This window comes from Kitasatospora sp. NPDC050463, assembly GCF_040655255.1.
GTDB lineage: Bacteria > Actinomycetota > Actinomycetes > Streptomycetales > Streptomycetaceae > Kitasatospora.
The window spans coordinates 80451-138121 of record NZ_JBFAJO010000014.1 but is presented as its reverse complement, the minus strand read 5'-3'; the positions used below and the strand labels follow the sequence as shown (position 1 = coordinate 138121).

Genomic DNA, 57671 nt, shown 5'->3' with positions numbered 1-57671 from the left:
CCACTCGGCGGTGGCCTTGGTCTGTTCCTCCGTCCGGATCCCGAGGAACTGCCGGAGCAGTAAATCCTCGGCGTCCATGGTGACGTTGGTCTCCAGGTCGCCCTTCCACCAGCCCTCGGAGCTCTGCAGCGAGAGCAGGTGGGTGGTGGCGCGGGCCAGTGCCTCCTCGGCCGAGACCGGGCCGTCCTGCTCCTGGTCGGGCTGGTCGGCCCCGGGCCCCGCGGGCTGCCACCGCCCGGCGCTCAGCAGCGCCGGGGGGCGGTCGCCCACCGCGACCGGCTCGGAATCGTACTCAGGGTCGAGCCGGCCGTCCGCGGTTGCTGTCAACGTAACGTCACCTCTCTCGTACCACCACGAATTCGGCGAGTGCGACGAAGTGCTCGCGCACCACATCGGGCATGGGCACCTCGTCCAGGGCGGCGAGGGCAGTCGTGTGCTGGCGGCGGGCCTCCTCCTGGGTCCAGGCGCGGCCGCCGGCCTCCTCGATCAACGCGGCGCGGGCGGCGAGTTCGGGCTCGCTCTCCTCGCCGCGCCGCGACGGGTCGGCCAGCTGTCCGGCGAGCCGGCGCGAGGCCGGGCCGCCCTCGGCGAGCGCCGCGGCGACCGGCAGGGACTTCTTGCGCTGGCGGAGGTCCCCCCAGTGCGGCTTGCCGGTGACCTCGGTGGCCCCCCAGATGCCGAGCAGGTCGTCCACCGCCTGGAAGGCGAGGCCCAGGTGGTGGCCGTAGCGCTGGAGGGCGTCCGAGACCCGGTCGTCGGCGCCGGCCAGGACGGCGCCGATCGCGGAGGCCGCGGCGAGCAGGGCGGCGGTCTTGCCACCCTCCATCTCCAGGCACTCGGCGACGGTGACGGTGTCCCTCTGTTCGAAGGCGACGTCCATGGCCTGGCCGTCGATGAGCCGGCGGGTGGCGGTGGTAAGCAGGCGGACGGCGCGCGCGGCGTCGGTGGCGCTCGCGCCACCGACGGTGGCAGCGTCGAGCAGCACCTCCGTACCGAGCGTCGCCAGGGCGTCACCCACCAGGATCGCCTGGGCCGGTCCGAAGACCGTCCAGGCGGTGGCCCGGTGCCGTCTGGTCTCGTCACCGTCCATCAGATCATCATGGAGCAGGGAGAAGTTGTGCACCAGTTCAACGGCCACCCCACCGGGCACACCGGCCTCCGCCGGGGCGCCGACGGCCTGGGCCGAGAGCAGGGCGAGGGCCGGGCGGACGGCCTTGCCGCCGTCCCCCGCGGACGGCGTGCCGTCCCGGTCGATCCAGCCGAAGTGGTAGGCCGCGACGGTGTCCATCGGTGCGGCCAGACGGGCGACGGCGGCCTGCAGCGGCGGGGTGCAGAGCGTGCGGCTCCGGGCGAGCAGCTCCGGCACCGAGACCGGTTCGGCGTGCGCCGTGCCTCCGACGGCAGTGCCGGTGCGTGACTCCACGTGCGTTCCCTCTCCCTGGTGGTGCCGGGCCGCACGGGACGGCCGGGCGCTTGCGATGTCGATGAGACCGGTGCGGCCGGCGGTGCGGCCGCCGGATCTCGCGGGGTCGCCGGGGCCGGCGGTGGGGCCCTGCGTCACCTGGGCCACCTCCCGTCGCCCCGGTCCACCGGGAGCCGGGTGCCGGCGCCGGCGAGCGCCGCGTCGGCCGCGGCGTGGCCGCTGCGAACGGCGCCTTCCATGGTCGCGGGCCACCCGGTGGCCGTCCACGCGCCGGCCAGCAGCAGGCCCGGGACGTTCGTCCGGGCCGGCGGGCGCACCGCGGCCGTGCCCGGGGCCGGGTCGAAGGTGGCGGTGCGCTCGCGGGTGACGAAGAAGTCCAGCACCTCGGCGCCGCCGGCGGCGGGGAGCAGGCGGGCCAGCTCCGGCAGGTAGCGGCGGCGCAGTTCGGCGACCGGCAGGTCGATCTCGTCCTGGACGGCGGACTGGGAGAGCGCCAGGTACTGGGCACCGGGGTGGGCCCGGCCCAGCTCGGTGCCGGCCAGCCCGGAGTGCGCGGTGCGGTCGAAGACCCACTGCACCGGCGAACCGAGCGCGGCGAAGAACGGGCGGCGCAGCACCTTGCGGTCGTAGACCACGTGCACGTTGAGGATCGGTGCGGTGCCGAAGCCGGCCAGCCGCTGCTGGGCGTCGACGGCGTCGGGCGGCAGCAGGGCGGCCGCGGTGTCCTGGGCGCCGGCCAGCACCACCGTGTCGGCGGTCAGCAGCTCGCCGCTCTCCAGCCGGACGGCGTGCTGCGGTGCGGAGGGCTTGAGCTCGCTCGCACGGGCGCGCAGCAGTACCTTCACGCCGGCGCGCTCCAGCTCGGCGAGCGCCCGGTCGTGGTGGATCACGCCGAGCGGGACGGCGGCCATGCCGATGTCGGAGGCGCCGGGGTCGGAGAGCAGGCCGGTCTTGAAGACCATCGCGGCCAGCGCCAGCGACACCTGGTCGGCCCGGGCGTTCAGGGTGGCCACGCCGACGAGGTCCCAGAGGGCGGCGAGGGTGCGCTCGTTCTGGCCGTTGCGGCGCAGCCAGTCACCGAAGGAGAGCGCGTCCAGCGCCGGGTCGGCGAGGTCGAGGCCCTGCAGGGCGACCGCGCCGCGGACCACCCGGGCGCGGTCGGCCGGGCCCAGGTGCGGGTAGCGGGCCAGGCTGGCGGCCAGGTGCAGCGGGACGGGCAGGCCCGCCCGACGGAGCCGGCCGAGCGTGCGCACCGGCGCGTCGGCGGGCCCGGCGACGCCGAGCACCGGGACGTCCAGCCGGTCCTGGAGGTGGACCAGCCGGCTCGCGCCGAGCCGGTCGAGCAGGCCCCGGTAGGCCGTGCAGCAGCGCAGGTAGACGTGCTGGCCGTTGTCGACGGTCAGCTCGCCGCGCTGGAACGAGAAGGCCAGGCCGCCCAGCCGGGGGCGGCCCTCGACCAGGGTGACCCGGTGGTCGGCCTCGGCCAGCCGCAGTGCGGTGGTGATGCCCGCGAGGCCGCCGCCGACCACGACGGCGGCCGGGCGCGCGGCATCGGCTCGCCCGGTCATCGGCCCTCCCCCTCGCATTCGGCGCCCGACCCGGTCCTGGCCGGGGCGCTCGTGGTCAACACGGTCGTGCCCAACACGGTGGTCAACACGGCTCTACCCATAAGTGATTCCCCGCTGACACAGCGTGACAGAACTGCGGCGAGAATCAAGAACGCCCCCCGGCGAGCCCGGAAAGCGCCACGTACGCCTTCTCCCAACCCGGCAGCGAGACCCGACCGCGCAGCACCGACTCCGGATCGGCCGCGATCCGGCCGAGCAGCCGGTGGTAGATGCCGGCCATCGCCGCGGTGCAGGCCCGGCTGCGACGGTCGAGCATCGGCAGCAGCCGCAGGCCCTCCTCGAAGGCGGCCTGGGCCCGGGCCGCCTCGAAGGCCACCAGACCGGTGAAGTCCGCGCCGACCGGCGGCCTGGGCAGCGCGAAGCCCTGCTCGCAGCCGAACCGGGCGAGGTCCTCGGCGGGCAGGTAGGTGCGGCCGTTGAGGGCGTCCTCGCGCAGGTCGCGCAGGATGTTGGTGAGCTGGAGCGCCAGACCCAGGGTGTCGGCGTACTGCGCCCCGCGCTCGGGGTCGTCGCAGCCGTACACGCCGAGCGAGAGCCGGCCGATCGCGCCGGCGACGCAGCGGCAGTAGACCTGGAGCTCCTCGTACGTCTGGTACTCGGCACCCTTGAGGTCCATCTCGACGCCGTCGATCAGTTCGTCGAAGCCGCCGAGCGGAATCGGGAAGCGCCGGGAGGCGTCCGCCAGGGCGACCTTGATCGGGTCGGTGTCGTCCTCCGCGACCGCGCCGGCCCGGATCTCGTCCAGCAGCTCGCGCGTGCGCAGCAGTGCCTCGGCCTTGCGATCGGCGGGAAGCTCGCCGTCGCCGATGTCGTCGACCCGCCGCGCCAGGGCGTACAGGGCCGACATGGCCAGCCGCTTCGGCTCCGGCAGCAGGCGGATGCCGTAGCTGAAGTTGCGGGCCTGCAGTCCGGTGACTGCCTCGCAGTACCGGTACGCCGCCATGACCTGCGCCGACGCCAGTGGTGATGCCGCCACTCGGGCGTTCACCTTCCCTTCGCGAAGATGGCCGCCGCCCTCGCTGCGAGGCGGCGCTTGTCCGGCTTCGTCCGCTGGGCGAGTACGTCGTACCCGGCGTCCTCGATGGCCGCCAGGGCCGCGTACCCGCCGGCGGTGAATCCCGCCAGGAGCAGTCGAAGCCTCCCCCGAACCGTACCTACCAATGGCGCGCCGCGGTCCAGCAGGGTGCGGGCCCGTTCGACCTCGTGGGCGACCAGCTCGCGCACCGGACCGCTCGCGACCGGGGCGCCGAGCTCGGCCTCGGTGACGCCGAAGCGGGCCAGGTCCTCGGCCGGGAGGTAGATCCGGCCCCGGGCGAGGTCCTCGGCGACGTCCTGGATGTGCTCGACCACCTGGAGGCCGCTGCAGACCGCGTCGGAGAGCTCGATCCGCTCGGGGGTGGCGAAGCCCGCGATGGCCAGCACCAGGCGGCCGACCGGGTCGGCGGAGAGCGTGCAGTAGCCCATCAGGTCCTGGTAGGTGGCGTAGCGGGCGGTGGTCTGGTCCACCCGGTTGGCCTCGATCAGACGGCGGAAGGGCTCCGGGGTCAGCGCGTGCCGGTCGACCAGGGGGACGAGGCCGCGCATCAGCGGGTGGCGGGGGGCCTCGGCGGCCCCGGGGTGCAGGGCGGTCTCGAAGACGCGGTCGAGGTCCCGCTCCAGCCCGTCGAGCAGCGCGAGCCGGAAGGCGACCTCCGCCGGACCCGGCGGACCGGGCTGGGCCGAAGGAGTGACCGGCGGCGGCTCGGCCACGCCGAGCAGCCGGGCGGCGCCGGCCGGATCGGCCAGGTCGCCGTCGCCGGAGTCGTCCACCAGTCGGGCGAATCCGTAGACCGCCATCAGGTCGTCGCGCCAGGCGGCGGGCAGGAAGAACGGAGCGACCGGGAAGTTCTCCGCGCTCGCCTTGTCCAGCGTCACTCCCGCTGAACGGTCCACCGTCCCGTCACCGGGCCGGGACTCACCACTGGGCTGGGCCGAAGCCGACACTGCTGTCACTCCCCCGTTCTACACCGCTCGGTACGACCGGCCCGAGTCGGACACGCGTCCGATCCCGGGGGTCACGTCCGACACACCACCCCCGCGCCTTACAGCCTGACACCACCGGCCGCGCCGGAGAAGGGTGCCCCACCCGGCGCGCGGGGCGCTCACCCGCCCAGCGGCGGGCCACCCGGGGTACGGCGGGCCACCCGGGGTACGGCGGGGTGTCCGCGGGGCCGGACCGCGGGGTGCCTGCCGGGCCGAACGACGGAGGGCCGGTGGCCGGGCTGCCCCGGCCACCGGCCCTCCGTACGGGCCCTGCGGCGTTACGGCCGATCGCCGCGCTCGTAGCGGCTCACGACCTCCTCGGTCGGGCCGTCCATCACCAGCTCGCCGGCCTCGATCCAGATGGTCCGCTCGCAGACCTCACGGATCGAGCTGTTGTCGTGGCTGACCAGGAAGACCGTACCGGCGGAGCCGCGCAGCTCGTCGATCCGCTTCTTGCTGCGCTGCTGGAACGCCTGGTCGCCGGTGGCCAGCGCCTCGTCGATCAGCAGCACGTCGTGGGTCTTCGCCGCCGCGATGGAGAACCGCAGCCGGGCCCCCATGCCGGAGGAGTAGGTGCGCATCGGCAGCGAGATGAAGTCGCCCTTGTCGTTGATGCCCGAGAACTCGACGATGTCGTTGTAGCGCTCGCGCACCTGGGCCGGGGTCATCCCCATCGCCAGGCAGCCGAGGACGACGTTGCGCTCGCCGGTGAGCTCGTTCATCAGCGCCGCGTTGACGCCCAGCAGCGAGGGCTGGCCGTTGGTGTAGATGCCGCCCTTCTCGGTCGGCAGCAGGCCCGCGATGGCGGCCAGCATGGTCGACTTGCCGGAGCCGTTGGAGCCGATCAGACCGATCGCCTCGCCCTTGTACGCGGTGAAGCTGATCCCGCGCACCGCGTGCACCTCGCGCACGCCGGCGGAGCGCTTGCGGCTGAGGATGCGGCTGACGGCGGAGGTGGCGCTGCCCTTGCCGGAGCCGGCACCGTGCACCCGGTAGACGATGTGCACGTCGTCGACGACGACGGTGGGCTCGCGGGCGACGTCGGCGTCCCGCACGGTCAGGCCCTTTCGCAGGTCGGTGTCAGCCACGGCCGTACTCCTCCTCGGCCTTCCAGAAGAAGACGTATCCGATCACGAACATCCCGACCGCCCAGGCGATGCCGTACGTCCACTGGTGCGGCGGGAATTCCTGGTGCTGGGGGACGTGCTTGTTGTAGATCACCGGCGCGAAGGCGTGCCGGAGCAGGTCCATGTAGACCGAGGCCGGGTTGAACTGCATCACCTTCTGCCAGAACTCCGGCCAGGTGCTGATCTTGTCCTGGATGCTGAACATCACGCCGGAGAGGAACATCCAGGCGCGCATGGCGAACGGGATCAGCTGGGAGATGTCGCTGGTCTTGGCACCGATCCGGGCCATCACCAGGGCCACACCGGTGTTGAACATCGACTGCAGCAGCAGGGCCGGGACCACCGCGAGCCAGGTCCGGCCCGGCTCGATCCCGCTGGCCAGCACGACACCGACCAGCACGACCATCGAGATCAGCAGCTGCTGGAGCTGGATCACGGTGAAGGCGATCGGCAGCGAGGCCCGGGGGAAGTGCAGCGCGCGGATCAGCCCGAGGTTGTCGGAGATCGCCCGGGTGCCGGACTGCACCGCGTTCTGGGTGAACTGGAAGACGAAGACACCGATGCAGAGCCACGCGGTGTAGGTGCCGTCCGGGAAGCCGTCCTTGCTCTTCAGGATCACACCGAAGACCAGGTAGAACACCGCGCAGTTCAGCAGCGGGGTCACGACCTGCCAGAGCTGGCCGAGCTTGGCGTCGGTGTACTGGGCCACCAGGCGGGCGGTGGCGAAAGCCCAGATGAAGTGCCGCCGGGCCCACAGCTGCTTGGAGTAGGCGACCAGGCCGGGCCGTCTGCCGCTGACCGCGAGACCGTACTTGTCCGCAAGCTGCTTGGGGGTCAGGCCCGCGTCCGCCCCCCTCGGGGCCGAGAGGCTGACGGGTTCACTCACTGTCGACACATTCGTCCTTCGCGCGGGATCGGATCGGGGCGGGCCGGTCGGCGGGGGTCCGCCGGCCTTGCGCCGAGGGGGATCCACTCGGATCACGGGGGTCCGGCCGGTGCGTGGTCACCGGCCATGGCGATCGGACGACCGTACGACGTCTGAACCGCACGGTTCAAATCACCGTAGGGTCGCCCGACCATACGATCAGATGACTGGCGGTCGACCCAGCCTGGTCAGGCGCCAAACGGTACGCCATCGCATGGGCCGCCGCGCACCGCAGGGTTCGCGCCAGCCCGCCCGGAACCCGCCCCACCAGGCCTTCAGCGCCTCCGGGGAGGGGCGGCGGGCCAGGGTCAGCAGGAACCAGGTTCCCAGGTAGAGAGGCACGAACAGGGCCGGAAGGTTCCGTCGGGCGAGCCACACCCTGTTGCGGGCCACGTTGTGGAAGTACGAGGCGTGCCGGGCGGGCGAGGTGGTCGGGTGGTGCAGCACCACGTCGGCCCGGTAGTCGATGGCCCAGCCGGCGTCCAGCGCACGCCACGCGAGGTCGGTCTCCTCGTGCGCGTAGAAGAACTCGGCGGGCAGCTGGCCGGCCTGTTCGAACACCGTGCAGCGCACGGCGCTCGCGCCGCCCAGGAACGTGGTCACCCGGGAGGAGCGCAGCGGGTCGCTGGCGCGCAGCCGGGGGACGTGCCGGCGCTGGGTGACGCCGGTGTCGGGGTCGGCGATCCGGAAGCTGACGATGCCCAGCTCCGGATCGGCGGTGAAGGCCTCGCGCAGCAGCCGGGCCGAGTCGGTGCCCGGCAGCCGGCCGTCGTCGTCCAGGAAGAGGACGGCGTCGACCTCCCGACCGTCCTTGCCGAACAGCTCGATGCCGACGTTGCGGCCGCCCGGGATGCCGAGGTTCTCCGGCAGCTCGACGCTGCGCACGTCCGCCGGCAGCGGCGGCAGCGGGGCGCCGTTGGCGACCACGGCCAGCTCGACGGCCGGACCCTCCTGGGCCCGGACCGACTCGATCAGGGCGTTCAGCTCGGCCGGACGGTTGCCCATGGTGATGATGACCGCGCCGAGCCGGAAGGTGTCGGTGGTCGTGCCCACGGCGCTCACCGGAGCCTGCTGGACAGCACGATGCTCAGCAGGTGCAGCACGGTCTGCAGCATGGCGATCGCCGCCAGGACGACCACCGCGAGCCGGGTGAAGAACAGCCCCCCGTGCACGGCGTCCGCGACGCCCGCGGCGAGGATGAGCAGCGAGGCCTCGACCGCGCCCACCAGGCGGTGGAACTTGAGGAAGGAGGCCGCCCGGCGGGCCTTGGCGACGCCGGACGAGCGCGGCACCGAGGCGCTGTCCTCGACCGCCGTCAGGCCGCTGCGGGCCCGGGCCACGTCCACCAGGTCCGTCTCGGACTTGATCAGGATGGCGCCGAGCGCGGCCAGCGTGCCGAGGAAGGCCCACTCCCAGTGCGCGGTGTCGCCGGTCCGGTGGAGGAGGTCGCAGCCGCGCAGACCGAGACCGGTCAGCAGGGCCGCCTCGGACATGTAGTGGCCGACCCGGTCCAGGTAGACGCCGGTCAGCGAGGTCTGCCGGCGCCAGCGGGCCACCTCGCCGTCCACGCAGTCCAGCAGCAGGTAGACCTGGATGAGCAGGGCGCCGAGGACCGCGCCGGTGAGGCCCGGGACGATCAGCGCGGCGCCGGCCAGGATGCCGGTGACCATCATCAGATAGGTCAGGCCGTTGGGCGTGATCGCCGTCACGGTGGAGAGCACGCGGGTGATCCGCAGCGAGATCCGCCGCATGTAGAGGCGGCCGGCCCAGTGCTCCGCGCTGCGGCGCTGGAGCATGCCCTCCGGGTGGATCACCGCGCGCAGCTCCTCGACGGAGGGGCGGCGGGTCAGATCCACCGGGGCCGGGGTCGGAGCCTTCGTGGCGGGGTCAGCAGTTGACGGCTTGGACATAGTCGGCGTACGCGTCCCTGATCGCTGAGGGGGAGAGGTCGAGGTGCTCAAGAATGGTGAAGCGGCCCGGCCGGGTGTTTGGAGCGTAGTGCACCGCTTCGGTGAACTCCGCCTCGGTGAAGCCGATCTGAGCCGCGGTCACCGGCAGGCCGTGGCACGCCAGGCGCTCCACGATCAGACCGGTCAGCTCGCGCTCGCCCCGCAGGAAGCTGGCGAAGGCGGCCCCGAGGCCGACCTGTTCGCCGTGCTGGGCGGATCGCTTGGGGTACAGCACGTCCAGGGCGTGCGAGATCTCGTGGCAGGCGCCCGACGACGGCCGGGTGCTGCCAGCGATGTTCATCGCGATGCCGGACAGTACCAGGGCCTCCGCGAGCGCCGTGAGGAGGTCCTGATCCTGAAGGTTTCCTGGGTGCCGCAGCAGGTTCTCGCCGGCCGAGCGGGCCATCGCCACGGCCAGTCCGTCCACCGGCTCGCCGGTCTCGGCCTGGGAGAGCTCCCAGTCCGCGCAGGCCGAGATGTTGGAGATGACGTCGCCGATGCCCGCCGCCACGAAGCGCGGCGGGGCCTGCCGGATCACGTCGAGGTCGACCACGATGCCGATCGGACTCGGCACCCCGTAGGAGCCCCGGCCGGCGTCGTTGTCGAGGGTGGAGACGGGTGAGCAGATGCCGTCGTGGGCGAGGTTGGTGGCGACCGCGACCAGCGGCAGGCCGACCCGGGCCGCCGCGTACTTGGCGGCGTCGATGATCTTACCGCCGCCGAGGCCGACGATCGCGTCGTAGTGGCCGCCGCGCATCGCGTCCGCCAGGCGCACCGCGCTGTCGAGGCTGCCGTCGTCGACGTTGTACCAGTCGGCCCCCGGCAGGGCCGGCTCCAGCCGCTCGCGCAGCACCGCCCCCGAGCCGTTGCTGATCGCCACCGCGATCCGGCCCGAGGCGGAGAGCCGCTGGTCGGCGAGGATGCCGCCGAGCGCGTCCAGCGCCCCCGAGCGGATCTCGACGAAGACCGGCGACGGCACCAGGCGCGTCAGTACTGGCACGCGATCTCCCGGGCCTTGGCCAGGTCGTCGTGGTTGTCGACCTCTACCCAGGACACCTCGCCGATCGGCTGCACGTCGATCCGCAGGCCGCGGTCCACCATCTCCTGGTAGCCGTCCTCGTAGTACAGCTGGGGGTCGCGCTCGTAGGTGGCGCGCAGCGCGTCGGTGAGGTCGGCGGCGGCGGAGGGGTTGATCACGGTGAGGCCGATGTACTCGCCGGTCGCCTCGGCCGGCTCCATCAGCTTGGTGATGCGCCGCATGCCGGTGGCCGGGTCGACGACGACCTTCATCTCCTCGTCGGCGAGCTTCTTCACCGTGTCGAGGGCGAGCAGGATGCCGGGGGCGCGGCCCTGCTCGGTGAGGCGCAGGTTGCCCTCCAGCATGGTCCGCTGGACGGAGGCCGGGTGGACGGTGTCGCCGTTGGCCAGCAGCAGGCCCTCGCCGAACAGCTCGCGGGCGCACCAGAGCGAGTAGGCATTGTTCCACTCCTCGGCCTTGTCGTTCTCGACCAGGGTGAGCTTCACACCGTACTTCTGTTCCAAGGCCGCCTTGCGGTCCTGGACCGCCTCCTTGCGGTAGCCGACGACGATCGCCGCCTCGCGCAGGCCGACCTCGGCGAAGTTGCCGAGGGTGAGGTCCAGGACGGTCCGCTCCCCGTCGACCGGCACCAGCGCCTTCGGCAGGGTGTCGGTGTACGGGCGCAGCCGGCGGCCGGCGCCGGCTGCCAGAACGAGGCCGATCATGCGGGGTCTCCTGATCCGTCGTGCTGTGCTGGTCCGTCGGGCCGAGCGCTGCCGCCGGCCGTCGGGCGGTGCGCTGCCGCAAGCCGTCGGACCGTGCGCCGCCGCAGGCCGTCGGGGTGGCGCGCCGATGCCGGCGAGGATGCGGGCACCGCGTCGTATGTGATGGTAGGCGACCGCGGCGACCAGCCGGAACGCGGCCGGGGGGCCGGGCGGGCACCGGGCCGGGCCACCGTGAAGGAGGGGTGCCGTCGACGTGTCCGTTCGCCGTCCGCGCCCACCCGAATCGAACGCCAGCCGAACGCATCCCGAACGCCCCTGCTAATCCGGCGCCCATTCCGATGTCAGGAATGGTGCGGGAACGGTCATGATCCGCCCTGTTGTGTGTGGGACGCCTGCGGACCGCCACCCGTACGGCAGACTGGGGCACGACGCCACCGGTGCTCCCATTTGCCCCCGAAAGAGGCCTCATGCCCCAGAGTCTGCCGACCAACCCGACGCATTTCACCTCGGAGATCGACACCGGTCTCGACGTGGAGACCGACGTGACGGCCGACCCCCGAGCCGCGTCCGGGGGGCCCGCGGGCGCCGAGATCCTGCTGGAGCTCGTCGACGACGAGGGCGTCACCGTCGGCACCGCCGAGAAGCTCTGGGCCCACCAGCAGCCGGGCCGGCTGCACCGGGCGTTCTCGGTGTTCCTCTTCGACCGCCAGGGCCGGCTCCTGCTCCAGCGCCGCGCGCTGGGCAAGTACCACTCCCCCGGCGTCTGGTCGAACACCTGCTGTGGCCACCCGTACCCCGACGAGCCGCCGTTCGTCGCCGCCGCCCGGCGCACCGCCGAGGAGCTGGGCGTCGCACCGGCGCTCCTCTGCGAGGCCGGCACCGTCCGGTACGACCTGCCGGACGAGGCCTCCGGCCTGATCGAGCGGGAGTGGAACCACCTGTTCGTCGGCCTGGTCACCGCCCCGGTCGAGCCGAATCCCGACGAGGTGGACGACTTCGCCTTCGTGTCCGCGCAGGAGCTGCGCGAGCTCCAGGAGGAGCGCCCGTTCTCGGTCTGGTTCACGACCGTCTTCGAGGCCGCGCTGCCCGGCATCCGCGAGATCGCCGGCCGGGACTGGTAGGTCCGCCCGCTACCGCGCTTCCTCCCGGGGGACGGGCAGCGAGGCCCAGACCACCTTGCCGCCCTCCCCCGTCCGCTCCACGTCGCAGACACCGCCCGCCTGCAGCGTGATGCTCTTCACCAGCAGCAGCCCCCGCCCACCGGTCCGCCCCGCGTCGCTCTCCAGGGCCTTCGGCCGGTACGGGTCGCCGTCCTCGACCGACACCCGCACCCAGTCCGACCCGACCGTGAGTTCGGTGATCACCTCGGGCGACAGCTCGGCGGCGTGCGTCACGGCGTTGCCCACCAGCTCGGAGACGATCAGCAGCAGGTCGTCCACCAGCTCCTGGTAGCGCACCCCCGCCATCCCCTGCGCCAGCAGCCGGTCCCGCACCGCGTGCCTGGTCCGCGGCACCGAGGCCTCCACCGCCGGCACCGGAAACCGCCACACCCCTTCGACCGGTCCGGTCCGCACCCGTCCGGGACCGGCCGCCGATCGCGTGGCGACCACCGGCCCCGACCCCGGGCCCGCACGTCCGGGCCCGTTCTCCGCACGTCCGGACCTGTTCTCCGCACGTCTCGGCTCGGCCTCCGCCGCCCCGCTGATCTGCTCCACGTCCAGCCGCCCTTCGTCCGCGACCCCTGGAATCAGGCGTTCCGCTCATGGCGCCCTCGGTGCACAGAGGCTAGGAGAGGAGCCCCTGACGCGGCCGCACCGTCGACAACTTGCCCGTGTCGGACCACTCCCGCCCGTTCCTGACCGCACGCGACTCCCAGTCCGACCGCTTCCCGCCCCTGATCCACCGCTTCGCTCATCCCTGCGACCCGTTCCTGCCACCCCGGTGGTCCCCGCCGGGGAAACGCAGGTGAGAAGCACTCCAGAACCCTGGTAATGTTCTCTCTGTCGCCGAGGGGGCGAGCAGAAAGCCCCCGAAGCACACACCCGGTCCGGGTGGCGGAATGGCAGACGCGCTAGCTTGAGGTGCTAGTGCCCTTTATCGGGCGTGGGGGTTCAAGTCCCCCCTCGGACACAGAACAATTCCCCGTGGGAACTCGAAAGAGTTTCTGCGGGGAATTTCTTTTTGCCCGGGGTCCGCCGGGCTCTGGCGTGCCGGCCTGGTTCTGGTGGGCCGGGTTCTGGCGGCCGGGTTCTGGTGGGCCGGGGCCTCGGGTTTCGGCGCGTCGGGGGCAGGTCGGGCCTGCCGCACGGATTGCGGGCCGGGGTGGGAACGCGTGGGGCCCGGTGGTGAGTGGCACGCCCGTTCGTGTCCGATCATCGGACACGAGATGGCAACAATCGGATGATCTGAGCTTCATCTGAGGTTTTCGTCCTATTTCGCACCATAGTCTGCTGTGCGTTTGTCCGGAACCCCAGGAGACAGAGGACCGATACGTTGAGCGCGCCTGAGCCGACGACGGCTTCCCATCAGCACTACCGCCGCTCGCTCGGCACCATCAGCCTCACGGCCGTGGGGCTGGGCTCGATCATCGGATCCGGCTGGCTCTTCGGAGCCGAGCGTGCCGCACGGCTCGCCGGGCCGGCCTCGATCGTCGCCTGGGTGATCGGCGCCGCGGTCGCGCTCACCATCGCCCTGACCTACAGCGAGCTCGGGTCGATGTTCCCCAAGGCCGGCGGCATGGTGCGGTACGGGCAGTACTCCCACGGCTCGCTCGCCGGGTACCTGGCGGCCTGGGCCAACTGGATCGCCATCGTCTCGGTGATCCCGGGCGAGGCCACGGCCTCGGTGCAGTACATGAGCTCCTGGCACTTCGGCTGGGCGAAGGACCTCTTCGACGGAGAGGAACTCTCGACCAGCGGGGTCGCCGTGGCGAGCGTGCTCCTGGTCGGCTACTTCGCGCTGAACTGGTTCGCGATCACGCTGTTCGCCAAGACCAACACCGCGATCACGGTGTTCAAGGTGGTCGTCCCGACGCTGACGGCGGGCGCTCTACTGCTGGCCCACTTCGACACCGCCCACTTCACCGACCACGGCGGCTTCGCGCCGAACGGCTGGAGCGCGGTGTTCACGGCCGTCGCCGTCTCCGGCATCGTCTGGGCGTTCAACGGGTTCCAGTCCCCGCTGAACCTGGCGGGCGAGGCGCGCGACCCCGGCAAGTCGCTGCCCAAGGCGGTGATCGGCTCGATCCTGATCGCCCTGGTGATCTACGTCGCGCTGCAGGTGGCCTTCCTGGGCGCCGTCCCGACGGCGGACCTGAGCAACGGCTGGAGCGGGCTCGGCTACACCTCCCCGCTGGCCGACCTGTCGATCGCCTGGGGCCTCAACTGGCTCGCCCTGCTGCTGTACGCGGACGCCTTCGTCTCCCCCAGCGGCACCGGCATGATCTACGCCGCCACCACCTCGCGCATGATCCACGGCGTGCAGGAGAACGGCCACCTGCCCCGGATCTTCGGCCGGGTGGACCCCAGGACCGGCATTCCGCGGCCGGCCCTGCTGCTCAACCTGCTGATCGCCTTCCTGTTCCTGGCCGTCTTCCGCGGCTGGGGCTCGCTCGCCGAGATCGTCTCGGTCGCCACCGTGATCTCGTACGTCACCGGCCCGGTCGCGGTGATGGCGCTGCGCCGCCTCGCGCCCGAGCTGCCGCGGCCCGTCCGGCTGCGCGCGATGCCGGTGATCGCCCCGGTGGCGATGGTCTTCGGCTCGCTGGTGCTCTACTGGGCCCGCTGGCCGCTGACCGGCAAGGTCATCCTGCTGATGGCCGCCGGCCTGCCGATCTGGGCCTGGTACGAGCTGCGCAAGCCGTGGGCCGAGCTCAAGCCGCACCTCAAGGCCGGCGCCTGGATGATCGCCTACCTGTTCGTGATGGCCGGCGTCTCGTGGGCCGGCAGCACTGACTTCGGCGGCCAGGGCTACCTCCCCGAGGGCTGGGACCTGCTGGTCGTCGCCGCGCTCGGGCTCGCGTTCTACCGCTGGGGCGTGGCCAGCGCCTGGGCCAACCCCTCGCTGGACGCCGTCAAGCGCGAGCTGGCCGCCGAGGCTGCCGAGACCGGGACCGCGATTGGGACCGGGACCACCCTTCCCCGGCAGGGCGCGGATCCCTCGCGGGTCTGACGGATCCTGGACGCGGCCGCACCACCACGCGGCCCAGGGGCGTGCCGAGCGCGGCGTTTCCAGCGCTGGGGCACGCCCCTGCCGCTTCTCCGCCCCTGTGGGCGCGTCCGCCGCGGCGCGGTCAACCGCGGCGGGCGCGGCGGATGGCGGCGGTCACCACCGGCGGGAGGAGGTCTCCGGCGACGCGCTTGGCCACGTTGGCCGGGCGGCGGCGCTCGGCGGCCCGGATCCGGCGGACGGAGAGGTCGACCTCGGCCTCCTGCTGCGCGCGCAACGCCTCTGCCTCCGCCTGCTCGGCCTCCCGCCGGGCCGCCTCGGCGACCAGCCGGTCGCGGTGGCGCGAGGGCCGGAACGGCTCGATGCCTTCGGAGCTGCCGCCGATCCGCACCAGCCGCCGCCCGTTCAGGGTCTCGACGGCGAGCCGGCAGCCCTCGGCCAGTCCGACCCGGTCCAGCAGGTCCTGCTGGGCGGGCTCCGGATCGCCCCAGGTTCCGTAGAACTTGCTCTCGGTCAGCACGATCGGGGTGAGGCCGTGGTTGAACACCGCCTCCCAGGTGGCCGCGGCGACGCCCGGCGTGTGCGCGGAGCGGTAGTCGTCCAGGACCACCACGCCCTGCGGCTGCAGCGCCGCCCGGGCCACCCGGAGGTCGTCCACCACGTGCTCGTACAGGTGCGAGGCGTCGATGTGGATGAAGCGGAACGCACCGGCCGGGAGGCGACCGCCGGCGAGCACCGAGGTCGGCGCCTGGATGATCTCCGGCAGCGTGTCGTGGAAGGAGAGGTAGTTCGACTCGAACGCCGTCCGGGTCAGCGACTTCCGGTAGGACAGGGACATCTCGGCGGCGTTCTCGTCGTCCGGGGCGTCCAGGTCGAACAGGTCGCAGACCGTGAAAGTCTCGCCGGGTTGCCGGTGACCGCCGATCACGATCGCGCTGCGCCCCAGGTAGGCGCCCATCTCCAGGAGGTCACCGGTGACGCCGGTCCTCTCCTGGCGGCCGAGGAACCACTCGAAGAGGTGACGGTCGTGGTCCCAGAACCAGCCGGGGACGTCATCGAGCAGGGCCGGCTCGGTGGGCCGGTGCTGCTCGGCGCTCAACGCGGCGTCGGTCACGAAGTTGCTCCTTACGCGGTACGGACGACCTGTGGGAACGATCTCCGGCGCGGACACGCGCGGCACGAGGTGCACGAGCCGGCGACGGAGGTCACCGCCCGGCATTCCGGAGCAGCCTGCGGACCGGCGTGGACGGACGCCGCTCGAACCCGCTGCCCACGGTAGCCACGCGCGCCGGAGTGCGCCGCAATCTACCGTCCGCTGTCCGGAGTTGAGGGGATGTCGCGCGGGTGTTTTCGTCCGATGCGCGATTCCGAGCACTCGGGGAGACAGCGGTCCGGGGAGGGCCGGTTCGTCCATACTGCCGCCCGCACGCCCGGTTTGTCACCATCCGGCGGAACGATCTCCGTCCCGGTGGCCGCGGCGCGGGGGCGGGGGCGGCCTGCCGGAGGGGTGCGGCGGGCGGCAGGTGGCCCGGTGGGGTGCGGTGCGGGGCGCGCTTGGCGCGGGGCGCGGGGCGTGCTTGGCGCGGGGCGCGAGCCGGCGCGCGTCAGGGGCGTGGCAGTCCGGAGGGATCCGGCTCTTGCGCCGGGCTACCCGGGCGCCCTTGACTGGCCCTTTGGCTAGCGACGCTCGTTAAGCGGACGATCGGACGAGAGGACCCCCGGTGCAGCAGGACGCGGAGCACGGCACCCAGTACGGCGACCAGTACATCGACGGCGAATGGCGGCCCTCCCTGGACGCCGGGTCGATCCCGGTACTGAATCCGGCGACCGAACAGGTGCTCGCCACCGTCCCCGCCGGCGGCACGGCCGACGTGGCCGCCGCCGTGGCCGCCGCCCGCCGGGCGGCCCGGAGTTGGGCCGCCACCTCGCGCGAGGACCGGCTGGCGCTGCTCACCCGGCTGCGGGACGGCCTGGCCGGGTGCCAGGAGGAGATAGCCGCCACCGTGGTCGCCGAGTTGGGTGCGCCCATCGGCTTCGCGACCGCCGTGCACGCCGGCCTGCCGCTGGCCGTCGCCGGCTCGTACCTCTCGCTGCTCGCCGAGTATCCCTTCGAGGAGCGGATCGGCAACTCGGTGGTGCTCGCCGAGCCGGCCGGCGTGGTCGCGGCGATCACGCCGTGGAACTATCCACTGCACCAGATCGTGGCCAAGGTCGTGCCGGCCCTGGCCGCCGGCTGCCCGGTGGTGCTCAAGCCCGCCGAGGACGCCCCGCTGGTCGCCCGGCTGTTCGCCCGGCTGGTCCACGAGGCGGGCTTCCCCGCCGGGGTGTTCAACCTGGTGACCGGTACCGGTGCGGCGGCCGGTGCGGCACTGGTCGGGCACCCGGAGGTGGACGTGGTCTCGTTCACCGGCTCCACCACCGTCGGCCGGACCGTCGCCGAGACCGCCGGCCGGGGCATCAAGCGGGTGGCGCTGGAGCTGGGCGGCAAATCGGCCAACGTGGTGCTGCCCGGTGCCGACCTGGCCCGTGCGGTCAACGTCAACGTCGCCAACGTCTTCGCCAACTCCGGCCAGACGTGCAGTGCCTGGACCAGGCTGCTGGTGCACCAGGACCAGTACGAGGAGGCGGTGGCGCTCGCCGCGAAGGCCTCCGCCAAGTACCTCCCGGGCGACCCGACCGATCCGCAGACCCGGGTCGGGCCCGTGGTCAGCGCCCGGCAGCGGGAGCGGGTGCGCGGCTACATCACCGGCGCGCTCGCCGAGGGTGCCCGCCTGGTCGTCGGCGGCGCGGACGCCCCGGCGGGCCTGGACACCGGCTTCTACGTCCAGCCGACCGTACTCGCCGATGTCACCAACGACATGACGGTGGCTCAGGAGGAGGTCTTCGGACCGGTGCTGGCCGTCCTGGCCTACCGCGACGAGGAACACGCCGCCGAACTGGCCAACGGCACCGAGTACGGCCTGGCCGGCGGCGTCTGGGCGGCGGACACCGACACCGCCGCCGCCTTCGCCCGCCGTCTCGACGCCGGCCAGGTCGATCTCAACGGCGGCCGCTTCAACCCGCTGGCCCCGTTCGGCGGTTACAAGAACTCGGGCCTCGGCCGCGAACTGGGCCGGCACGGCCTGGCGGAGTTCCTGCAGCACAAGTCGCTGCAGTACTGAGGCGGCACGGGGGACGCCCGAGGGAGCCCGGCGGTGCCGGATCCCCTCGGGCGTCGGCTGCGCAGGTGCGTCAGACCAGGTCGACACCCGGGTAGAGGGGGAAGCCCGCGAGCAGGTCGGCGGCACGCTTGGCGACGCCCTCGCGCAGGGCGTCGTCCAGGAGGTACTGGGCCTTGGATGGAGCGCCGGCCGCGGTGGTGACGGGCGTGGTGCCGCGCAGGACGGTGTCGATCAGGGCCGCGATCTCGTCCATCTCGGCGACACCCAGGCCCCGGGTGGTCAGCGCGGGGGTGCCGAGCCGGACGCCGGAGGTGTACCAGGCGCCGTTCGGGTCCCGCGGGACGGCGTTGCGGTTGGTGACGATGCCGGAGTCCAGCAGCGCCGCCTCGGCCTGCCGGCCGGTGAGCCCGTGACCGGAGACGTCCGCGAGCACCAGGTGGTTGTCCGTACCGCCGGTGACCAGCGTGCCGCCACGGCGCAGCAGGCCCTCGGCGAGCGCCTGCGCGTTGTCGACCACGCTCCGGGCGTACGTCCGGAACTCGGGGCGGCGGGCCTCGGCGAAGGCGACCGCCTTGGCGGCCATCACGTGCGAGAGCGGGCCGCCGAGCACCAGCGGGCAGCCGCGGTCGACGTGTTCGGCCAGCTCGGCGGTGCAGAGCACCATGCCACCGCGCGGGCCGCGCAGTGACTTGTGGGTGGTGGTGGTGACGATGTGGGCGTGCGGGACGGGGTCGTGGTCGCCGGTGAGCACCTTGCCCGCGACCAGGCCGGCGAAGTGCGCCATGTCGACCATCAGGGTCGCGCCGACCTCGTCCGCGATCTCGCGCATCGTACGGAAGTTGACCAGCCGCGGGTACGCGGAGTAGCCGGCCACCAGGATCAGCGGGCGGAACTCACGGGCGGTGGCACGCAGCGCGTCGTAGTCGATCAGGCCGGTGACCGGGTCGGTACCGTAACTGCGCTGCTCGAACATCTTGCCGGAGATGTTCGGCCGGAAGCCGTGGGTGAGGTGGCCGCCGGTGTCCAGGGACATGCCGAGCATCCGCTGGTTGCCGAGCTCGCGGCGCAGCTCGGCCCAGTCCTGCTCGGTGAGGTCGTTGACGTTGCGGACCTCGGCGCGCTTCAGGGCGGGGCTCTCGACGCGCTGGGAGAGGACGGCCCAGAAGGCGGTCAGGTTGGCGTCGATGCCGGAGTGCGGCTGGACGTAGGCGTGGTCGGCGCCGAAGAGCGCGCGGGCGTGCTCGGCGGCGATCGTCTCGACGGTGTCGACGTTGCGGCAGCCGGCGTAGAAGCGGCGGCCCGCGGTGCCCTCGGCGTACTTGTCGCTGAGCCAGTTGCCCATCGCGAGCAGGACGGCCGGGGACGCGTAGTTCTCGCTGGCGATGAGCTTGAGCGAAGCGCGCTGGTCCTCGATCTCCTGGCCGATGGCCGCGGCGATCCGCGGCTCCACCTCGCGGACGACGTCGAGGGCGCTGCGGAAGGCGGTGTTGGCGGTGGCGCCGGCGGCGGTGTGCGGCGCGGCAGGGGTGACAGGGGTGGCCAAGGCGGTCTCCTCGTGACGGACGGACGAGTACGGACGGCCCAGGCGCTCGGCAACATGGCGTGCGGGTGCACGGAGCCGCTTCCCGATGGTCGATTCCATCCGTGCGCGCCAGTCGCGGCTCACCGGGATCGTATCAATGTGCCGGCGGGTGTGGCGGAGATCTCAGAATGCGGGACGGGCCGGAGCCTTTGCCCCGTTATGCCCGTTCTTCTGCAACGGCAGTATTGCCGCGGAATGAAGCCGTCACAATCCCCGAAACATTGCACCCGAACTCCGCCGGGAATGATTTGCGGAAGTCCGGTGGCGTCCGATCTGATGGCGTTCGGCAGGCCGCCGGAAAACCCCCGCAGGCCGGTCCGGAAATGCACACCAGCGCACCCTCATCCACGGGGCGGCGGAGAAATTCGGGGAGTACGCCTCTCATGGCAGCGGTCGAGACAGTCACAGAGCCCTCCGGAGCCGACGCCGACGGCCGGACGCCCACCGAGGAGGGCTCCGCCAAGAACGCCTCCGCCGGAGAGGCCGCCCCCGGAAAGGGCGGCGCCGGAAGGTCGCCGGCCGCCGCGGCGTCCCCCCAGGGCCTGCTGGGCCTGCTGGGCCGGATCCGCCGCGACCGGGTCGGCACCACCGCCCTCGCGGTCGTCCTGCTCTTCCTGCTGCTCGCGCTCGCCGCCCCGCTGATCGCCGCCCTGTACGGCAGGAACCCGGTCGAGCACTACGGCCAGAACGCACCCGGCCTGCTCAGCGACGGCGGGCTGCCGATGGCGCCGAACGGCGGGATCTCGGGCGACTTCTGGTTCGGCCTGGAGCCCGGGCTCGGCCGCGACGTCCTCACCCAGTTGCTCTACGGGATCCGCACCTCGCTGCTGATCGCCTTCGCCTCGGCCGCCGTCACCACCGCGCTCGGGGTGCTGGCCGGGGTCGCGGTGGGCTACCTCGGCGGGATCACCGACCGGCTCTTCGGCTTCCTCTCCAACGTGCTGCTGGCCTTTCCGACGCTGCTCCTGCTGCTCGCGCTCAGCCCCGTCATCCAGTCCCGGCTGGTCGATCCCGACACCGCCGAACCCGAGTGGATGCAGTTCCTGGTACTGATCCTGGTTTTCTCCGCGTTCGGCTGGATTCCGCTCGCGCTTTCCCTCCGGGCTTCCGTGCGGTCACTCCGGGAAAGGGATTTCGTGCAGTCCGCCCGGGCCGTCGGCGCGAGCGCATTCCATATCGTGTTCCGTGAACTCCTGCCGAATGTCCGGGCGCAGCTCCTGGTGCACGCGACGATGGCGGTGCCGACCTTCGTCGCCTCCGAGGCGGTGCTGTCCTTCCTCGGTGTCGGCATCAACGAGCCGGTCCCGGACTGGGGCCGGATGATCGCCCGGGGCTCCGAGGTCTTCCAGGCCGACCCGACGTACATGTTCTTCCCCGGTGTGGCGCTGCTGCTCTTCGTCCTCGCCTTCAACCTGCTCGGAGACGCCGTACGGGACGCGCTCGACCCGCGCGCCGCCCGCTGAGCACCGCCGCCCGCCGTTCGCCCCGGCCTGGCCCCGCCGTTCCCTGTGCTGCCCTGCCCTGGCCTTCCCTTCGCGACGGCCCGACCGCCGAGGGGCGGCCCTCCTTCGGGAGCCGCTCCCCCCTTTCACACCTAGCCGCCCCGCCCCGGGGCAAGGAGAGATTCGCCATGCGCTGGATCAGACCGTCCCTCGCCGTCATCGCCACCGCGGTGCTGGCGACCTCCTGCTCGGCCGGCGCCGGCTCCACCTCCGGTACCGGTACCGGTACCGGTACCGGCAAGGAATCCTCGCCGCTGACGGCCGCGCTCGGCACCGAGCAGGAGAGCGCCGGCCCGGCCCCCGCCGTCCCCGGCGCCCGCCCGGGCGGCACCGTGAACGTCTACAACACCACCGACTTCCGCCACCTCGACCCGCAGAAGGTGTACGCGGGCGCCGCGTACAACACCTCGCTGCTCTGGGGCCGCCAGCTGACCCAATACCAGGTGGTGGACGGCAAGGCCAAGCTGGTCGGCGACCTCGCCACCGACACCGGGACCTCCGCCGACGGCGGCCGCACCTGGACGTACCGGCTGAAGGAGGGCGTGGCCTGGGAGGACGGCCTGCCGATCACCTCGCAGCAGGTCAAGTACGGCATCGAGCGCTCCTTCGGCAAGGGCTACGAGGTCGGCCCGCCGTACTGGGCGCAGTGGCTCACCGGCGAGGCCGGCTACGACGACGCCCGCAAGAAGTACGGCGGCCCGCAGGACGGCGACCTCGCCGCGATCGAGACCCCGGACGACCGCACCCTCGTCCTGCACTTCCCGCAGCCGCAGGCCGACGTGCCGTACATGGCCGCGCAGTCCTCCTCCTCCCCGGTGCGCAAGGACAAGGACACCGGCACGGACTACGACCGCCTACCGTTCTCCAGCGGCCCGTACCGGATCGCCGAGCACGTCCAGAACACCCGGCTGGTGCTGGAGCGCAACCCGCATTGGAAGCCGGAGACCGACCCGATCCGCAGCCAGTACCCGGAGAAGTTCGTCTTCACCTTCGGCAAGGAGGCGCTCAACATCAACCAGGAGATCCTCTCCGGACGGGACGGCGGCGCCGACGCCACCACGGTGGCCACCCAGCTCTCCCCCGAGCTCTACCAGAGCGTCGACACCGACCCCAAGGCCAAGGAGCTGCTGGTCTCCGGCCGGCAGGGCGCCTTCGTCACCCAGCTCGTGATCAACAACGAGCGGGTGCCGGACGTCGAGGTCCGCCGGGCGCTGCACCTCGCCTACCCGCGCCAGCAGGCGCGCCAGGTCCAGGGCGGCACCCGGGTCGGCGAGCCGGCCACTACGCTCAGCTCCCCCGCACTGGTCGACTGGCAGAAGTACGACCTGTACCCGGCCAGGCCGGAGGGCGACCCGGAGGCCGCCAAACGGCAGCTCGCCAAGGCGAAGCAGCCGCCGGCCGCCCTGACCTACGCGTACGCCAACACGCCGAACGGGCAGCGGGTCGCCCAGGTGCTGGTCGAGGGCTTCGCCAAGGCCGGGATCACCATCGTGCCGAAGCCGATCGACCCCAAGGCGCTGCTGGACGAGGCGCACCGCGCCGACTCGCCGTACGACCTGTTCGAGGAGACCAGCTCGGTCGACTGGCCGACCCCGTCCACGCTGGTCCCGTTCTCCTTCGACGGCCGGGCCAACAGCGACCTCAACTCCGCCCGCTACCGCAACGCCGAGGTGGACAAGGAGATCGACCGGATCAACCAGATCGGCGAGCCGCGCGCCAAGGCCAAGGAGCTCTACGCGCTGGAGCAGACCGTGATGAAGGACGTGCCGGTGCTGCCCTTCGCCTACCCGACCGTGAACCAGCTGCGCGGCAGCAACGTCGGCGGGGCGTTCGTCCACCCGATCTACGGGTCGGTCGGCCTGGCCTGGCTCTACCTCAAGTCCTGACGTCCTGACGCCGCCGGTGGCTCGGCCCGTCCTGCGGGCCGGGCCGCCGACCCCCCTTCCGCTCCCCCGCCCGCCCCCTTCCGCCCCTCCTCCCGCTCCCCTCCCACTCCCCTTCCGCCCCTCCTCGACCCCGGACCGGCCATGCTCTCCTTCGCCCTGCGGCGGACCCTCCAGGCCCTCGCCGTCCTGGTCGCGGTCTCCGCCGCCGCCTTCGCCCTCTTCTACGCCGCCCCCGCCGACCCGGCCCGCGCGGCCTGCGGCCCGCGCTGCGACTCCGGCCAGGTCGCGTCCGTCCGCCAGAGCATGGGCCTGGACCAGCCGCTGCTCACCCAGTACACCGACTACCTGGCCGGGGTCGTCGCCGGGCGGGACATCGCCGACGTCGACGGCTCGGTCATCCACTGCGACGCGCCCTGCCTCGGCTACTCCTACCGGCTCCACCAGCCCGTCACCGAGGCCCTGGCCGACCACCTGCCGGTGACCTTCTCGCTCACCGCCGGTGCCCTCGCCGTCCTGGTACTGCTCGGCCTCGGCACCGGCTTCGTCGCCGCCCTGCGCCACGGGACCAGGACGGACCGGCTGCTCTCCGGCTTCACCCTGGTCGGTGCCAGCGTGCAGATCTACTTCCTCGGGTACGTCGCCCAGTGGGCACTGGTCTACTCGACCGGCCTGCTGCCGCTGCCCTCCTACACCCCGCCGGCCGAGGACCCGGCCGCCTGGGCGGGCGGGATGCTGCTGCCCTGGCTGGTCCTCGGCTTCGTCAACTCGGCCGTCTTCGCCCGGCTCTCGCGCTCCCAGCTGCTGGAGACGATGAACGAGGAGTACGTCCGCACCGCGCGCGGCAAGGGCCTCGGCCGGCTGCGCACCCATCTCAAGTACACCTCGCGCGGCGCCGCCGGCCCGCTGGTGCAGCTGCTCGGTCTGGAGGCCGGCGCGCTGCTCGGCGGCGCGGTGATCACCGAGACCGTGTTCGGGCTGAACGGCGTCGGCACCTTCGCCGCCGAGGCCGTCTCCGGGCAGGACCTGCCGGCCGTGGTCGGCGCCGTGCTGCTCGCCGCCTGCTTCGTGGTGCTGTTCGTCGCCCTGGCCGACCTCGCGGTGGCCTGGCTCGATCCGCGCATCCGCCTCAGCTGACCCCCTCTGGAGTGTTCCGATGACCCCCTCCACCGAAGCGGTGCTGAGCGTCCGCGACCTGTCCGTGTCCTTCGCCGACCCCCGCGGCGGCGCGCCCGTACGGGCCGTCCGCGGCCTCTCCTTCGATCTCGCCCGGGGTGAAGTCCTCGGCCTGGTCGGCGAGTCCGGCTCCGGCAAGTCCGCGACCGGCCTCGCCGTGCTCGGCCTGCACGACCCGCGCACCACCACCGTCACCGGCTCGGTCCGGCTCGGCGGCCGGGAGCTGGTCGGCGCGGACGAGGGCGTGCTGCGCGAGGTGCGCGGCGGCCGGGTCGCCCTGGTCTTCCAGGACGCGCTCACCTCGCTCAGCCCGTTCCACGGCGTGGGCGCGCAGTTGGCCGAGATGTACCGGCTGCACCACCCAGGCGCCGGCCGCGCCGAGGCCCGGCGGCGGGCCGCCGCCATGCTGGACCGGGTCGGCATCCCGGCCGCCCGGGTCCGCGACCATCCGCACCTCTTCTCCGGCGGCATGCGCCAGCGGGTGATGATCGCCATGGCGCTGATGAACGACCCGGACGTGCTGATCGCCGACGAGCCGACCACCGCGCTGGACGCCCGTGTCCAGCGGCAGGTCCTCGACCTGCTGGGCGAGTTGCAGCGCGAGCACGGCACGGCGGTGCTGCTGGTCAGCCACGACCTCGGCGTGGTGGCCGGGACGACCGACCGGACGCTGGTACTGCGCGACGGCGAACAGGTGGAGTCGGCGCCGACCCCCGAGCTGCTGGCCGCGCCGCGACAGCCCTACACCCGGGCCCTGGTGGGAGCGGCACTCACCCGGGAGACCGTACCGGGCACACCGCTGGCGACCGTCGACGACCCGTCGCCGTCCTTCTCCTTCGCGCGGCGGGTGAGCGCCGCCCCCGACCGCTGGCTGGTCGAGATCGAGGACCTCGCCGTCCACTTCCCCGGGCGGCGCGGCCTCACCGGCCGGCGCGGCGAGCCCGTCCGCGCGGTGGAGGGGGTGAGCCTGCGGATCGCCCCGGGCGAGACCCTGGGCCTGGTGGGCGAGTCCGGCTCCGGCAAGTCCACCACCTCCCGGGTCCTGGCCGGCCTGCAACCGGTGAGCGCCGGCCGGGTGCGTTACGACGGCGTCGACGCCACCACTCCCGACCGGGCACTGCGCCGCCGGCTCAGCCGCGAGATCCAGCTGGTCTTCCAGGATCCGTACGCCTCGCTCAATCCGCGCCGCACCGTCGGCCAGACCCTCGACACGCCGCTGCGGCTGCACACCGCCCTCGGCCCGGCCGAACGACGCGAGCGCTCCGCCGAGTTGCTGGCGCAGGTCGGTCTGTCGGCCGCGCACCTGGACCGCTACCCGCACGAGTTCTCCGGCGGCCAGCGCCAGCGGATCGGCATCGCCCGGGCGCTCGCCCCCGAGCCCCGGCTGATCATCGCCGACGAACCCGTCTCCGCCTTGGACGTCTCGGTCCGGGCCCAGGTGCTCAACCTGCTGATGGAGCTGCGCGAACGCCTGGGCGTCGCCTTCCTGTTCGTCTCGCACGACCTCTCCGTGGTGCGGCACTTCTGCGACCGCGTCGCGGTGATGCACGGCGGCCGGCTGGTCGAGTCCGCCGACCGCGACCGGCTGTTCACCGCCCCGCACACCGACTACACCAGAGAGTTGCTGGCCGCCGCGCACTGAGGGTGTGTCGCCGCCTGCAGGGCCGACCCGCTCCGCATACGATCGGCTACCGGCAGCGACTCCCCCCACCCCGGAGAAGGGGTTCCCGATGACCCTCGTCAGCCAGGCCGCCACACTGCTCCAGCTGTTGGGCCGGCTCCACCCCGAGGCCCTGGACGGCATCCGCCCGCACCTGCCCGTCCTCGGCCCCACCCGCCACGTCCATCTGGCCGCGCACGGCAGCGCAGAGGTCGGACTCAACCCGCAGCCGCTCCCGCCCGGCGCGACCGACCTGCGGCTGGCCGTCGCCGGAACGGTCAACGCGGTGGCCAACGCGGCCATCACCGCACGCCTGTCCGGCGGGGACCCGCGCACCATCCTCACCGAGGTCGGGGACGACTGGTGCCCGACCCCGCCGGACCGGCGCATCCCGTGGCCCGGCACTGGCCCTTCCCCTGGCCGCCCGGCGAGCCGTACCCGATCGACCCCGGCTACGCCACGCCGGCCGTCCAGGCCCAGGCCGCGCTCGCCTTCCAGGCCTACGCCGGCGGGGTCGCGGACGAGGAACTGGGCGCCGCCTTCGGCGAACTGGCGGAGCGGCTCGGCCAGGCGGCGATCGGGGCCGCGGGCTGAGCCACTGCGCCGGCGGCGGAGCGGCGGGCGGCGTCCGGGAGGACGGCGCCCCGACGGCCGGGCGGGGAGCGGGGCTTCGGTCTCAGCGAATCGTCGCGAACGCCTCGTCGATCGCCGCACAGGTCGCCTCGATGTCGTCCTCGGTCACCGCCGCCGACACGAACCAGCAGGCCAGCCCGTACGCGTTGACGTGGATGCCGCGTGCCACCAGGGCGTGCCGGAAGGCGTCGTAGCGCCCCTGATCCAGCGCGAAGGTGTCCCGGTACCGCCTGGTCGGCGCGCCGTCGGCGGAGAACACCACCTGGAACATCGCGCCGACACCCTGCACCGCGCACGGGACGCCGTGGTCCCGGGCGGCCCTGCGGACAGCGGTCATGATGCGCCGGCCGGCCGCGTCGATCCGGTCGGTGACCGCCGGATCCGCGAGCCGGGTAAGCGTCACCAGGGCGGCGGTGACGCAGAGCGGGGAGCCGTTGTACGTCCCGCCGTGCTTCACCCGGTTGGCGGCCACCTCGCCCATGACGTCGGCCCGGCCGGCGAAGGCCGCGATGGGCAGCCCGCCGCCGAGCGCCTTGGAGTAGACCGCCAGGTCGGGGACGACACCGAACAGGGCCTGCGCGCCGCCCGGGCCGGTACGGAAGCCCGTACACACCTCGTCGAAGATCAGGAGGAGTCCCCGCGCGGTGCACTCCTCGCGCAGGACCTCCAGGAAGCCCGGAGCCGGCATGGTGCAGGCGTTGTTGGCGACGATCGGCTCGCAGATCACCGCCGCGATCTCGCGCCGGTGCGCGTCCAGCACGGTGCGCAGCGCCGCGGGGTCGTTCCACGGGCAGACCAGCACGTCCGCCACCACGCCGGGCGGGATCCCCGGGGAGTGCGGCAGGGCCGCCGGCGCCTCGTAGGGGCCGGCCTCGGCGGCGGTCGGCCGGTTGGAGATCGCCAGCGTGTCCACCCAACCGTGGTAGTGCCCCTCGAACTTGAGGATCCTGGACCGCCCGGTGAAGCCACGGGCCGCCCGGACCGCCCCCTGGATCGCCTCCGAGCCCGAGTTGGCGTACCGCACCAGGTCGGCGCAGGGCACCATCCGCTGGATCTGCTCGGCCAGTTCGATCTCCGGCAGGTTGCAGGTGCCGAACATGGTGCCGGTCTGCAGGACGCCACCCAGGGCCCGGGCGAGGCCGGGGTCGGCGTGGCCGAGGACGGCACTGCCGTAGGAGATCAGGAAGTCCACGTACTCGTTGCCGTCGGCGTCCCAGACGTGCGAACCGGAGCCGCGTTCGATGTACAGGGGGTACGGGTGCGGACCGGTGGAGGTGATGCGGGAGGACGAACTGACGCCGCCGGCCAGGGACTTCCCGGCCCGGTCGAACAGGGCTCGGCTGGTGTCCGTCCGGGGCCCCACCGGTGTTCCGGCGTGAGGTGCGGCGTTGAAGGTCCGTCGAGGGGTCATCCGCTGTTCCTGTCCCAGTGGTTCGGCTGTGGTGGTACGGGCCCCGACGGCTCGGGTCCCGGTGGTGCTTGCGCGCGGCGGCCCGCGGGCGCGGCGGCGCCGTCCGGCGCCGGCACCCGCCCGGATGGGCGCCCTTGACGACCATCGCCGTTCAATCGAAAACTGATCTCTCGTCATGTTCCCGCAAGATCGAGGGAGTTGCATTCGTGGCCGCGAAGATCTCGGTGGTGACGGGGGCGGGCAGCAACGTCGGACGGGCCTGCGCGCTGGCCCTGGCGGCGGACGGCTGGTCGGTCGTCCTGGTCGGCCGGCGCAAGGACGCCCTGGAGGAGACCGCCCGGCTGGCCGGGCCGTCGCTCACGGACCGCCTGGTCCCGCTGCCCGCGGACATCACCGATCCCGCGGCCGTACGCGAGCTGTTCGCCGAGATCGCGCTGCGCTTCGGTCGGCTCGACCTCCTGTTCAACAACGCGGCCGACACCATGCCCTACATCCCGACCGAGGACGTCACCGCCGAGGACTGGGGCCGGGTGCTCGGGTCCATCGCCACCGGCAGCTTCCTCTGCGCCCAGGCCGCGTACCGGATGATGAAGGAGCAGTCGCCACGCGGCGGACGGATCATCAACAACGGCGCGCCGTCGGCCCACGCCCCCCGCCCCGACTCGATCGCGTTCACCGCCGCGAAGCACGCGGTGGCCGGTCTGACCAAGTCGCTCTCCCTGGACGGGCGCCGGTACGACATCGCCTGCGGGCAGATCGACATCGGGAACGTGACGCCCGGCGACCGGGAGCAGCCCGCCGCCCGCCAGGCCGACGGCAGCCTCCGGGTCGAACCGACCATGGACGTCCGCCATGTCGCGGAGACCGTGGTGACGATGGCGGCGCTGCCGCTCGGTGTGAACATCCCGTCGATCACGGTGATGCCGAGCGCCATGCCCTTCGTCGGCCGCGGCTAGTGCCGCACTGAGCCCGGGCCGCCTCCTGGCGCCGAATGGATCGGCAGGCCGCCGCCCTCCCACCGAATGACGACTCTGAGTGACCGCGACGGCGCCCTGTGCTGGACCGGAGCGTCGGAGGCGGCCGAGGCGCCACCCCCACCAGGCCCACCATCCGGCAGAAGTACCGGGGACGGGCGGGTAGCGTGGGTACATCAGTATCCGGGCGGGGCCCCCGAGAGCGTCACGGTGCGTCACGATGTGTCGACGCACTCCGTGCGTCCGCCGCACGGGTGCCGACTGCCCCGTCCACCCGGACGCGGCACGGACCGCTCCTAGGACACCGCGACATGCCTACCCCGACCACCGCGTACGTCAGCCGACCGGCCCTGGTCGCGGGCCCCCATGTCGTCCCGGCCGAGCGGATCCGCGACGACATCCTCGCCCGCAACCCCGACTACCCGCCCCGGAAGGCCCAGACCGTGCGGATGGCCCTGAGCAACCTGCCCGGCACCCGCCGGTACTTCCAGCCGTACGAGGTCGTCACCTCGCCCGACCGCACCGCCGCCGAGCGCAAGAGCACCACCATGGCCGACCTGCTGGACGCCGCCGAGAACGCCGCCACCGAGGCGATGGCGGCCGCGGACGTGAACGCCGAGGACGTCGACTGCATCGTCGTCAGCAGCGCGACCGGCGACGGGGTGCCGGGGCTGGACGTCCTCCTCCAGCAGCGGCTCGGGCTCCGCCCCGACATCCGCCGCCGACCGATGACGCAGCTGGCCTGCGCGGGCGGCGCGCACGTGCTGATCGCCGCCCAGGAGTACCTGACCGGGAATCCCGGGGGCGTCGTCCTGGTGGTCGCCGGCGAATCCCTCTCCTCGCTCTACCAGGACTCCCAGACCTCGGTCGAGGACCAGATCTACAAGGGGCTGTGGGGGGACATGGTCGGTGCGGCCGTCGTCACCGGCGAGCGGCGCACGCCCGGGCTGCGCCTCGGCCACAGCTTCGAGTACACGATCCCGCGGACCACCGACCGGTACCGCAAGCTGACCGACGAGCGCGGCGACCACTTCGCCTCCACCCGGGCCTCGCTCCGCTCGGTCACCGACCTCGGGCCGGCCCTGCTCGGATGGCTGGACCGGCACGGCGGCCGGGAGCTCGACTTCGGTGTGCTGCATCCGGGCGGGCCCGCCATAGTCGACAGGCTGGGCACACTGCTCGGCGTGGACGAGGCCTTCCTCCGGCATTCCAAGGCGGTGCTCGCCGAGGAGGGCAACCTGGGCGGAGCGACGGTCTTCTCCGTCCTGGCCCGGACCCACCGGACGCCCCCGGCCACCGGTGCGCGCGGACTGGTCTTCGGCCTCGGCCCGGGGGTCGCGCTCAGCGCACTGCTCGTCACCTGGGCCGGTCCCGCCGACTGAGCGGGCCGGGCTGGGGCGGCAGTGCGCCGGATGGGGGCGGGCGCGCAGCTCCGAGCACCGGCCGAGCGGTGAGCGGTGACAGGATGTCGAGCGGTGATCGGTTCGCTGATCAACGACAGGAAGGCGAGCGGCGGCCGGGCCCGGGCTACGCGCTCGGCACGATCCGCTCGACCAGCGTCCCGACCAGCGCGGCTAGGCCGTCGGTACCCAACACCTCGGGGAGGGTGAGGTGTTCGACCAGTAGCCCGGTCATCGCGAGGTAGAGGACGACGACCGTCTCGCGATCGCCCGGCAGGCCCTCGCCCACGTGGTAGGCGATGTTCGCCTCCAGCTGCTCGCGGATCGTGCCGGTGAGCTCGGCGCGCAGCTCGGGCCGGCGGGTGGCCTCCAGCCGCAGTTCGAGCAGGGCCAGGTAGCCGGCCCGCTCGGCGGTGATCCGGCCCAGCAGGTCGTGCATCAGCGCGGTCACCAGGGCGCGGTCGCGCGGGGCGCGCAGCAGGTCCGCGATGACGTCCGAGTCCGGGGTGAGCCGGTGGTGGATGTGACGGGCGGTCTGATGGAGCAGGTCGTCGCGGTTGGCGAAGTAGTTGGAGGCGGTGCCGGCGGGGACGCCCGCCTGCACGTCGACCGCGCGGAAGGTGAGGCCCCGGGCGCCCTCACGGGCGAGAACGTCGATCGCGGCATCGGTGAGGGCGGTACGTCGAGCGGGGTTCTGCACCACGGTTCTGATCCTCCTTCGGAAACTCCTGGACAACCACTACAGACTGAGTACTATAGCCGGAGTGGTTGAGGGCACAGGGCCTTCGACCGACTTCCAAGGACGTGAATGCGCAAGCTCACCTACTACGTCGCTGCCACCCTCGACGGCTTCATCGCCGCCCCGGACGGCGACTTCGGTTTCTTCGACCCCTACATCCCCGGCGCCCTCCCCTTCCTGACCGGCGAGATGGGTGACGCCCTGCCCACTCCCGCCCGCGCGGCGTTCGGCCTGGCCGACGCGCCCAACGAGCGCTTCGACACCGTGCTGATGGGCCGCGGCAGCTACGAGCCGGGCCTGGCGGTCGGCCTCTCCAGCCCGTACGCCCACCTGCGCCAGATCGTGGTCTCCCGCTCGCTCACCAGCAGCCCGGACCCGGCCGTCGAGGTCACCGCGGAGGAGCCGCTCGACCTGGTCCGCCGGCTGAAGCAGGAGGAGGGCCTCGGCATCTACCTCTGCGGCGGCGGCGACCTCGCCGGTCAACTGCTGCCCGAGATCGATGAACTGATCGTCAAGCTGAACCCCGTCGCGGTCGGCTCCGGCGTCCCGCTCTTCCGGGCCGCGTTCTCGCCGAACGCCTTCACGCTGACCGACACCCGGGTACTCGCCAACGGCGTCGTCGTCCTCACCTACGCGAAGGCTTCCGGGGTGTCCGCCCCGACAGCCGGCTGACGCTGACCACCAGACAGACGCCGACGACCACGATCGCCCCGCCCACCAGGGTGGGGCCGGTCAGTGGTTCGGCCAGGACCAGCGAGCCGAGCAGTACCGCCACCACCGGGTTCACGTACGCGTAGGTGGCGACCAGGGTCAGCGGCGCGGACTGCAGCAGCCAGGCGTACGCGGTGAAGCCGACCAGCGAGCCGACCACCACCAGGTAGCCGAGCGCCAGCCAGGACCGGGTGGAGTAGGCGCCGAGATCCAGCCCACGCTGCTCCCCTCGTGCCAGTCCGATCAGCACATTGCCCAGCCCGCCCACGATCATCTGGTACGCGCTCGCCGCGAAGACGTTGCCCGGCATCGGGATCCGCTTGGCGGCGAACGAGCCGGACGCCCAGGTCAGCGTGGCGCAGATGACCGCGATCACGCCGGCCGGTGCGATGTCCCCGCCGATCGCGGGTGCGGAGAGCACCGCCAGACCCACCAGCCCGAGCAGTACCCCGGCCAGTTCGACGGGCTTGGGCCGGTCCCCGGTCGCCGCCGTGAGCAGCACCGTCCAGAGCGGGACGGCCGCCACCAGCAGCGCGGCCAGCCCGGAGGGGATGGAGTTCTCGCCGAGCACGACCAGCCCGTTGCCGCCGGTCAGCAGCAGCAGTCCGACCAGCGCGGAGGAGCCGAACTGCCGCCGGTCCACCCGGAGCCCGGCCCGCCCCTGGCGGAACAGGACGAAGCCGCCCAGCAGCAGCCCGGCGACGAGGAAGCGTGCCCCGGCGGAGAGGAACGAGGGCATCGTCTCCAAGGCGATCCGGATCGCCAGATAGGTGGAGCCCCACACCACGTACACCACGGCGAGCGCCAGCCAGACCGCACTGCCCAGGCCGGCCGGGCCGGGGGCCGCGTGAACGGGCACCCCGGCCGGGGTCGGGGCGAACGGGCGCGAGACGGGAGCTGTCATGGGTGTCCCCCTAGGACGGTGCTGGCGGTCACCCGCCATGACAGCGCATCGGCGCACCCGCGCGCCAGTGGGTATCACCAGACGGTCGCCGCCGCCCTCCGAGGTGCTCGGCGCGGGCGCTACGGTGGGCGCTCCCCCAGCCGGGAGGACCGCGCACCAGGAGGCCCCTTGTCCGACGCACCACCCGCCGACCGGCCCGCCGACCAGCCCGGCGCCCTGCCGTTCTTCGTCTACGGCACGCTCCGCACCGGCGGCCGCAACCACGCCGTCCACCTGGCCGGGCGCTGCGCCGCCGTCCGGGCCGCCGTAGTCGACGGCGCGGCGCTGCACGACGGCCCGGGCTTCCCGTACGCGGTACCGGACGCCACCCCCGGCCGGCGCGTCATCGGCGAGCTGATCACCGTGCGCCCCGGCGCCTACGCCGCCGCGCTCACCGCGCTCGACCGGCTGGAGGACTGCCGCGCCGACGGCACCGGCGAGTACGTACGCGCGCGGCTCGCCGTCCGGACGCCGGCCGGGGGCACCGAGGACGCCTGGGTCTACCTGGCCGGCCCGGCCGTCGCCGCCCGCCTGCGCGCCCGCCCCGCGCTCGTCCCGTCCGGGGACTGGACCCGCCGCGACGAGCGCTGAGCGCGCGGAACCGAACGCCGAGAACGTGGGACCGAGCACAGAAGGCACGGAACCGGGCCCGACCCCCGCACCCCCGAGGCCCCCGCACGACGCCAACCCCGGTCGCCGAGGCCCGCCACCCTCGCCGGAGACCGCCCCGGCGGCGGCGGGTAGGCTGCCGCCTGCATGTTTCCCCGTTCCCGAGGAGCCTTCCGGTGTCCGACCTCCCTCCCCCGATCAGCGTCGTCGGGATCGGGGCCGACGGCTGGCCCGGCCTCGCCGCCACCTCCCGGGCGGTGCTGCGGACGGCCGAGGTCGTGATCGGCGGGCCGCGGCAGCTGGCCCTGCTCCCCGCCGACGAGGTCGCCGCCGAGCGGGTGCCGTGGCCGTCCCCGCTGCGCCCGGCCGTCCCCGGACTGCTCGCCGAACACACCGACCGCCGGGTGGCGGTGCTGGCCAGCGGCGACCCGATGTTCCACGGCATCGGCCGCACCCTCGCCGAGACCGTCGGCGCCGGGCGGCTGCGCGTCCTGCCGCACCCCTCCTCCGTCTCCTACGCCTGCGCCCGGCTCGGCTGGCCGCTGGAGGCCACCGAGGTGGTCAGCCTGGTCGGCCGCCCCCTGGACACCCTGGCACTCGCCCTGCACCCCGGCCGCCGGCTGCTCGTCCTCAGCGCCGACAGCCGGACGCCCGCCGCCGTCGCCGCGCTGCTCACCGCGCGCGGCTTCGGCACCGCCCGGCTACGCGTGCTGGAGCAGCTGGGCGGCCCCGGCGAGCGGCTGCTGGACGGCCCGGCGGACGGCTGGCCGCACCCCGACGGCGACCCGCTGAACGTGATCGCGGTCGAGCTGGGCAACGGCCCCCGCTCCTCCCTGGTGCCCGGTCTGCCCGACGCCGCCTACGAGAGCGACGGCCAGCTGACCAAGCGGCACGTCCGCGCCGCCACCCTGGCCTCCCTGGCCCCCGCACCCGGCGAGTTGCTCTGGGACGTCGGCGGCGGCTCCGGCTCGATCGCGATCGAGTGGCTGCGCGCCCATCGCGACAACCGGGCGGTGACCGTCGAGCGCAGCGCCGTCCGGGCCGAACGGATCGGCCGCAACGCCGCCGCACTCGGCGTGCCCCGGCTGCGGGTCGTCACCGGCCCGGCGCCGGACGCGCTCGCCGGACTGCCCGTCCCCGACGCCGTGTTCATCGGCGGCGGCCTCACCGCACCCGGCCTGCTGGAGGCCTGCTGGGCGGCGCTGCCGCCGGGCGGCCGACTGGTCGCCAACACCGTGACGCTGGAGTCCGAGGCCCTGCTCACCACGTGGTACCGGCGGCACGGCGGCGAGTTGCTGCGCCTGGCCGTCGCGCACGCCGTACCGGTGGGCGGCTTCACCGGCTGGCGGCAGGCGATGCCGGTCACCCAGTGGTCCGCCGTCAAACCGTCGACCGATCCAGGAGCGAGTTCATGACCGTCTACTTCATCGGAGCCGGCCCGGGCGCCGCCGACCTGATCACCCTGCGCGGTGCGCGCATCCTGGCCCGCGCCGAGGTCTGCCTCTACGCCGGCAGCCTGGTGCCGCGCGAGCTGCTGGACGCGTGCCCGGCCGGCGCCCGGCTGGTCGACACCGCGCAGCTCGACCTGGACCGGATCGTCGCCGAGCTGGTCGCCGCCCATGAGGCCGGACAGGACGTGGCCCGGCTGCACTCCGGCGACCCGTCGGTGTTCAGCGCCGTCGCCGAGCAGATGCGCCGCCTCGACGCGGTGGGCGTGCCCTACGAGATCGTGCCCGGCGTGCCCGCCTTCGCCGCCGCGGCCGCGGCGCTCAAGCGCGAGCTGACGGTGCCGACGGTCGGTCAGACCGTCATCCTCACCCGGATCGCCAAGCGCGCCACCCCGATGCCCGAGGGCGAGGACCTCGCCACGCTCGGCCGCAGCGGCGCCCTGCTGGTGCTGCACCTCGCCGCCGGGTACATCGACGACGTGGTCGAGCAGCTGCTGCCGCACTACGGCGCCGACTGCCCGGCCGCCGTCGTCGCGATGGCCAGCCGCCCGGACGAGCTGGTGCTGCGCGGCACCGTCGCCACCATCGCCGGGCAGGTGAAGGCGGCGGGCGTGGTCCGCACCGCCGTCATCCTGGTCGGCCGGACGCTGGCCGCCGAGCAGTTCCGGGACAGCCACCTCTACTCGGCGGACCGCGAGCGCCCGCACGAGCCCTGCGGCGCGTGAGGGCCCACCTGCTCGTCCTCGGCGGGACCACCGAGGCACGGGCGCTCGCCACCGCCCTGGCCGACGCACCGCCGAGGGTCACCAGCTCGCTCGCCGGGCGGGTCGCCGAGCCCCGGCTGCCCGTCGGCGACGTCCGGATCGGCGGCTTCGGCGGGCCGGACGGGCTCGCCGCCTGGCTGCGCGCGGAGCGGGTCGACGCGGTCGTCGACGCCACCCACCCGTTCGCGGCCGTCATGTCGCGCAACGCGGCGCTGGCCGCCGCGGCGACCGGTGTCCCGCTGCTGGCGCTGCGCCGCCCCGGCTGGACGCGGGTGGACGGCGACCGCTGGCATCCGGTGGAGTCGCTGGAGGCCGCCGCCGCCGTACTCCCCGGGCTCGGCCGGCGGGTCTTCCTCACCACGGGCCGGCAGGGCATCGGCGCCTTCGCCCACCTCGACGGTCTGCACTTCCTGGCCCGCTCGGTCGACCCGCCCGAGCCGCCGATGCCGGCCGCCCTCGACGTCCTGCTCGACCGTGGCCCGTTCACCCTGGACGGCGAGCGGGCGCTGCTGCGCGAGCACCGGATCGACGTCGTGGTCACCAAGGACAGCGGTGGCGCCGCCACCGCCCCCAAGCTCACCGCGGCCCGCGAACTCGGCCTGCCGGTCGTGGTCGTCGAGCGCCCGGCGGTGCCGAAAGGGGTGCCGGTCGCCGAGTCCGTGCCGGCGGCCCTGGACTGGCTGGCCGCGCGCGGTCTCACCCTCCGATAACCGCGCGACGGCCGTTCTGCGCCCTGTCAGGATGGCCCGATGAGAGACGAACAGCGCACCCGGACCGAGCAGACCGCCGACGAACGCGCCACCCTGGTCAGCTTCCTGGACTTCCAGCGCGACACCCTCGCCATGAAGTGCGCCGGGCTGACCACCGAACAGCTCCGCGAGCGCGTCCTCCACCCGTCCGGGCTCTCCCTGCTCGGCCTCGTCCGCCACCTCGCCGAGGTCGAACGCGGCTGGTTCCGCAACACCTTCAACAACGAGGCCCGGCCCGGCTTCTGGAAGCACCCCGACGGCAGCTTCGCCGACTTCGACGTCGACACCGCCGACCCCGAGGAGGCCTTCGCCGTCTGGCGCCGCGAGTGCGACCACGCCCGCGAACTCGTCGCCGCCGCCGAGTCGTTGGACGTTCTCGGACACCACGGCGAGGAGGCCTTCTCGCTCCGCTGGATCCTCACCCACATGATCGAGGAGTACGCCCGCCACAACGGCCACGCCGACCTGCTGCGCGAGCACCTCGACGGCGTGACCGGGGAGTAGCCGGGGCCGGTGGCGTCGACCAGGAGGCCACCACCGGCTACCGGCTACCGGCTACCGGCTACCGCGCGACTGTCGGCCGGCCCGGACGAACGAGACCGGCCGACAGAGTGACCGAGCACCGGAGGGGCCGACCCTCAGGGTGACGGTCCGTCAGATGTCGCGGAAGGTCTCGATCTGGGCGCCGATCGAGTTCAGGCGCTCGGCGAGGTCCTCGTAACCGCGGTTGATGACGTACACGTTGCGCAGCACCGAGGTGCCCTTGGCGGCGAGCATCGCGAGCAGGATGACCACGGCCGGGCGCAGCGCCGGCGGGCAGACCATCTCGGCCGCGCGCCAGCGGGTGGGGCCCTGGACGAGCACCCGGTGCGGGTCGAGCAACTTGATGTCCGCGCCGAGCCGGGTGAGTTCGGTCAGATAGATGGCGCGGTTGTCGTACACCCAGTCGTGGATCATCGTGGTGCCGTGGGCGGACGCGGCGATCGCGGCGAAGAACGGCACGTTGTCGATGTTGATGCCGGGGAACGGCATCGGGTGGATGGTGTCGACCGGCGCGGTCAGCTTGGAGGGGCGCACGGTGAGGTCGACCAGCCGGGTGTAGCCGTTGTGGGCCCGGTACTCGGGGGTGCGGTCGTAGTCGAGGCCCATCCCCTCAAGCACCGCGAGCTCGATCTCCAGGAACTCGATCGGCACCCGGCGGATCGTCAGCTCGGAGGAGGTGACGACCGCGGCGGCGAGCAGGCTCATCGCCTCCACCGGGTCCTCGGCCGGGGTGTAGTCGACGTCGCGGGTGATCTCGGGCACGCCGTGCACGGTGAGGGTGGTGGTGCCGATGCCCTCGATCTTCACGCCCAGCTGCTCCAGGAAGAAGCAGAGGTCCTGGACCATGTAGTTGGGGGAGGCGTTGCGGATGACGCTGACGCCGTCGTGCCGGGCGGCGGCGAGCAGGGCGTTCTCGGTGACGGTGTCGCCGCGCTCGGTCAGTACGATCGGCCGGTCCATCGGCGCGCCGGGCTGGACCGAGGCGTGGTACGCGCCGGAGGTGGTGGCGACCTCCAGGCCGAAGCGGCGCAGCGCGGTCAGGTGCGGCTGGACGGTACGGGTGCCGAGGTCGCAGCCGCCGGCGTACGGGATGGCGAAGCGGTCGGCGCGGTGCATCAGCGGGCCGAGGAACATCAGCACGCTGCGGGTGCGGCGGGCGGCCTCGACGTCCATCGCCGCGAGGTCGAGCTCGGCGGGCGGGGTGAGTTCGAGGTCGCGGCCCTCGTTGGTCCAGCGGCTCTTGACGCCGATGCTGGTGAGCACTTCGAGGATCCGGTAGACCTCCTCGATCCGGGCGACCTGGCGGATCGTGGTGCGGCCGGTGGTCAGCAGCGAGGCACAGAGGATCGCGACGCAGGCGTTCTTGCTGCTGCGGACGTCGATCGCGCCGGAGAGCCGGGCACCGCCGGCGACGCGCAGGTGCATCGGACCGGCGTAGCCGAGGGAGACGATCTCGCTGTCGAGGGCTTCGCCGATGCGGGCGATCATCTCAAGGCTGACGTTCTGCTTGCCCTGTTCGATGCGGTTGACCGCGCTCTGGCTGGTGCCGAGGGCCTCGCCGAGCTGGGCCTGGGACCAACCACGGTGCTGGCGCGCGGTGCGGATGAGGGTGCCGATACGGGTGAGGTAGTCGCCTGTCACTCGCCAGACGATATCTCATGCTTGAGATGACACCGGAACTCAGGGCGGGCATTGCGTCACTTATGTCCACTTCTGCTCCGGATTGACGAGGCATCGGCACACCACCGCCACACTCCTGTTACGGATCCGGCGCCCTGCCGCCTCAGGGCCCGAGCGGCTCCGCCCGGCCCACGATCGTGCCGGCCCGGTCGATGCAGATGACGTCCACCGCGACCGGCGAGCCGACCAGCACTCCGAGCGCAGTCGCCCGGGCCCCCTCGGCGACGAGATCACCGAGCGGGACGCCGGCGGCGCGGCAGAGCTGGATCGCCTCCAGGGCGGTGTTGGCCGCCGCGACGGCCGCGACCAACTCCGGTCCGGCGCCCCCGGCGCGGGCCAGCCCGGCCAGGTGGCCCCGGTCGACCTGGGAGCGGGCCGAGTGCAGGTCCAGGTGACCGGCGGCCAGCTTGGAGAGCTTGGCGAAGCCGCCCGCGACGGTCAGCCGCGGCACCGGGTGGCGCTTCAGGTACTTGAGCACCGCCCCCGCGAAGTCGCCCATGTCGAGCAGCGCGTCCTCGGGCAGGCCGTGCACGGCGGCGGCCACCTTCTCCGAGGTCGAGCCGGTGCAGCCCGCGACGTGGGTGCGCCCGGCGGCCCGGGCCACGTCCACCCCGCGCCGGATGGAGTCGATCCACGCGGAGCAGGAGTAGGGGACGACGATCCCGGTCGTGCCGAGGATCGAGAGCCCGCCGAGGATGCCCAGGCGAGGGTTCCAGGTGGAACGGGCGATCTCCTCGCCGTGGTCCACCGAGATCTCCACCACGACGTCCCCGGCGCCGCCGAACTCCGCCGCCACCTCGGCGACCGCGTCCCGGATCATCTGCCGGGGCACCGGATTGACGGCCGGCTCGCCGACGGCCAGCGGCAGCCCGGCCTTGGTGACCGTCCCGACGCCCGGTCCGGCCCGGAACACCACCCCGCTGCCCGGCTCCCCCGCCCACACCGTCGAGCGGATCAGCGCGCCGTGCGTCACGTCCGGATCGTCCCCGGCGTCCTTCACCACCCCGGCCATCGCCCGGTCGCCCGTCCGCTCCTGCGCCGCCAGCGCGAACCCGGGCCGCTGCCCCTTCGGCAGGGTGATCACCACCGGTTCGGGGAACGCGCCCGTCAGCAGGGCCTGGTACGCCGCCTTGGCGGCCGCCGTCGCGCAGGCGCCCGTTGTCCACCCGGGCCGCAGCCCACTGCTCTTCAGCTGCCCGGCCCGCCCACCGACCTCAGCCACGCCGACCGCTCCTCGCGCCTCGTGCGGACCTCAGGACCGGCCCGCCGGCCTCCATGTTCTCCCGGCCCGCCGCGCTCCCCCGCGGTGGGTCCGCCCCGCCCCGGGGCGCAGGCCCGCGTCCACGCGCCCGACTGGTTCGCCGAGGCCGTCCGGCGACACCGGGGCGAGGGTGAGCGGAACGGCACACCGCCGGAGTGGGAGGTCGGCCGGGCCGACCTCGCACTCCGGCGCGCCGCGCGAGGAGGGGGTGCTCACTCCTCCGGGTAGCGGCGTGGGGTCCAGACGACCTGGGTGCCGTTGCCGCGCTCGACGGCCCGGGTCTGTGAGGAGCCGATGAGCAGGATGGTGCGCATGTCGACCTGGGCGGGGTCGAGGTCGGCGAGGCGGACGGTGCGGATGCGTTCGGTCGGGCCGCCGACGTCGCGGGCCATCACCACCGGGGTGCCGGGAGCGCGGTACTCCAGGAGGAGGTCGCGGGCCAGGCCGACCTGGGTGGTGCGGGACTGCGAGCCGGGGTTGTAGAGGGCGAGCACGAGGTCGGCCTCGGCGGCCGCACGCAGCCGCTTGGCCACCACCTCCCAGGGCTTGAGGCGGTCGGAGAGCGAGACCACCGCGTAGTCGTGGCCGAGCGGGGCCCCGGCCCGGGAGGCGGCGGCGTGGGCGGCGGTCATGCCCGGGACGATCCGGACCGGGACGTCACGGTAGGCGTCCTCGCAGGCGACCTCCAGGACGGCGGTGGCCATCGCGAAGACGCCCGGGTCGCCGGAGGAGACCACCGCGACGTGGTGGCCGCGCCGTGCGAGGTCGAGGGCGAACTCGGCGCGCTCGGACTCCACCTTGTTGTCGGAGCCGTGGCGCTGCTGGCCGGGGCGCTCGGGCACCCGGTCCAGGTAGGTGGTGTAGCCGACCAGGTCGGTGGCGGTGGCGAGGGCACCGCGCGCCTCGGGGGTGAGCCAGAGCGGGCCCGCCGGACCGGTGCCGATGACCGTCACGCTGCCGGGACCCTCGGCCGGCGGGGCCGGCTGCTCCAGCGGTGCGACCTTGCTGGGCAGGACGGCGACCGAGAAGTACGGGACGGTGTCGGCGTCGATGTCGGCCAGCGGGCCGGTGCGCTCGCCCGCCATGAAGGCCCGCTCGACGTACTGGGCGTCGGCCAGCCGGCCGGCCCGCTCCAGGGCGCGGCGGACGGTGGGGAAGGTCCGGCCGAGCTTCATGATGACGGCGGAGTCGGCGGAGGCGATCCGCGCGGTCAGCTCCTCCTCGGACAGCGTGCCCGGGATGACGGTGAGCGTCTCCTCGGCCTCGGTGAGCGGCTGCCCGAGCCGGGCGGCGGCGGCACTGACCGAGGTCACGCCGGGGACCACCTCGGTGGGGTAGCGGTGCGCGAGGCGCTTGTGCATGTGCTGGTAGGAGCCGTAGAAGAGCGGATCCCCCTCGGCGAGCACGACGACGCTGCGGCCGGCGTCGAGGTGGTCGGCCAGCCGGTCGGCGGCCTCCTCGTAGAACTCGTCCAGCGCACCGCGGTAGCCGCCGGGGTGGTCGGTGGTCTCCACCGTGAGCGGGTAGACCAGCTTCTCCTCGATCTGACCCGCCGTCAGATAGCGCTCGGCGATCGACCGGGCGATGGACCGGCCGTGCCGGGCACTGTGGTAGGCCACCACGTCGGCCTTGCCGATGAGTTCGGCGGCGCGGACGGTGACCAGCGACGGGTCACCCGGGCCGAGCCCCACCCCGTACAGCCGGCCGGTCTGCTGAGTCGACGTCACTCTTCTACACTCGCAATCGCGTTGATGGCGGCCGCGGCCATCGCGCTGCCGCCGCGCCGGCCGCGCACCACCAGGTGCTCCAGGCCGGACGGGTGCGCGGCCAGGGCCTCCTTGGACTCGGCGGCGCCGATGAAACCGACCGGGACGCCGATCACCGCGGCCGGGCGCGGCGCGCCCGCCTCGATCAGCTCCAGCAGCCGGAACAGCGAGGTCGGCGCGTTGCCGACGGCGACCACCGCGCCCTCCAGCCGGGGCAGCCACAGTTCCATCGCGGCGGCGCTGCGGGTGTTGCCCATCGACCGGGCCAGTTCGGGCACCGACGGGTCGGTGAGGGTGCAGATCACCTCGTTGTCGGCGGGCAGCCGCTTGCGGGTGACGCCACTGGCGACCATGTTGACGTCGCACAGGATCGGCGCCCCGGCACGCAGGGCCGCGCGGGCCGAGGCCACCGCGCCCGGCGAGTACACCAGGTCCTCGACCAGGTCCGTCATGCCGCAGGCGTGGATCATCCGCACCGCGACCTGGGCCACGTCGGCGGGCAGGGCGGCGAGGTCGGCCTCGGCCCGGATGGTGGCAAAGGACTGGCGGTAGATGGACGCGCCGTCCTTCTCGTACTCGATCACTTCGTGGTCCTCCTGGCCTCGGCGACCGCCTCGGCCGTCTCCTCGTTCGTCACGTCCACGGCGGTGCCCCGCCCCGGCGGGGCACCCTGCACCGCCACCCGGTATCCCTGCCCGGTCGCCAGCACGTCGACCCACCGCCCGGCCGGGTGACCGCAGCGGCGCTCGCAGCCCGACCAGTGCACCGGCAGACCGCCCGTCCCCGCCGCCTCCAGGGCCCGGGCCGCGTCGGCCCGGACGTCGGCCCGGGACGACCCGCAGCCGGGCAGCCCGGTGCAGGCGGTGGCACGCTCCCAGGCGGCTCCGGGCGTGGTCCGGAAACCGGCCCCCGCCAGGTCGGCGAGCCGCGCGGCGGACGCGCCGGGCAGCACCACTGCGCGCCACGGGGTGAGCCGCAGCTCCCCCTCGGCGGCGTCGATCAGCACCCGCCACTGCGCGGAGGAGGCCGAGCCGAAGCGCAGGGCGACCGACAGGCCACCGGGCACCGCGCCGAGCCGGGGCGGTGCACCGGCGAACTCCGGCAGCTCCACCGGGCCCGGCGGCAGCAGGTCGGGGACCTCCCGCAGGTGCCACGCCTCGCGGCCGGTGGCGCGCAGCGCGTCCAGGAAGTCCCGGGCGGCCGCCAGCGCGGCGTCCACGGCACCCTCGGCGGGCACCGGGCGCGCGGTGGCCGACCGGCCGAGGCGCAGCAGGGCGGTGCCGTCCGGGCCTGCGATCAATGTCACATCGGCGTTCAGCGCGGCCACGTCGCCGCGGCCGTCGTCCAGCGCGAACAGGAACTTGCCGGAGAGGCCGACCGCCCACGGGCTCGCGCACAGCTTCGTGTCCAGCTCGCGCGCCCAGGCCCGCACGTCGGCGAAGCCGCCGCCGGGGCCGGGTGAGGCGACGATGTTGCGGACCCGCTCGTGGGTGTCGGAGGGCAGCAGCCCGACCGCCCGCAGCAGCTCGCCGAGTTCGGCGCCGCAGTCCGAAGCGAGGCCGCGCAGCTGGACGTTGCCGCGCGAGGTGATCTCCAGGTCGCCGTCGCCCAGCTCCTGCGCGGCCCCGGCCAGTGCCCGGGCCTGATCCGTCGTCAGCAGCCCGCCCGGCAGGCGGACCCGGGCCAGTGCGCCGTCGGCGGCGGTGTGCAGACGAAGCGCTCCCGGGCAGGCGTCCGCGCGGCCCCGGTCGGGCACGGCGGCGCCCGGCGGTGTCGCGTCGGGTGTCGGTGGCATGGCCGCGAGCATACAGATGATCCGATCGGTTGCCGCTGTCCCGCGGGTCACACTCTCGGCCACTCTCCCCCAGGTCAGCCGCACCCCGTACGATGCTGCCGGGCGGCCCCGCGGCCGCCCGCACGCCAGCGACGGCGCAGGGGAGGAAGCCGGTGCAAGCCCGGTGCGGTCCCGCCACTGTGACCACGGCTCAACCGCCGTGGAAGCCAGGAACTCCTGCCGTCCTCCACCGGCCCGGGGCGCGGACCCCGAGGAAGGCTTGACGCCATGCGCCGCCGCATGCCCGCGACCCCGCCGTCGCCCGTGCCTCCACAGGCGACCCCATTGTCGCCCGTGCCTCCACGGGTGACCCCGCCGTCGCCCGTGCCCATGCCCGCCATCGAGGCCGGGAGGGCCTTCGCATGATCCTGCTGCTGTCGACATCCGACACCGACCTGCTCAGTGCCCGTGCCGCGGAGGGCCCCGTCCCCTACCGCCTCGGCAACCCGGCCCGCCTCTCGCCCGAGGAGCTGCCCGCCCTGCTGGAGGGCGTCGACCTGGTCGTGGTGCGCCTGCTCGGCGGCCGCCGCGCCTGGCAGGAGGGCCTGGACGCACTGCTCGCCGGCCCCCGCCCGGTGATCGTGCTGACCGGCGAACAGGCCCCCGACGCCCAGCTGATGGAGCTGTCGACCGTCCCGGCCGGCATCGCGGCCGAGGCGCACGCCTACCTCGCCCACGGCGGCGCCGCCAACCTGGCCGAGCTGGGCGCCTTCCTCTCCGACACCGTGCTGCTCACCGGCCACGGCTTCGCCCCGCCCGCCTCCGCCCCCGCCTGGGGCCCGCTGGAGCGCGAGGCCCGGACGACCGAGGGCCCGATCGTCGCGGTGCTCTACTACCGCGCCCACCACATGAGCGGGAACACCGCCTTCGTCGACACCCTCTGCCGGGCGATCGAGGACCAGGGCGCGCAGGCCAGGGCGTACTACTGCGCCTCGCTGCGCGGCGCCGAGCCCGAGCTGCTGGCCGCGCTCGGCGAGGCCGACACACTCGTCACCACCGTGCTGGCCGCCGGCGGCACCCGCCCGGCCGACGCGCAGGCCGGCGGCGACGAGGAGGCCTGGGACGCCGGCGCGCTGGCCGCCCTGGACCGCCCGATCCTGCAGGCGCTCTGCCTCACCTGGTCGCGCGCCCAGTGGGAGGCCAGCGACGACGGCCTCTCCCCGCTGGACACCGCAACCCAGATCGCCGTCCCCGAGTTCGACGGCCGGCTGATCAGCGTCCCGTTCTCCTTCAAGGAGCTGGACGAGGACGGCCTCACCGTCTACGCCGCCGACCCCGAGCGGGCCGCCCGGGTCGCCGGCACCGCCGTCCGGCACGCCCGGCTGCGGCACATCCCGGCCGCCGAGCGGCGGCTGGCCCTCGTGCTGTCCGCGTACCCGACCAAGCACGCCCGAGTCGGCAACGCGGTGGGCCTGGACACCCCGGCGAGCGCGATGCGCCTGCTGGCGCGGCTGCGCGCGGAGGGCATGGACCTCGGGACGGACCTGCCGGGGCTGGACACGGTCGACGAGGGTTCCCACGAGGGGGACGCCCTCATCCACGCGCTGATCGCGGCCGGCGGCTACGACCAGGACTGGCTCACCGAGGACCAGCTGGCCCGCAACCCGGTCCGCATCCCCGCCGCCGACTACCGCCGCTGGTACGCCACCCTCCCCGAGGCCCTGCGCACGCACGTCGAGGAGCACTGGGGCCCGGCCCCCGGCGAGCTCTACGTCGACCGCTCGCAGAACCCGGACGGCGACATCGTGCTGGCCGCGATCCGCTCCGGCAACCTGCTGGTGCTGATCCAGCCGCCGCGCGGCTTCGGCGAGAACCCGGTCGCGATCTACCACGACCCCGATCTCCCGCCCTCGCACCACTACCTCGCCGCCTACCGCTGGATCGCGGCCGCGCGCGAGGACGGCGGCTTCGGCGCCGACGCCGTCATCCACCTCGGCAAGCACGGCAACCTGGAGTGGCTGCCCGGCAAGACCGCCGCGCTCTCCGCCGAATGCGGCCCGGACGCCGTCCTCGGCGACCTCCCGCTGATCTACCCGTTCCTGGTCAACGACCCGGGCGAGGGCACCCAGGCCAAGCGCCGCGCGCACGCCACCCTGGTCGACCACCTCGTCCCGCCGATGGCCCGTGCCGACTCCTACGGCGACATCGCGCGGCTGGAGCAGCTGCTCGACGAACACTCCAACATCGCCGCGATGGACCCGGCCAAGCTGCCCGCGATCCGCGCCCAGATCTGGACGCTGATCCAGGCCGCCAAGCTCGACCACGACCTCGGCCTGGACGAGCGCCCCGAGGACGACGGCTTCGACGACTTCCTGCTGCACGTCGATGGCTGGCTCTGCGAGATCAAGGACGCCCAGATCCGCGACGGTCTGCACGTCCTCGGCCAGGCGCCGGCCGGCACCGACCGGGTCAACATCGTGCTCGCCATCCTGCGCGCCCGGCAGATCTGGGGCGGCGTCAGCGCGCTGCCCGGTCTGCGCGAGGCGCTCGGCCTGGACGAGGCCGCGCTGACGCTGGGCGCCACCGACGCGGCCGAGGCGCAGGCGCGCGCCCTGGTCGAGGCGATGGAGGCCGAGGACTGGGCGCCGGAGGCCGTCGAGAAGGTCGCCGCCGGGCTGCCGGCCGCCGTCGCCGACGTGCTCGCCTTCGCCGCCACCCAGGTGGTGCCGCGCCTGGCGGCCACCACCGACGAGCTGGACGCCGTCCTGCACGCGCTCGGCGGCGGCTTCGTCCCGGCCGGGCCCTCGGGTTCGCCGCTGCGCGGCCTGGTCAACGTGCTGCCGACCGGCCGCAACTTCTACTCCGTCGACCCGAAGGCCGTGCCCAGCAAGCTCGCCTGGGAGACCGGCCAGGCGCTGGCCGCCTCCCTCGTCGAGCGCTACCGGGCCGACAACGACGGCGTCTGCCCGCCCTCGGTCGGGCTCTCGCTCTGGGGCACCAGCGCGATGCGCACCGCCGGCGACGACATCGCCGAGGCCTTCGCCCTGCTGGGCGTGCGCCCGGTCTGGGACGACGCCTCGCGCCGGGTCACCGGTCTGGAGGCGATCTCCCTGGAGGAGCTGGGCCGCCCGCGGATCGACGTCACCCTGCGCATCTCCGGCTTCTTCCGGGACGCCTTCCCGCACGTGGTCGCGCTGCTGGACGACGCGGTGCGGCTGGCGGCCGCCCAGGAGGAGGACGCCGCCGACAACCACGTCCGGGCCCACGTCCAGGCCGACCTCGCCGTCCACGGCGACGAGCGCAAGGCCACCGTCCGCGTCTTCGGTTCCCGCCCCGGCACCTACGGCGCGGGCCTGCTCCAGCTGATCGACAGCCGCGACTGGCGCACCGACGCCGACCTGGCCGAGGTGTACACGGTCTGGGGCGGCTACGCGTACGGGCGCGGCCTGGACGGGCGGCCGGCCCGGGAGGAGATGGAGACGGCGTACAAGCGGATCACCGTCGCCGCGAAGAACACCGACACCCGCGAGCACGACATCGCCGACTCGGACGACTACTTCCAGTACCACGGCGGCATGGTCGCCACCGTGCGCGCGCTCACCGGCAAGGCCCCGACCGCCTACATCGGCGACTCGACCCGGCCCGAGACCGTCCGCACCCGCACCCTGACGGAGGAGGCGGCCCGGGTCTTCCGCGCCCGGGTGGTCAACCCGCGGTGGATGGAGGCGATGCGCCGTCACGGCTACAAGGGCGCCTTCGAGATGGCGGCGACGGTCGACTACCTCTTCGGCTACGACGCCACCACCGGCGTCGTCGCCGACTGGATGTACGAGAAGCTGACCCAGGAGTACGTCCTCGACCCGGTCAACCGCGAGTTCCTGACCGACGCCAACCCGTGGGCCCTGCACGGCATCAGCGAGCGCCTGCTGGAGGCGGCCGAGCGCGGCCTCTGGGAGCAGCCCGACCCGGCGCTGATCGAGCAGCTCCAGGCCGCCTTCCTGGAGACCGAGGGCGACCTGGAGGGCGACGAGGGCTGACGAGGGCTGAGGTCCGTCACCGGGCCCGGCCGGGGCCGCCGGCCGTCCTTTCACCCATTCGAGTGACCGGACGGCTGGTGGCGCTGCGCGCCGAAGCGGACAATACGGGGCATGTCCCGCCGCCTCACGCTGCCCCGGCCCGCCCTCGGGGCGCCCACCGCCCCGGACCGTGCCGTCCGGGCCCACCGCTACCGCGCCCGGTCGGCCGCCCTGGCCGCCGGGGCGCTGCCGGTGCTCGCCTTCCCGGCCCCCGGGGCGGCCGCGCTCGCCTGGGTCGCGCTGGTGCCCGGCCTCCTGCTGATGCAGCGGGCGCCGAGCGCCCGCGAGGCGGCGGTCCGGGGCTGGTGGTTCGGCGCGGGGTTCATCCTCACCGGGATGTACTGGCTGGTCCCGTCCATCGGGCCGGCGCTGCCGCTGCTCGCGGTCGTCTTCGGCGTGCTGCAGGCCGGGGTGGGCCTGGCCGTCCACCGGTTGCTGCACCCGCCGCTGACCGCCCGGCGCGCACTGCTCGCCCTGGCCGTCGTCCCCGCCGTCTGGCTCACCACCGAGTACGCGCGGTCCTGGCACGCCCTCGGCGGTCCGTGGGCGCTGCTCGGCGCGACCCAGTGGCAGCACCCGGCCGTCCTGGCGCTGGCCTCGGCGGGCGGGATCTGGCTGGTCAGCGCCGCCGTCGTGGCGGTGAACACCGGCGTGCTGATCGTGCTGACCGCCGCCGGGTGGCGACCGCGCGCCCTGGCGGCCCTGGCCACCGCGCTGGTGCTGGCGGCCGGACCGCTGCTGTTCGCGCTGCGCGCCGCGCCGGCCGGCGCCGGGGCGGTCACCGTGGCCCTGGTCCAGCCCGGCATCGTCGAGGACCCGCAGGCCCGGTTCGAGGCGAGTGCCGCCGCCACCGCCGCCCTGGGCGGGCGGCCGGTCGACCTGATCGTCTGGGGCGAGAGCAGCAGCACCGCCGACCTCGACCGCGACCCGGCCGCCGCGGCCCGGCTGAGCCGGCTCTCCACCGTCACCGGTGCCGAGATCCTGGCCGGCGAGGACGCCCGCAAGGCCGACGGGCGGATCTCCAAGGACGCGGTGCTGATCTCCCCCGCCGGGACGGTCGACCGCTACCGCAAGATCCGGCTGGTGCCGTTCGGCGAGTACATCCCGCTGCGCCCGCTGCTGGGCTGGATCGCCGGGGTCAGCCGGGCGGCGGGCGAGAACCGGGCGCCCGGAAGCGCGTTCCACGTCCTCCCGGTCACCGACCGCGCCGGGGCGCCGCTGCCGGTCGGGGCACTGATCTGCTTCGAGTCGGCCTTCCCCGACATGTCCCGGACCGCCGCCCGGGACGGCGCCCGGGTGCTGGTCTACCAGTCCTCGACCTCGACCTTCCAGGGCACCTGGGCGCCCGAGCAGCACGTCTCGCTGGCCGCGATCCGCGCCGCCGAGACCGGCCGCCCGGCCGTCCAGGCCTCGCTCACCGGCGTCTCGGCCGCCTTCGACGCGCAGGGCCGTGAACTGGCCCGGTTCGGGACGGACCGCACCGGGGCCCTGACGGTGCGGCTGCCGCTCACCGCGCCGTCCACGCTGACCTGGTACGACCGGATCGGCGACGTCGTGCCGGTCACCGCCCTGCTGGTGACGGCCGGCGCGGTGCTGGCCGCCCGGCGCGGGCGCGACGGGAGCCGGGCCGCCGGGTAGTGCCGGGGGCCTGCCGGAGCGGCTCAGCCCTCCGCCCCGGCCAGGTGCACCGCGAAGGCCGCGCCCTGCGGGTCACGCAGCACGGCGATCCGGGGCCCGTCCGGCATCGAGGTGGGCGGCATCAGGACGTCGGCGCCCAGGTTGCCGGCCCGGGAGACGGTCACGTCCACGTCCGCGACCGCGAAGTAGGGCAGCCAGTGCGGCGGCACCTGCGGCGGGAAGCGGTCGTCCATCGTCAGCATGCCGCCGAAGTCCGCGCCGGCCAGGCCCCACTGGGGGTAGACCTCGGAGGGGCGGACCGTCCAGTCGAACACCGCCGGGTAGAACGCCCGGGCGCCGTCTGGGTCCCGGGTGAGCAGTTCCACCCAGCCGAGCGCGCCCGGGGCGTTGAGCACCTCGACGCCCGCCAGTGCCTGCCCCTGCCAGAGCGCGAACAGCGCGCCGGACGGGTCCGCGGCGACCACGAAGCGGCCGAGGCCGAGCGCCTCCGTCGGCTCGACGACGATGCTCCCGCCGGCGCCGGTGATCCTGGCGGCGGACGCGTCCGCGTCGTCGACCGCGAAGGAGACGGTCCAGGCCGTCGGCTGCCCCTCCCCGTAGAGCGGGGCGACGGCGGCGGCGATCGCGCCGTCCAGCTTCATGAAGGTGTAGTCGCCGGCCTCCGGCGGCGCGTCGATCTCCTCGGCCTGCCAGCCGAACAGCTCGCCGTAGAACCGCTTGGCGCCGTCCGGGTCGGAGCTGCCGTGCTCCACCCAGCAGGGCCCGCCGACCGTCACTGTCTGCTGCTTCATCTCGCCTGCTCCCAGCCGATGTCGAGGATCAATGTGCCGCGGGCGCGTCCGGACTCGACCGGCGCCGGCGCCTCCGTGGTCGACGGACCCGAATGCCTTGGCCGTCCTCGGTCCACTCCTCGGCTGGGCCCCTCCCGCCCCAGCATGCGTCCCGCCCCGGCCCCGGTCCGCCGCTGCTGCGCCGAACGGGCGTGTGCCCCCGCCCGGGGCGGGGGCACACGGGCGGGGCGCGGCCGATGGCAGGGCGGGCGCACCCGGGCACACCCGGGCACTCCCGGGCCCACCCCCGGCGCGTCAGCCCCGGTTGTGGTCCCCCGTCCGCCCGTCGATCAGCTCGCGCACGATGTCCATGTGGCCGGCGTGCCGGGCGGTCTCGGTCGCCATGTGGATCAGCACCCAGCGCAGCGACACCTCGTCGCCGAACCAGGCCCGGCCGAGGTCGTCGAGCGCCAGCTCCTCGATGACCTGGTCGGCGCTCGCCCGGGCGCGGGCGTAGAAGGTCAGGACGTCGGCCGTGGACTCGTCGGGCCGCACCCGCAGGTCGGACTGCTCGTCCTCGTCGAGGTCGAACGGCAGTGGACCGGTCGCACGGCCGAACGTCCGGCAGAACCAGCCGAGTTCGGCCCCGCCGAGGTGCTTGACCAGACCCAGCAGCGACGTCCCGGACGCCGTCATCGGCCGACGCAGCTGTTCGTCGTCCAGGCCCTCCAGCTTCCAGAGCACCGCCTCGCGGTGCCGGTCGAGAGCCGCGAACAGGCTCTCCTTCTCCGCCCCTTGGAAGGGCACACGCTTCGTCATGCGCGGACCCTAACAGGCGGCCGGGCCGATGGGACCGTCAACCTCCCATCGGCCCGGCCGAGTTCACCGCTCAGCGACTCACCGGGAGGCGGCCCGCTGCACGCCGACCCACAGCTGCGCCTCGGCGACACCGCCGGGCAGGAGGCGCGTGCGCAGAATCTCCGGCCCCGGCCGGGTCTCGTAGGGATTGGACGGGAACCACTGGGTGTAGACGTCCCGCCACATCTCCTGGAGCGCCTGCGGGAACGTCCCGGTGTTGGAGAACACGGCCCAGGTCCCGGCCGGCACCTCCCGCACGTCCAGGCCGTCCGGCACGTCCGTGTCCGCATCCGCCACCACCGCGTGGTAGTAGTCGAGTTCGACTCCCTCCTCCCGGCTGTCCGAGAAGAACTCGGTGACCGAAACGATGCCGTCCGGGTCCTGGTCCGAGAGGGCGGCGATCCGGTCGACGACCTCCGGCGCGATCCCCCGGATGAACTCGGCGATCGCCGGGTTCACCCCCTCATGCACGAGCGGGACCCGGGCCCGCCGACCGACCACCCGGAACGCGGGCTTCTCCACGATGCGGTATTCCATGCTGCTGCTCCCTTCGACGACGAGTCGGAAGGACATCCGGGGCTGGGACTGCAACGCGACACCACCACGCCGCGCTTCACCCGGGCCGACACCGTGCATCGCCCGGAACGCCCGGGCGAACGCCTCGCCCGAGGTGTAGCCGTACCGGACCGCCACATCGAGCAGCGTCCGCTCACCGGCGAGCACCTCGGCCCCGGCGACGGTCAGCCGCCGGCGGCGCACGTACTCCGACAACGGCATCCCGGCCAGCGCGGAGAACATCCGCCGGAAGTGGTACTCCGACGTCCGCGCGATCCGCGCCAGCTCGGCCGCGTCGATCGCCCCGTCGAGGTGCTCCTCGACGTACTCCATGGCCTGGTTCACCTGCTCCAGCATCCCGACCCCGTCCTTCCCTTCACTGATCACCACCGTAGGAAGGACCCACCCTCCCGCACCCGACATCCTGTGCCCGCTCCGGTCGGGCCCGGAGCGGGCACAGGAGGGGACCTCGTCCGCAGCGTTCCGGTCCTGCCGGGCCGCGACCCCGGCGGCCCAGCCGTTCTTGGCGGGAACAGCGGCTCCCCGGGAGGTGTTGCGAGCCTGCGTCGTCACAGCGTGTGTCCCGACGGGGGCGGCCCGGAACGCAGTTGTTCAAATTGGAACGACCGAGTACCGTCGGGACCCGACCATCACCCCGGTAACGGAGGCCCCGCCCATGCCGCAGCCCGCTCCGACGCAGCCCGGCACCGCCACGGTGCGCTCCCGGGTGCGTATCCCGCTGACCTTCCCGGACGGGTACCGCGCGGAGGCCGAGGTCTTCACCTTCCACGGCCTGGCCGACGGCGCCGAGCACGTGGCGCTCGCCTTCGGCAGCGCGCCGGAGGGCGGGACGCCGCTGGTGCGGCTGCACTCGGAGTGCCTGACCGGCGACGTCTTCGGCTCCGACCGGTGCGACTGCGGGCCGCAGCTGCGCGAGTCGGTGGAGCGGATCACCGAGGCCGGCGGCTACCTGCTCTACCTGCGGCAGGAGGGCCGGGGCATCGGGCTGTACAACAAGCTGGACGCCTACGCCCTGCAGGATTCCGGCCTCGACACCTACGACGCCAACACCGCGCTCGGCCTGCCCGAGGACGGGCGCGACTACACCGCCGCAGCCCAGATGCTCACCGCGCTCGGCGCCACCGGCATCGACCTGCTGAGCAACAACCCGGACAAGGCGGCCCAGCTGGCCGGCCTCGGCATCACGGTCGAGCACCGGGTGCCGACCGGCGTGCACCTGAGCGAGAGCAACATCCGCTACCTTCGCGCCAAGGTCGAGCGGACCGGCCACTCGATCGAGCTCTCCCGCCTGGTGGGGTGACGCGGGGCGACGCGGGCCGACCGAGGGCGTCAGCCCACCCGGAAGGCACCTCGTCCCGGCAGGCTCCGCCCTGCGGCCCGCCCCAGCCGCCCCGCCACCAGGCCGGTGAAGCGCACTGCCTCGGCGGCGGCCGGAGCCGGGTCGTCCCAGCAGAGCCAGCCGCGTTCGGTGGCGCGACGGGGCAACAGGTCGGGTGGCAGGCACCGTTCCCGCCAGGCCTGGACGGCGGCGGCCGGCAGGTCCAGCTCGCCGACCCCGAAGCTACGGGCCAGCTGCGGCCCGTGCGGGATCCGACGTCCGGTGAGGTACAGATGGAGGGCTCGGACCACGTCCAGCCCGTCGACCGTCTCGAAGAGCCGGAACTGCGCTCCGGTCCGCGGATTGAAGTCCACCAGCTTGTACCGGCCGTCGCGCCGGTCGAGTCGCCAGTCCAGGTCGGCCACGCCCCGGTAGCCGATCCGGCGGCACAGCGACACCGCGAGTCCGGCGAGCTCCGGGTTGCCCTCCGCCCGGGCACGGGTGGTGACACCGGCGCCGGGCGGCCAGGAGCGCAGCTTGTGGCCGGTGAAGACGATCGGTGCCGCGCCGTCGCCCCCGCAGCACAGGTGCGTGATCCAGTCCTGCGAGTGCTCCGGCGGCAGGTACTCCTGGACCAGGACCGACGGTTCGCTGCCTCGCGGACACGCGGCCAGGAGCTCCGCCTCGTTCCGGACCAGCGTCGTGTGCCCGACCGCCGGGGCGCGCAGCCGGGTGTACGGTTCCAGGTTCTTCAGGACCAGCGGGTAGCCGACGTCCCGGCCGATCCGCAGCAGCTCGGCGTGCCCGGCCGGCGCCCACGCGTCCGGGGTCGGGATTCGGTGCTCCCGGCAGATCCGGTGCAGTCCGTCCTTGTTGGCGAGGCGGCGGGGCAGGTCCGGGGCGACGTGCGGTAACAGGTAGTACTCGCGAAGGCGGTCCGCGTGTTCGGCGAGCAGCACCGCCGACTCGTCGTCGGTGGAGACCGCCACGGTCGGTCTGCCGATCGCCCGGCCGATCCGCAGCAGGCCGTCGACCAGCTGTTCCGGCGGCTCCGTCCCGCTGACCGGCCGGACGAACGCGCCCGCCAGATAACGGGAGTACGCCACCGGGGTGCTGCGGCGCTGGAGCATCGCGTAGACGGGGACTCCGAGCCGCCCCAGCGTGCGGATCGCACCGGCCACGCCGTGGTGCGGGGAGTAGAGGCCCACCTTGACCAGCAAGGCGGGAACTTCGCGGTCCGGTTCCAAGGGGGATCCTGGCATGGACGGCCTCGCGGGTGGAGCGGCCGGCGGCCGGGCCGCCGCGGCGCCCGGGTGGACGTGTCAATTCTTCCGCCCTGCCCCGGCCTCGGCCACCAGGACGGAGGCCGAGGTGCCCGCCGGCGGGCCGGGATCGCACCTGCGTGGCACGCTGGAAACCGGGGAACTCCCAGCCAGCGGTAGGGGGCTTTGATGACCGGACTCCCGAATCGTCGTCCGGCCTCGGCGACGGTGACAACCGAGTCCCGCCACTGCGACGTCCCGGTCACGGTCGTCGGCGCCGGGCCCTACGGGCTGGCCACGGCGATGCATCTGAAGGCCTCCGGCGTCCCGTTACGCGTCCTCGGCGAGCCGATGGAGGCGTGGCGCGAGCGGATGCCCGCCGGTATGTACCTGAAGTCCGCCCCCCGTGCGTCGTCGATCTCCGATCCCGCTGCCCGGTACCGCCTGGCGGACTTCCGGGCCGCCGAACGGAAGGCGGCCGTCGGGGACCGCTACGCCATCCCGATCGACGAGTTCATCGGCTACGGACAGTGGTTCCAGCGGCAGTGCCTGCCGGAGCTGGAACGCCGGACGGTACGGACCGTCGCACCGGATCCGGCCGGGTTCCGGCTGGAGCTCGACTCCGGCGAGGTCTTCACCAGTCACTCGGTGGTTCTGGCCAACGGGTTCGGCCCGCATACGTACCTGCCGCCCGAGCTGGCCCGGCTGGGACCGGGCCTGGCCTCGCACTCCGCCGATCACCGTGACCCGTCGCGGTTCGCCGGCCGACGGGTGGCCGTGATCGGCGCCGGCCAGTCGGCGCTCGAACTCGCCGCGTTGCTGTACGAGGCGGGCGCGGAGCCGACCCTGGTGACGCGCAGGGCCGAGCTGCTGTTCGGGTACCCGCCCGCGGCGGACCGGGGCGGTGACCGGCCGCTGGCGGTCCGCCTCGTCAAACCGGTCTCGCTGCTCGGCCCCGGCTGGTCCCTGATGGCCTTCAGCCAGGCGCCGGCCGCCTTCCGCCACCTGCCGGAGCGCACCCGGACGCACTTCGTGCGCACCGTGCTCGGGCCTTCGGGAGCCTGGTGGCTGCGCGACCGGGTGGAGGGCCGGTTTCCGCTGCTCACCGGGCACTCCCTGCACTCGGCGACGGCGGACGGCGACGGCGTGCGCCTGGTGCTGACGGATGCCCACGGCTCCACCACGCACCTTCGGGTCGACCATGTCATCGCCGGCACGGGCTACCGGGTGCAGGTGGACCGGCTCACGGTGCTCGACCCCGCCCTGCGGCGGGCGCTGCGGCGGACCAACAACGCGCCCCTGCTGAACGCGGCCTTCGAATCCTCCGTCCCCCGACTGTACTTCGCCGGGCTCACCGCCGCCGCCACCTTCGGGCCGGTGATGCGCTTCGTCGCCGGTACCGGGTTCGCCGCCCGGCGGATCAGCGGCGGGATCGCCGGGTCGGGATGACACACCCCCCAGAAGCACACAAATATCATCGACTCGGACATCGCGTGGCTATATTCGCTGCACGATGGAACCTGAAGCCGAGCTAGGAAACCACGGTTCTCCGCCCCGGGACGCGGCGAACGCCGTCGGCGCCACCATCAGGGCGCGGCGGTCGAGAAGCCGCCTCGGACGTGTGTTCCCCCTGGCCGCGCTGCCGGCGGCCGTCGTGCTGTGGCTGCTCTCGCTGGGTCACGTCGCGCTGGACGAGATGGGCGACCTGGGCCTGGTCGAGGTGCTCCCGGTGACGTTCTGGGTCGCCGTGGTGGTGCTCACCGTCGGTTTCTGCGTGGCGCTCCGGGACCGCCGGACACCCGGGTGGCTGTACGCGGGCTATCTGCTGGCCCTGATCGGGGTGATGCACGCCAGCGCCCCGCTGATGTATTCGCAACTCAGCAACGCCTGGGCCTGGAAGCACGTGGCCATGGTCGACGTGCTGCTGAGGGCGGGCACCCTGCCCGTGGCGCACGACCACGGTCTCGACGTCTACACCGAGTGGCCCGGCTTCTTCTCCCTGAACGCCGTGGTCGTCAGGGCCACCGGGCTGCCGTCCGCGCTCTCCTACGCGCCCTGGGCCCCGCCGGTCGCCGACGCCCTGCTGCTCGCACCGCTGGTGATGCTCTACCGCTCGTTCTCCCGCAGCCGTCGGCTCACCTGGGCGGCGGCCTGGGTGTTCTACTGCTGCTACTGGGTCACCCAGGACTACTTCTCCGCCCAGACCTTCACCTTTCTGCTGTACCTCGCCGTGATCGCGACCGTCGTCCGGTGCCTGCCCCGTCCGTTGGGCCTCCCGGGGGACGGGGACACCCGGGGAGCCCACCCGTTGACGGCCTCCGGACCTCGCGGCCGCCGCCGACCGGCGGTCGGCGACCACCGGACCCGCTGGACACTGCTGTTCCTGCTCCTGCCGGTGGCCGCGATCGTCTGCGCGCACCCGCTGACCCCGCTGATGCTGATCTGCAGCCTGGCGTTGCTCGCGGTACCGCGCCGCAACCGGCGGGTCGTCCTGCCCATCCTGCTGGCCACGATCGCGCTGACGGCGGCGTGGGACCTCACCGTGGCCCGTCCGTTCCTGTCGCAGAACCTCCGCCAGCTCGCCGAGGGCCTCACCCAGCCCGGCGGGAACGCCAGCTCGGCCCTGATCGACCTCTCCGTCGCTTCACCGGGGCAGGTCCTGGTGGCCTGGACGGACCGCGTCCTGTCCGCCCTGGTGTGGCTGCTCGCCGCACTGGCGGTCGTGCGGCGGCCGGCGCTGCGGCGCGGTGCGCTGCCCCTGCTCGCGGTGGCCCCGCTGCCGATGCTGGCCGGCAACAGCTACGACGGCGAGATGCTCTTTCGCGCCTACATGTTCGCGCTGCCCGCCACGGCCTTCGCGATGACGGCCCTGCTGTTCCGGCCCGCCTCGCGGTCGCGGCTGCGGGCGGCCGCGCTGCCGGCCCTGCTGCTCGTCCTCTTCGCGGGATTCGCCCTGAGCTACCTCGGCAAGGAGTACGCGCTCTACTTCACCCGTGACGAGGTCCGGGCCGCCCGCTGGCTCTTCGAGCACGCACCGCCCGGGTCCGTGATCACCGGCGTCACCGAGGACTTCCCGGCCGGCTACACCGACTACGACCGGTACCAACGCCTGTGGATCAACATGCAGGGGGCCTCCGCCCGGGAGACCTTCGCGTCCCACCCGGCACAGACGCTGAACCGGCTGCTGCCGCCCGGGCAGGCACCCGCCTTCCTGATGCTCAACAAGGCCCAGGAGGGCCGTTTGCGCGCCACCGGCTGGCTGCCCTCGGGCCCGGAGACCCTGCGGGCGAACCTCGACGGCGATCCGCGCTTCCGGGCCGTCTACCGCAATCCCGACGCCGTCGTGTACGAGTACTCCAGGCCCCCGGCCGGGGGCACTCCGTGACGCCCGCACTGCGCGCGGCCCTGTTCGCGCTCGCCTGGTGCGCGCCCGCGACGACCGCACTGCCGGACGGGAACGCCCTGCGCGTCACCGTGCTGGGGCTCGCGTGGGCGCTGTTGCCCGGTCTCCCGCTGGCCCTGCGGCTGCCGCCCGAGCGCGGCGTGCTGGAGCGCTCCCCCGCCGGACGCGCGCTGCGGCTCGCCGTCCTCACGGTGGCCGGGAGCTTCGCCTGCACGGCACTGGTGAGCGAGCTGTTGCAGCTCGCGGGCGCGCGCACCGAACTGCGCGCCCTGCTGCTCCTCGCGCTGCTCGACACCGCCGCCGTGCTCGCGCCGCTCCCCCGCGGCGCGGGGGAGCGCTCCGCCGCCCGTCGGTGAGCGCCGGGCGGGGGGGGGGGCCCCCCCCGCCCCGCCCGGGGGCGGGGGGGGGCCCCCGCCC

Annotated in this window: 48 protein-coding genes, 1 tRNA gene and 2 riboswitches (1 of these 51 only partly in view); of the genes, 23 read left to right on the top strand and 26 right to left on the bottom strand. The window is 73.7% G+C overall.

Going from position 1 to position 57671, the window contains the following annotated elements; translation table 11 throughout:
* From shc to AB0J08_RS11920, 11 genes are all read right to left on the bottom strand, one after another.
* Window positions 1–327, bottom strand: the beginning of a protein-coding gene (gene shc / locus AB0J08_RS11970) for a squalene--hopene cyclase (protein ID WP_360630969.1). Its footprint begins 1800 nt before the window's first position; the window shows 327 of its 2127 coding nt (coding positions 1–327); it begins with the start codon at window positions 325–327; the stop codon falls past the left edge of the window.
* A 7-nt stretch (window positions 328–334) separates the two neighbouring features.
* The gene (locus AB0J08_RS11965) at window positions 335–1366 is read right to left on the bottom strand and encodes a polyprenyl synthetase family protein (RefSeq protein ID WP_360631002.1); all 1032 of its coding nucleotides are present in this window, start codon (window positions 1364–1366) and stop codon (window positions 335–337) included.
* Between the two features lie 191 nt (window positions 1367–1557).
* Entirely contained in the window at window positions 1558–2991 is a 1434-nt protein-coding gene (gene hpnE / locus AB0J08_RS11960) for a hydroxysqualene dehydroxylase HpnE (RefSeq protein WP_360630966.1), read from the bottom strand.
* Between the two features lie 145 nt (window positions 2992–3136).
* On the bottom strand, window positions 3137–3994 hold the full coding sequence (hpnD, locus tag AB0J08_RS11955) for a presqualene diphosphate synthase HpnD (RefSeq protein WP_360630999.1): 858 nt from the start codon (window positions 3992–3994) through the stop codon (window positions 3137–3139).
* A gap of 41 nt (window positions 3995–4035) precedes the next feature.
* A complete protein-coding gene (gene hpnC, locus AB0J08_RS11950; protein ID WP_360630963.1) occupies window positions 4036–4983 on the bottom strand; it encodes a squalene synthase HpnC in 948 nt (315 codons plus the stop codon).
* 368 nt (window positions 4984–5351) lie between these two features.
* A complete protein-coding gene (locus AB0J08_RS11945) occupies window positions 5352–6161 on the bottom strand; it encodes an ABC transporter ATP-binding protein (protein ID WP_360630960.1) in 810 nt (269 codons plus the stop codon).
* Window positions 6154–7095 carry an ABC transporter permease gene (locus AB0J08_RS11940; RefSeq protein ID WP_360630957.1) on the bottom strand — a complete coding sequence of 314 codons (942 nt, stop codon included), beginning with the start codon at window positions 7093–7095 and terminating at the stop codon, window positions 6154–6156. Before AB0J08_RS11940 ends, AB0J08_RS11945 begins: the two co-directional genes overlap by 8 nt.
* A gap of 189 nt (window positions 7096–7284) precedes the next feature.
* On the bottom strand, window positions 7285–8130 hold the full coding sequence (locus AB0J08_RS11935) for a glycosyltransferase (protein WP_360630996.1): 846 nt from the start codon (window positions 8128–8130) through the stop codon (window positions 7285–7287).
* Window positions 8131–8183: 53 nt separating this feature from the next.
* Window positions 8184–8921, bottom strand: a complete 738-nt coding sequence (locus AB0J08_RS11930; protein ID WP_360630993.1) for a CDP-alcohol phosphatidyltransferase family protein — start codon at window positions 8919–8921, stop codon at window positions 8184–8186.
* 91 nt (window positions 8922–9012) lie between these two features.
* Window positions 9013–10074: an iron-containing alcohol dehydrogenase family protein gene (locus tag AB0J08_RS11925; protein ID WP_360630954.1), complete on the bottom strand. Its 1062-nt coding sequence runs from the start codon at window positions 10072–10074 to the stop codon at window positions 9013–9015.
* Window positions 10062–10817, bottom strand: a complete 756-nt coding sequence (locus tag AB0J08_RS11920) for a phosphocholine cytidylyltransferase family protein (protein ID WP_360630951.1) — start codon at window positions 10815–10817, stop codon at window positions 10062–10064. The genes AB0J08_RS11925 and AB0J08_RS11920 overlap by 13 nt, the downstream gene beginning before the upstream one ends.
* A gap of 467 nt (window positions 10818–11284) precedes the next feature.
* Here AB0J08_RS11920 and idi point away from each other — a divergent pair, with 467 nt between their 5' ends.
* On the top strand, window positions 11285–11938 hold the full coding sequence (gene idi, locus AB0J08_RS11915) for an isopentenyl-diphosphate Delta-isomerase (protein WP_360630948.1): 654 nt from the start codon (window positions 11285–11287) through the stop codon (window positions 11936–11938).
* A gap of 9 nt (window positions 11939–11947) precedes the next feature.
* On the opposite strand, the gene AB0J08_RS11910 is transcribed toward idi, so the two are convergent.
* Window positions 11948–12427 (bottom strand): ATP-binding protein, encoded by a 480-nt coding sequence (locus AB0J08_RS11910; protein WP_360630945.1) that lies wholly within the window; start codon window positions 12425–12427, stop codon window positions 11948–11950.
* Between the two features lie 435 nt (window positions 12428–12862).
* On the opposite strand from AB0J08_RS11910, the gene AB0J08_RS11905 reads away from it, so the two are divergent.
* Together AB0J08_RS11905 and AB0J08_RS11900 are read left to right on the top strand one after the other, a co-directional pair.
* Window positions 12863–12947: transfer RNA gene (locus tag AB0J08_RS11905), tRNA-Leu, on the top strand.
* 363 nt (window positions 12948–13310) lie between these two features.
* Window positions 13311–14987 carry an APC family permease gene (locus AB0J08_RS11900; protein WP_360630942.1) on the top strand — a complete coding sequence of 559 codons (1677 nt, stop codon included), beginning with the start codon at window positions 13311–13313 and terminating at the stop codon, window positions 14985–14987.
* 121 nt (window positions 14988–15108) lie between these two features.
* Here AB0J08_RS11900 and AB0J08_RS11895 read toward each other — a convergent pair whose 3' ends face one another.
* Complete coding sequence (locus AB0J08_RS11895; protein WP_360630939.1) at window positions 15109–16098, bottom strand: class I SAM-dependent methyltransferase; 990 nt, start codon at window positions 16096–16098, stop codon at window positions 15109–15111.
* A gap of 607 nt (window positions 16099–16705) precedes the next feature.
* Here AB0J08_RS11895 and AB0J08_RS11890 point away from each other — a divergent pair.
* The gene (locus AB0J08_RS11890; protein ID WP_360630936.1) at window positions 16706–18145 is read left to right on the top strand and encodes an aldehyde dehydrogenase family protein; all 1440 of its coding nucleotides are present in this window, start codon (window positions 16706–16708) and stop codon (window positions 18143–18145) included.
* Between the two features lie 70 nt (window positions 18146–18215).
* Here the strand turns inward: AB0J08_RS11890 and AB0J08_RS11885 are convergent, their stop codons facing one another.
* A complete protein-coding gene (locus AB0J08_RS11885) occupies window positions 18216–19688 on the bottom strand; it encodes a glycine hydroxymethyltransferase (protein WP_360630933.1) in 1473 nt (490 codons plus the stop codon).
* A 29-nt stretch (window positions 19689–19717) separates the two neighbouring features.
* Window positions 19718–19814: riboswitch (ZMP/ZTP riboswitch) on the bottom strand.
* Window positions 19815–20110: 296 nt separating this feature from the next.
* Here AB0J08_RS11885 and AB0J08_RS11880 point away from each other — a divergent pair.
* The 5 genes from AB0J08_RS11880 (at window position 20111) to AB0J08_RS11860 (ending at window position 26542) form a co-directional block, all read left to right on the top strand.
* The gene (locus tag AB0J08_RS11880) at window positions 20111–21190 is read left to right on the top strand and encodes an ABC transporter permease (protein WP_360630930.1); all 1080 of its coding nucleotides are present in this window, start codon (window positions 20111–20113) and stop codon (window positions 21188–21190) included.
* Between the two features lie 167 nt (window positions 21191–21357).
* Complete coding sequence (locus AB0J08_RS11875) at window positions 21358–23115, top strand: ABC transporter substrate-binding protein (RefSeq protein ID WP_360630927.1); 1758 nt, start codon at window positions 21358–21360, stop codon at window positions 23113–23115.
* A 141-nt stretch (window positions 23116–23256) separates the two neighbouring features.
* Entirely contained in the window at window positions 23257–24249 is a 993-nt protein-coding gene (locus AB0J08_RS11870; protein WP_360630924.1) for an ABC transporter permease, read from the top strand.
* Window positions 24250–24268: 19 nt separating this feature from the next.
* On the top strand, window positions 24269–25930 hold the full coding sequence (locus AB0J08_RS11865; RefSeq protein ID WP_360630921.1) for an ABC transporter ATP-binding protein: 1662 nt from the start codon (window positions 24269–24271) through the stop codon (window positions 25928–25930).
* Window positions 25931–26311: 381 nt separating this feature from the next.
* Window positions 26312–26542, top strand: a complete 231-nt coding sequence (locus tag AB0J08_RS11860) for a hypothetical protein (protein WP_360630918.1) — start codon at window positions 26312–26314, stop codon at window positions 26540–26542.
* 82 nt (window positions 26543–26624) lie between these two features.
* On the opposite strand, the gene AB0J08_RS11855 is transcribed toward AB0J08_RS11860, so the two are convergent.
* Window positions 26625–27992: a glutamate-1-semialdehyde 2,1-aminomutase gene (locus tag AB0J08_RS11855; protein WP_360630914.1), complete on the bottom strand. Its 1368-nt coding sequence runs from the start codon at window positions 27990–27992 to the stop codon at window positions 26625–26627.
* Window positions 27993–28198: 206 nt separating this feature from the next.
* On the opposite strand from AB0J08_RS11855, the gene AB0J08_RS11850 reads away from it, so the two are divergent.
* Complete coding sequence (locus AB0J08_RS11850; RefSeq protein ID WP_360630911.1) at window positions 28199–28948, top strand: SDR family oxidoreductase; 750 nt, start codon at window positions 28199–28201, stop codon at window positions 28946–28948.
* A 329-nt stretch (window positions 28949–29277) separates the two neighbouring features.
* Window positions 29278–30348, top strand: a complete 1071-nt coding sequence (locus tag AB0J08_RS11845) for a PhlD (RefSeq protein ID WP_360630908.1) — start codon at window positions 29278–29280, stop codon at window positions 30346–30348.
* A gap of 145 nt (window positions 30349–30493) precedes the next feature.
* Here AB0J08_RS11845 and AB0J08_RS11840 read toward each other — a convergent pair whose 3' ends face one another.
* Window positions 30494–31069 carry a TetR family transcriptional regulator gene (locus tag AB0J08_RS11840; RefSeq protein ID WP_360630905.1) on the bottom strand — a complete coding sequence of 192 codons (576 nt, stop codon included), beginning with the start codon at window positions 31067–31069 and terminating at the stop codon, window positions 30494–30496.
* A 105-nt stretch (window positions 31070–31174) separates the two neighbouring features.
* On the opposite strand from AB0J08_RS11840, the gene AB0J08_RS11835 reads away from it, so the two are divergent.
* Window positions 31175–31777, top strand: coding sequence for a dihydrofolate reductase family protein (locus tag AB0J08_RS11835; RefSeq protein ID WP_360630902.1), 603 nt, complete (start codon window positions 31175–31177; stop codon window positions 31775–31777).
* On the opposite strand, the gene AB0J08_RS11830 is transcribed toward AB0J08_RS11835, so the two are convergent.
* Window positions 31731–32720 carry an EamA family transporter gene (locus AB0J08_RS11830; protein ID WP_360630899.1) on the bottom strand — a complete coding sequence of 330 codons (990 nt, stop codon included), beginning with the start codon at window positions 32718–32720 and terminating at the stop codon, window positions 31731–31733. The genes AB0J08_RS11835 and AB0J08_RS11830 overlap by 47 nt on opposite strands.
* Before the next feature lie 168 nt (window positions 32721–32888).
* Between AB0J08_RS11830 and AB0J08_RS11825 the strand changes: the two genes are divergently transcribed.
* From AB0J08_RS11825 to AB0J08_RS11805, 5 genes are all read left to right on the top strand, one after another.
* Window positions 32889–33350: a gamma-glutamylcyclotransferase family protein gene (locus tag AB0J08_RS11825; RefSeq protein ID WP_360630896.1), complete on the top strand. Its 462-nt coding sequence runs from the start codon at window positions 32889–32891 to the stop codon at window positions 33348–33350.
* A gap of 194 nt (window positions 33351–33544) precedes the next feature.
* Entirely contained in the window at window positions 33545–34783 is a 1239-nt protein-coding gene (gene cbiE / locus AB0J08_RS11820; protein ID WP_360630893.1) for a precorrin-6y C5,15-methyltransferase (decarboxylating) subunit CbiE, read from the top strand.
* A complete protein-coding gene (cobM, locus tag AB0J08_RS11815) occupies window positions 34780–35541 on the top strand; it encodes a precorrin-4 C(11)-methyltransferase (RefSeq protein WP_360630890.1) in 762 nt (253 codons plus the stop codon). The genes cbiE and cobM overlap by 4 nt, the downstream gene beginning before the upstream one ends.
* Window positions 35529–36290, top strand: a complete 762-nt coding sequence (locus AB0J08_RS11810; RefSeq protein WP_360630990.1) for a cobalt-precorrin-6A reductase — start codon at window positions 35529–35531, stop codon at window positions 36288–36290. Before cobM ends, AB0J08_RS11810 begins: the two co-directional genes overlap by 13 nt.
* Window positions 36291–36329: 39 nt before the next feature.
* The gene (locus AB0J08_RS11805) at window positions 36330–36833 is read left to right on the top strand and encodes a DinB family protein (protein ID WP_360630887.1); all 504 of its coding nucleotides are present in this window, start codon (window positions 36330–36332) and stop codon (window positions 36831–36833) included.
* Between the two features lie 150 nt (window positions 36834–36983).
* Here AB0J08_RS11805 and AB0J08_RS11800 read toward each other — a convergent pair whose 3' ends face one another.
* The 5 genes from AB0J08_RS11800 to AB0J08_RS11780 form a co-directional block, all read right to left on the bottom strand.
* Entirely contained in the window at window positions 36984–38513 is a 1530-nt protein-coding gene (locus tag AB0J08_RS11800; protein ID WP_360630884.1) for a UDP-N-acetylglucosamine 1-carboxyvinyltransferase, read from the bottom strand.
* A 142-nt stretch (window positions 38514–38655) separates the two neighbouring features.
* On the bottom strand, window positions 38656–39774 hold the full coding sequence (locus AB0J08_RS11795; RefSeq protein WP_360630881.1) for a cobalt-precorrin-5B (C(1))-methyltransferase: 1119 nt from the start codon (window positions 39772–39774) through the stop codon (window positions 38656–38658).
* Between the two features lie 251 nt (window positions 39775–40025).
* Entirely contained in the window at window positions 40026–41540 is a 1515-nt protein-coding gene (locus AB0J08_RS11790) for a precorrin-2 C(20)-methyltransferase (RefSeq protein ID WP_360630878.1), read from the bottom strand.
* Window positions 41537–42163 carry a precorrin-8X methylmutase gene (locus AB0J08_RS11785; protein ID WP_360630875.1) on the bottom strand — a complete coding sequence of 209 codons (627 nt, stop codon included), beginning with the start codon at window positions 42161–42163 and terminating at the stop codon, window positions 41537–41539. Before AB0J08_RS11785 ends, AB0J08_RS11790 begins: the two co-directional genes overlap by 4 nt.
* The gene (locus AB0J08_RS11780; RefSeq protein ID WP_360630872.1) at window positions 42160–43374 is read right to left on the bottom strand and encodes a cobalamin biosynthesis protein CobG; all 1215 of its coding nucleotides are present in this window, start codon (window positions 43372–43374) and stop codon (window positions 42160–42162) included. The genes AB0J08_RS11785 and AB0J08_RS11780 overlap by 4 nt, the downstream gene beginning before the upstream one ends.
* Window positions 43375–43516: 142 nt before the next feature.
* Window positions 43517–43590: riboswitch (cobalamin riboswitch) on the top strand.
* 185 nt (window positions 43591–43775) lie between these two features.
* Here AB0J08_RS11780 and cobN point away from each other — a divergent pair.
* A complete protein-coding gene (gene cobN / locus AB0J08_RS11775; RefSeq protein ID WP_360630869.1) occupies window positions 43776–47390 on the top strand; it encodes a cobaltochelatase subunit CobN in 3615 nt (1204 codons plus the stop codon).
* Between the two features lie 111 nt (window positions 47391–47501).
* Window positions 47502–49067 (top strand): apolipoprotein N-acyltransferase, encoded by a 1566-nt coding sequence (gene lnt, locus AB0J08_RS11770; protein ID WP_360630866.1) that lies wholly within the window; start codon window positions 47502–47504, stop codon window positions 49065–49067.
* 23 nt (window positions 49068–49090) lie between these two features.
* Here the strand turns inward: lnt and AB0J08_RS11765 are convergent, their stop codons facing one another.
* The 3 genes from AB0J08_RS11765 to AB0J08_RS11755 form a co-directional block, all read right to left on the bottom strand.
* On the bottom strand, window positions 49091–49858 hold the full coding sequence (locus tag AB0J08_RS11765; protein WP_360630863.1) for a VOC family protein: 768 nt from the start codon (window positions 49856–49858) through the stop codon (window positions 49091–49093).
* A 294-nt stretch (window positions 49859–50152) separates the two neighbouring features.
* Entirely contained in the window at window positions 50153–50656 is a 504-nt protein-coding gene (locus AB0J08_RS11760; protein WP_360630860.1) for a DinB family protein, read from the bottom strand.
* Window positions 50657–50734: 78 nt separating this feature from the next.
* Window positions 50735–51607, bottom strand: a complete 873-nt coding sequence (locus AB0J08_RS11755; protein ID WP_360630857.1) for an AraC family transcriptional regulator — start codon at window positions 51605–51607, stop codon at window positions 50735–50737.
* A gap of 319 nt (window positions 51608–51926) precedes the next feature.
* Between AB0J08_RS11755 and ribA the strand changes: the two genes are divergently transcribed.
* Window positions 51927–52571 (top strand): GTP cyclohydrolase II, encoded by a 645-nt coding sequence (gene ribA, locus AB0J08_RS11750; RefSeq protein ID WP_360630854.1) that lies wholly within the window; start codon window positions 51927–51929, stop codon window positions 52569–52571.
* 29 nt (window positions 52572–52600) lie between these two features.
* Here ribA and AB0J08_RS11745 read toward each other — a convergent pair whose 3' ends face one another.
* A complete protein-coding gene (locus tag AB0J08_RS11745; RefSeq protein ID WP_360630851.1) occupies window positions 52601–53836 on the bottom strand; it encodes an ATP-grasp domain-containing protein in 1236 nt (411 codons plus the stop codon).
* A gap of 243 nt (window positions 53837–54079) precedes the next feature.
* On the opposite strand from AB0J08_RS11745, the gene AB0J08_RS11740 reads away from it, so the two are divergent.
* The 3 genes from AB0J08_RS11740 to AB0J08_RS11730 all read left to right on the top strand — a co-directional run bounded on the left by AB0J08_RS11740 (window position 54080) and on the right by AB0J08_RS11730 (window position 57610).
* Entirely contained in the window at window positions 54080–55300 is a 1221-nt protein-coding gene (locus AB0J08_RS11740; RefSeq protein WP_360630848.1) for an NAD(P)-binding domain-containing protein, read from the top strand.
* 172 nt (window positions 55301–55472) lie between these two features.
* Complete coding sequence (locus AB0J08_RS11735; protein WP_360630845.1) at window positions 55473–57236, top strand: glycosyltransferase; 1764 nt, start codon at window positions 55473–55475, stop codon at window positions 57234–57236.
* A complete protein-coding gene (locus AB0J08_RS11730) occupies window positions 57233–57610 on the top strand; it encodes a hypothetical protein (RefSeq protein ID WP_360630842.1) in 378 nt (125 codons plus the stop codon). Before AB0J08_RS11735 ends, AB0J08_RS11730 begins: the two co-directional genes overlap by 4 nt.
* Window positions 57611–57671: the final 61 nt, after the last annotated feature.

What these genes read in the sequence shown, in the direction of transcription:
- hpnE (WP_360630966.1), bottom strand. Translation starts at nt 2,991, where the DNA reads ATGACCGGGCGAGCCGATGCCGCGCGCCCGGCCGCCGTCGTGGTCGGC.
- hpnD (WP_360630999.1), bottom strand. Translation starts at nt 3,994, where the DNA reads ATGGCGGCGTACCGGTACTGCGAGGCAGTCACCGGACTGCAGGCCCGC.
- AB0J08_RS11935 (WP_360630996.1), bottom strand. Translation starts at nt 8,130, where the DNA reads ATGGGCAACCGTCCGGCCGAGCTGAACGCCCTGATCGAGTCGGTCCGG.
- AB0J08_RS11930 (WP_360630993.1), bottom strand. Translation starts at nt 8,921, where the DNA reads ATGCTCCAGCGCCGCAGCGCGGAGCACTGGGCCGGCCGCCTCTACATG.
- AB0J08_RS11920 (WP_360630951.1), bottom strand. Translation starts at nt 10,817, where the DNA reads ATGATCGGCCTCGTTCTGGCAGCCGGCGCCGGCCGCCGGCTGCGCCCG.
- idi (WP_360630948.1), top strand. Translation starts at nt 11,285, where the DNA reads ATGCCCCAGAGTCTGCCGACCAACCCGACGCATTTCACCTCGGAGATC.
- AB0J08_RS11880 (WP_360630930.1), top strand. Translation starts at nt 20,111, where the DNA reads ATGGCAGCGGTCGAGACAGTCACAGAGCCCTCCGGAGCCGACGCCGAC.
- AB0J08_RS11875 (WP_360630927.1), top strand. Translation starts at nt 21,358, where the DNA reads ATGCGCTGGATCAGACCGTCCCTCGCCGTCATCGCCACCGCGGTGCTG.
- AB0J08_RS11870 (WP_360630924.1), top strand. Translation starts at nt 23,257, where the DNA reads ATGCTCTCCTTCGCCCTGCGGCGGACCCTCCAGGCCCTCGCCGTCCTG.
- AB0J08_RS11865 (WP_360630921.1), top strand. Translation starts at nt 24,269, where the DNA reads ATGACCCCCTCCACCGAAGCGGTGCTGAGCGTCCGCGACCTGTCCGTG.
- AB0J08_RS11855 (WP_360630914.1), bottom strand. Translation starts at nt 27,992, where the DNA reads ATGACCCCTCGACGGACCTTCAACGCCGCACCTCACGCCGGAACACCG.
- AB0J08_RS11845 (WP_360630908.1), top strand. Translation starts at nt 29,278, where the DNA reads ATGCCTACCCCGACCACCGCGTACGTCAGCCGACCGGCCCTGGTCGCG.
- AB0J08_RS11835 (WP_360630902.1), top strand. Translation starts at nt 31,175, where the DNA reads ATGCGCAAGCTCACCTACTACGTCGCTGCCACCCTCGACGGCTTCATC.
- AB0J08_RS11830 (WP_360630899.1), bottom strand. Translation starts at nt 32,720, where the DNA reads ATGACAGCTCCCGTCTCGCGCCCGTTCGCCCCGACCCCGGCCGGGGTG.
- cobM (WP_360630890.1), top strand. Translation starts at nt 34,780, where the DNA reads ATGACCGTCTACTTCATCGGAGCCGGCCCGGGCGCCGCCGACCTGATC.
- AB0J08_RS11805 (WP_360630887.1), top strand. Translation starts at nt 36,330, where the DNA reads ATGAGAGACGAACAGCGCACCCGGACCGAGCAGACCGCCGACGAACGC.
- AB0J08_RS11780 (WP_360630872.1), bottom strand. Translation starts at nt 43,374, where the DNA reads ATGCCACCGACACCCGACGCGACACCGCCGGGCGCCGCCGTGCCCGAC.
- cobN (WP_360630869.1), top strand. Translation starts at nt 43,776, where the DNA reads ATGATCCTGCTGCTGTCGACATCCGACACCGACCTGCTCAGTGCCCGT.
- lnt (WP_360630866.1), top strand. Translation starts at nt 47,502, where the DNA reads ATGTCCCGCCGCCTCACGCTGCCCCGGCCCGCCCTCGGGGCGCCCACC.
- AB0J08_RS11765 (WP_360630863.1), bottom strand. Translation starts at nt 49,858, where the DNA reads ATGAAGCAGCAGACAGTGACGGTCGGCGGGCCCTGCTGGGTGGAGCAC.
- AB0J08_RS11760 (WP_360630860.1), bottom strand. Translation starts at nt 50,656, where the DNA reads ATGACGAAGCGTGTGCCCTTCCAAGGGGCGGAGAAGGAGAGCCTGTTC.
- AB0J08_RS11755 (WP_360630857.1), bottom strand. Translation starts at nt 51,607, where the DNA reads ATGCTGGAGCAGGTGAACCAGGCCATGGAGTACGTCGAGGAGCACCTC.
- ribA (WP_360630854.1), top strand. Translation starts at nt 51,927, where the DNA reads ATGCCGCAGCCCGCTCCGACGCAGCCCGGCACCGCCACGGTGCGCTCC.